Source organism: Arenimonas sp., from assembly GCF_044348765.1.
Lineage (GTDB): Bacteria > Pseudomonadota > Gammaproteobacteria > Xanthomonadales > Xanthomonadaceae > Arenimonas.
Map to the genome: position 1 here is coordinate 1 of NZ_JBIKSE010000001.1, position 57300 is coordinate 57300.

54 protein-coding genes and 2 pseudogenes (1 of these 56 only partly in view) are annotated in these 57300 nt (G+C 58.1%); 24 read left to right on the top strand and 32 right to left on the bottom strand.

Annotated elements, in window-relative coordinates:
* The coding region (gene rlmM / locus ACIQ0Q_RS00005; protein WP_395770906.1) for a 23S rRNA (cytidine(2498)-2'-O)-methyltransferase RlmM at positions 1-934 on the top strand (934 nt) is incomplete at its 5' end.
* A gap of 10 nt (positions 935-944) precedes the next feature.
* Complete coding sequence (locus tag ACIQ0Q_RS00010; RefSeq protein ID WP_395770907.1) at positions 945-2006, top strand: branched-chain amino acid aminotransferase; 1062 nt, start codon at positions 945-947, stop codon at positions 2004-2006.
* Between the two features lie 3 nt (positions 2007-2009).
* On the opposite strand, the gene ACIQ0Q_RS00015 is transcribed toward ACIQ0Q_RS00010, so the two are convergent.
* The 3 genes from ACIQ0Q_RS00015 to ubiH form a co-directional block, all read right to left on the bottom strand.
* Positions 2010-2870, bottom strand: a complete 861-nt coding sequence (locus tag ACIQ0Q_RS00015) for a sterol desaturase family protein (RefSeq protein ID WP_395770908.1) — start codon at positions 2868-2870, stop codon at positions 2010-2012.
* Between the two features lie 185 nt (positions 2871-3055).
* Positions 3056-4228, bottom strand: a complete 1173-nt coding sequence (locus ACIQ0Q_RS00020) for an FAD-dependent oxidoreductase (RefSeq protein WP_395770909.1) — start codon at positions 4226-4228, stop codon at positions 3056-3058.
* The gene (gene ubiH, locus ACIQ0Q_RS00025; RefSeq protein ID WP_395770910.1) at positions 4225-5403 is read right to left on the bottom strand and encodes a 2-octaprenyl-6-methoxyphenyl hydroxylase; all 1179 of its coding nucleotides are present in this window, start codon (positions 5401-5403) and stop codon (positions 4225-4227) included. Before ubiH ends, ACIQ0Q_RS00020 begins: the two co-directional genes overlap by 4 nt.
* Positions 5404-5495: 92 nt before the next feature.
* Here ubiH and ACIQ0Q_RS00030 point away from each other — a divergent pair, with 92 nt between their 5' ends.
* Together ACIQ0Q_RS00030 and ACIQ0Q_RS00035 are read left to right on the top strand one after the other, a co-directional pair.
* Positions 5496-6056: a DUF6580 family putative transport protein gene (locus ACIQ0Q_RS00030; protein ID WP_395770911.1), complete on the top strand. Its 561-nt coding sequence runs from the start codon at positions 5496-5498 to the stop codon at positions 6054-6056.
* Positions 6056-6610 carry a cob(I)yrinic acid a,c-diamide adenosyltransferase gene (locus ACIQ0Q_RS00035; protein WP_395770912.1) on the top strand — a complete coding sequence of 185 codons (555 nt, stop codon included), beginning with the start codon at positions 6056-6058 and terminating at the stop codon, positions 6608-6610. Before ACIQ0Q_RS00030 ends, ACIQ0Q_RS00035 begins: the two co-directional genes overlap by 1 nt.
* Here ACIQ0Q_RS00035 and msrB read toward each other — a convergent pair.
* A complete protein-coding gene (msrB, locus tag ACIQ0Q_RS00040) occupies positions 6607-7002 on the bottom strand; it encodes a peptide-methionine (R)-S-oxide reductase MsrB (protein ID WP_395770913.1) in 396 nt (131 codons plus the stop codon). The genes ACIQ0Q_RS00035 and msrB overlap by 4 nt on opposite strands.
* 66 nt (positions 7003-7068) lie before the next feature.
* Between msrB and lptD the strand changes: the two genes are divergently transcribed.
* The 5 genes and pseudogenes from lptD to ACIQ0Q_RS00065 all read left to right on the top strand — a co-directional run.
* The gene (lptD, locus tag ACIQ0Q_RS00045; protein ID WP_395770914.1) at positions 7069-9282 is read left to right on the top strand and encodes an LPS assembly protein LptD; all 2214 of its coding nucleotides are present in this window, start codon (positions 7069-7071) and stop codon (positions 9280-9282) included.
* A 45-nt stretch (positions 9283-9327) separates the two neighbouring features.
* Complete coding sequence (locus ACIQ0Q_RS00050) at positions 9328-10635, top strand: peptidylprolyl isomerase (protein WP_395770915.1); 1308 nt, start codon at positions 9328-9330, stop codon at positions 10633-10635.
* Positions 10636-10640: 5 nt separating this feature from the next.
* The gene (gene pdxA, locus ACIQ0Q_RS00055; RefSeq protein ID WP_395771000.1) at positions 10641-11612 is read left to right on the top strand and encodes a 4-hydroxythreonine-4-phosphate dehydrogenase PdxA; all 972 of its coding nucleotides are present in this window, start codon (positions 10641-10643) and stop codon (positions 11610-11612) included.
* Positions 11609-12403 carry a 16S rRNA (adenine(1518)-N(6)/adenine(1519)-N(6))-dimethyltransferase RsmA gene (gene rsmA, locus ACIQ0Q_RS00060; RefSeq protein WP_395770916.1) on the top strand — a complete coding sequence of 265 codons (795 nt, stop codon included), beginning with the start codon at positions 11609-11611 and terminating at the stop codon, positions 12401-12403. The genes pdxA and rsmA overlap by 4 nt, the downstream gene beginning before the upstream one ends.
* A gap of 79 nt (positions 12404-12482) precedes the next feature.
* Positions 12483-13292, top strand: a pseudogene (locus ACIQ0Q_RS00065) (symmetrical bis(5'-nucleosyl)-tetraphosphatase); the annotation flags it as partial.
* Between the two features lie 33 nt (positions 13293-13325).
* Here the strand turns inward: ACIQ0Q_RS00065 and ACIQ0Q_RS00070 are convergent.
* The 20 genes and pseudogenes from ACIQ0Q_RS00070 to nudE all read right to left on the bottom strand — a co-directional run bounded on the left by ACIQ0Q_RS00070 (position 13326) and on the right by nudE (position 29263).
* Positions 13326-13823 carry a dihydrofolate reductase gene (locus ACIQ0Q_RS00070; RefSeq protein ID WP_395770917.1) on the bottom strand — a complete coding sequence of 166 codons (498 nt, stop codon included), beginning with the start codon at positions 13821-13823 and terminating at the stop codon, positions 13326-13328.
* Positions 13820-14635, bottom strand: coding sequence for a thymidylate synthase (locus tag ACIQ0Q_RS00075; protein WP_395770918.1), 816 nt, complete (start codon positions 14633-14635; stop codon positions 13820-13822). The genes ACIQ0Q_RS00070 and ACIQ0Q_RS00075 overlap by 4 nt, the downstream gene beginning before the upstream one ends.
* Positions 14632-15495, bottom strand: coding sequence for a prolipoprotein diacylglyceryl transferase (gene lgt / locus ACIQ0Q_RS00080; protein WP_395771001.1), 864 nt, complete (start codon positions 15493-15495; stop codon positions 14632-14634). Before lgt ends, ACIQ0Q_RS00075 begins: the two co-directional genes overlap by 4 nt.
* A gap of 71 nt (positions 15496-15566) precedes the next feature.
* On the bottom strand, positions 15567-16046 hold the full coding sequence (locus ACIQ0Q_RS00085; protein ID WP_395770919.1) for a TPM domain-containing protein: 480 nt from the start codon (positions 16044-16046) through the stop codon (positions 15567-15569).
* Between the two features lie 11 nt (positions 16047-16057).
* The gene (locus ACIQ0Q_RS00090; RefSeq protein ID WP_395770920.1) at positions 16058-16924 is read right to left on the bottom strand and encodes a TPM domain-containing protein; all 867 of its coding nucleotides are present in this window, start codon (positions 16922-16924) and stop codon (positions 16058-16060) included.
* A gap of 4 nt (positions 16925-16928) precedes the next feature.
* Positions 16929-17546, bottom strand: a complete 618-nt coding sequence (locus ACIQ0Q_RS00095; RefSeq protein WP_395770921.1) for a LemA family protein — start codon at positions 17544-17546, stop codon at positions 16929-16931.
* A 42-nt stretch (positions 17547-17588) separates the two neighbouring features.
* On the bottom strand, positions 17589-18305 hold the full coding sequence (locus ACIQ0Q_RS00100; RefSeq protein ID WP_395770922.1) for a TerC family protein: 717 nt from the start codon (positions 18303-18305) through the stop codon (positions 17589-17591).
* A complete protein-coding gene (locus tag ACIQ0Q_RS00105; protein ID WP_395770923.1) occupies positions 18305-18697 on the bottom strand; it encodes a diacylglycerol kinase in 393 nt (130 codons plus the stop codon). Before ACIQ0Q_RS00105 ends, ACIQ0Q_RS00100 begins: the two co-directional genes overlap by 1 nt.
* A 6-nt stretch (positions 18698-18703) precedes the next feature.
* Positions 18704-20170 (bottom strand): helicase HerA-like domain-containing protein, encoded by a 1467-nt coding sequence (locus tag ACIQ0Q_RS00110; RefSeq protein ID WP_395770924.1) that lies wholly within the window; start codon positions 20168-20170, stop codon positions 18704-18706.
* A complete protein-coding gene (locus ACIQ0Q_RS00115) occupies positions 20167-20289 on the bottom strand; it encodes a hypothetical protein (protein WP_395770925.1) in 123 nt (40 codons plus the stop codon). Before ACIQ0Q_RS00115 ends, ACIQ0Q_RS00110 begins: the two co-directional genes overlap by 4 nt.
* Positions 20289-21272, bottom strand: coding sequence for an isoaspartyl peptidase/L-asparaginase family protein (locus tag ACIQ0Q_RS00120; protein ID WP_395770926.1), 984 nt, complete (start codon positions 21270-21272; stop codon positions 20289-20291). Before ACIQ0Q_RS00120 ends, ACIQ0Q_RS00115 begins: the two co-directional genes overlap by 1 nt.
* Positions 21273-21321: 49 nt before the next feature.
* On the bottom strand, positions 21322-22551 hold the full coding sequence (locus ACIQ0Q_RS00125; RefSeq protein ID WP_395770927.1) for an ABC transporter permease: 1230 nt from the start codon (positions 22549-22551) through the stop codon (positions 21322-21324).
* The gene (locus ACIQ0Q_RS00130; protein WP_395770928.1) at positions 22541-23236 is read right to left on the bottom strand and encodes an ABC transporter ATP-binding protein; all 696 of its coding nucleotides are present in this window, start codon (positions 23234-23236) and stop codon (positions 22541-22543) included. Before ACIQ0Q_RS00130 ends, ACIQ0Q_RS00125 begins: the two co-directional genes overlap by 11 nt.
* The gene (locus ACIQ0Q_RS00135; RefSeq protein WP_395770929.1) at positions 23233-24747 is read right to left on the bottom strand and encodes an efflux RND transporter periplasmic adaptor subunit; all 1515 of its coding nucleotides are present in this window, start codon (positions 24745-24747) and stop codon (positions 23233-23235) included. Before ACIQ0Q_RS00135 ends, ACIQ0Q_RS00130 begins: the two co-directional genes overlap by 4 nt.
* A gap of 16 nt (positions 24748-24763) precedes the next feature.
* A complete protein-coding gene (locus ACIQ0Q_RS00140; protein WP_395770930.1) occupies positions 24764-26068 on the bottom strand; it encodes a sensor histidine kinase in 1305 nt (434 codons plus the stop codon).
* Complete coding sequence (locus ACIQ0Q_RS00145; RefSeq protein WP_395770931.1) at positions 26065-26778, bottom strand: response regulator transcription factor; 714 nt, start codon at positions 26776-26778, stop codon at positions 26065-26067. The genes ACIQ0Q_RS00140 and ACIQ0Q_RS00145 overlap by 4 nt, the downstream gene beginning before the upstream one ends.
* A gap of 71 nt (positions 26779-26849) precedes the next feature.
* The gene (locus ACIQ0Q_RS00150) at positions 26850-27152 is read right to left on the bottom strand and encodes an Mpo1-like protein (protein WP_395770932.1); all 303 of its coding nucleotides are present in this window, start codon (positions 27150-27152) and stop codon (positions 26850-26852) included.
* Positions 27148-27960 (bottom strand): annotated as a pseudogene (mazG, locus tag ACIQ0Q_RS00155) (nucleoside triphosphate pyrophosphohydrolase); the annotation flags it as partial. The pseudogene mazG and the gene ACIQ0Q_RS00150, both read right to left, overlap by 5 nt.
* Complete coding sequence (gene cysQ / locus ACIQ0Q_RS00160; protein ID WP_395770933.1) at positions 27942-28721, bottom strand: 3'(2'),5'-bisphosphate nucleotidase CysQ; 780 nt, start codon at positions 28719-28721, stop codon at positions 27942-27944. The gene cysQ and the pseudogene mazG, both read right to left, overlap by 19 nt.
* The gene (nudE, locus tag ACIQ0Q_RS00165; RefSeq protein ID WP_395770934.1) at positions 28718-29263 is read right to left on the bottom strand and encodes an ADP compounds hydrolase NudE; all 546 of its coding nucleotides are present in this window, start codon (positions 29261-29263) and stop codon (positions 28718-28720) included. The genes cysQ and nudE overlap by 4 nt, the downstream gene beginning before the upstream one ends.
* Positions 29264-29314: 51 nt before the next feature.
* Between nudE and bioA the strand changes: the two genes are divergently transcribed.
* Positions 29315-30700, top strand: coding sequence for an adenosylmethionine--8-amino-7-oxononanoate transaminase (gene bioA, locus ACIQ0Q_RS00170; protein WP_395770935.1), 1386 nt, complete (start codon positions 29315-29317; stop codon positions 30698-30700).
* Positions 30697-31425, top strand: a complete 729-nt coding sequence (locus tag ACIQ0Q_RS00175; protein ID WP_395770936.1) for a 16S rRNA (uracil(1498)-N(3))-methyltransferase — start codon at positions 30697-30699, stop codon at positions 31423-31425. Before bioA ends, ACIQ0Q_RS00175 begins: the two co-directional genes overlap by 4 nt.
* On the opposite strand, the gene ACIQ0Q_RS00180 is transcribed toward ACIQ0Q_RS00175, so the two are convergent.
* Positions 31426-32337, bottom strand: a complete 912-nt coding sequence (locus ACIQ0Q_RS00180; RefSeq protein WP_395770937.1) for a hypothetical protein — start codon at positions 32335-32337, stop codon at positions 31426-31428.
* Positions 32338-32621: 284 nt separating this feature from the next.
* Between ACIQ0Q_RS00180 and gshB the strand changes: the two genes are divergently transcribed.
* Together gshB and ACIQ0Q_RS00190 are read left to right on the top strand one after the other, a co-directional pair.
* A complete protein-coding gene (gene gshB / locus ACIQ0Q_RS00185) occupies positions 32622-33572 on the top strand; it encodes a glutathione synthase (protein WP_395770938.1) in 951 nt (316 codons plus the stop codon).
* Positions 33569-34426, top strand: coding sequence for a TonB family protein (locus tag ACIQ0Q_RS00190; RefSeq protein ID WP_395770939.1), 858 nt, complete (start codon positions 33569-33571; stop codon positions 34424-34426). Before gshB ends, ACIQ0Q_RS00190 begins: the two co-directional genes overlap by 4 nt.
* Here the strand turns inward: ACIQ0Q_RS00190 and ACIQ0Q_RS00195 are convergent.
* Complete coding sequence (locus ACIQ0Q_RS00195; protein WP_395770940.1) at positions 34419-37901, bottom strand: ATP-binding protein; 3483 nt, start codon at positions 37899-37901, stop codon at positions 34419-34421. The genes ACIQ0Q_RS00190 and ACIQ0Q_RS00195 overlap by 8 nt on opposite strands.
* A gap of 156 nt (positions 37902-38057) precedes the next feature.
* Between ACIQ0Q_RS00195 and ACIQ0Q_RS00200 the strand changes: the two genes are divergently transcribed.
* Genes ACIQ0Q_RS00200 through ACIQ0Q_RS00210 form a run of 3 tightly spaced genes read left to right on the top strand, consistent with a single transcriptional unit; the run spans position 38058 to position 39774 of the window.
* Positions 38058-38669, top strand: coding sequence for a YceI family protein (locus ACIQ0Q_RS00200; protein WP_395770941.1), 612 nt, complete (start codon positions 38058-38060; stop codon positions 38667-38669).
* Positions 38666-39211, top strand: a complete 546-nt coding sequence (locus ACIQ0Q_RS00205) for a cytochrome b (protein ID WP_395770942.1) — start codon at positions 38666-38668, stop codon at positions 39209-39211. The genes ACIQ0Q_RS00200 and ACIQ0Q_RS00205 overlap by 4 nt, the downstream gene beginning before the upstream one ends.
* The gene (locus ACIQ0Q_RS00210; protein WP_395770943.1) at positions 39208-39774 is read left to right on the top strand and encodes a YceI family protein; all 567 of its coding nucleotides are present in this window, start codon (positions 39208-39210) and stop codon (positions 39772-39774) included. Before ACIQ0Q_RS00205 ends, ACIQ0Q_RS00210 begins: the two co-directional genes overlap by 4 nt.
* Here the strand turns inward: ACIQ0Q_RS00210 and ACIQ0Q_RS00215 are convergent.
* On the bottom strand, positions 39728-40030 hold the full coding sequence (locus ACIQ0Q_RS00215) for a glutaredoxin family protein (RefSeq protein WP_395770944.1): 303 nt from the start codon (positions 40028-40030) through the stop codon (positions 39728-39730). The two genes, ACIQ0Q_RS00210 and ACIQ0Q_RS00215, sit on opposite strands and share 47 nt — an antisense overlap.
* Here ACIQ0Q_RS00215 and ACIQ0Q_RS00220 point away from each other — a divergent pair.
* From ACIQ0Q_RS00220 to ACIQ0Q_RS00235, 4 genes are all read left to right on the top strand, one after another.
* Positions 40029-41411 (top strand): L-serine ammonia-lyase, encoded by a 1383-nt coding sequence (locus tag ACIQ0Q_RS00220; RefSeq protein ID WP_395770945.1) that lies wholly within the window; start codon positions 40029-40031, stop codon positions 41409-41411. The two genes, ACIQ0Q_RS00215 and ACIQ0Q_RS00220, sit on opposite strands and share 2 nt — an antisense overlap.
* A 37-nt stretch (positions 41412-41448) precedes the next feature.
* Positions 41449-42276, top strand: coding sequence for a M23 family metallopeptidase (locus tag ACIQ0Q_RS00225; protein WP_395770946.1), 828 nt, complete (start codon positions 41449-41451; stop codon positions 42274-42276).
* A 72-nt stretch (positions 42277-42348) separates the two neighbouring features.
* Positions 42349-43956, top strand: a complete 1608-nt coding sequence (locus tag ACIQ0Q_RS00230; protein WP_395770947.1) for a peptide chain release factor 3 — start codon at positions 42349-42351, stop codon at positions 43954-43956.
* 35 nt (positions 43957-43991) lie between these two features.
* Entirely contained in the window at positions 43992-44624 is a 633-nt protein-coding gene (locus ACIQ0Q_RS00235) for a hemolysin III family protein (RefSeq protein WP_395770948.1), read from the top strand.
* Between the two features lie 3 nt (positions 44625-44627).
* Here the strand turns inward: ACIQ0Q_RS00235 and mtgA are convergent, their stop codons facing one another.
* Positions 44628-45350 (bottom strand): monofunctional biosynthetic peptidoglycan transglycosylase, encoded by a 723-nt coding sequence (gene mtgA / locus ACIQ0Q_RS00240; protein ID WP_395770949.1) that lies wholly within the window; start codon positions 45348-45350, stop codon positions 44628-44630.
* A gap of 68 nt (positions 45351-45418) precedes the next feature.
* On the opposite strand from mtgA, the gene ACIQ0Q_RS00245 reads away from it, so the two are divergent.
* Together ACIQ0Q_RS00245 and ACIQ0Q_RS00250 are read left to right on the top strand one after the other, a co-directional pair.
* Positions 45419-46309, top strand: coding sequence for an Hsp33 family molecular chaperone HslO (locus ACIQ0Q_RS00245; RefSeq protein ID WP_395770950.1), 891 nt, complete (start codon positions 45419-45421; stop codon positions 46307-46309).
* A gap of 64 nt (positions 46310-46373) precedes the next feature.
* On the top strand, positions 46374-47276 hold the full coding sequence (locus ACIQ0Q_RS00250; protein ID WP_395770951.1) for a hypothetical protein: 903 nt from the start codon (positions 46374-46376) through the stop codon (positions 47274-47276).
* 119 nt (positions 47277-47395) lie between these two features.
* Here ACIQ0Q_RS00250 and ACIQ0Q_RS00255 read toward each other — a convergent pair whose 3' ends face one another.
* The 3 genes from ACIQ0Q_RS00255 to ACIQ0Q_RS00265 form a co-directional block, all read right to left on the bottom strand.
* Positions 47396-50338, bottom strand: a complete 2943-nt coding sequence (locus ACIQ0Q_RS00255; protein WP_395770952.1) for a TonB-dependent receptor domain-containing protein — start codon at positions 50336-50338, stop codon at positions 47396-47398.
* A 424-nt stretch (positions 50339-50762) separates the two neighbouring features.
* Positions 50763-52511 (bottom strand): phosphoenolpyruvate carboxykinase (GTP), encoded by a 1749-nt coding sequence (locus tag ACIQ0Q_RS00260; RefSeq protein ID WP_395770953.1) that lies wholly within the window; start codon positions 52509-52511, stop codon positions 50763-50765.
* Positions 52512-52581: 70 nt separating this feature from the next.
* Entirely contained in the window at positions 52582-53172 is a 591-nt protein-coding gene (locus ACIQ0Q_RS00265) for a TetR/AcrR family transcriptional regulator (RefSeq protein WP_395770954.1), read from the bottom strand.
* A 132-nt stretch (positions 53173-53304) separates the two neighbouring features.
* Between ACIQ0Q_RS00265 and ACIQ0Q_RS00270 the strand changes: the two genes are divergently transcribed.
* Both ACIQ0Q_RS00270 and ACIQ0Q_RS00275 read left to right on the top strand, forming a co-directional pair.
* Positions 53305-55770 (top strand): acyl-CoA dehydrogenase, encoded by a 2466-nt coding sequence (locus ACIQ0Q_RS00270; protein ID WP_395770955.1) that lies wholly within the window; start codon positions 53305-53307, stop codon positions 55768-55770.
* Positions 55770-56237 carry a hotdog fold domain-containing protein gene (locus ACIQ0Q_RS00275; RefSeq protein ID WP_395770956.1) on the top strand — a complete coding sequence of 156 codons (468 nt, stop codon included), beginning with the start codon at positions 55770-55772 and terminating at the stop codon, positions 56235-56237. Before ACIQ0Q_RS00270 ends, ACIQ0Q_RS00275 begins: the two co-directional genes overlap by 1 nt.
* Before the next feature lie 24 nt (positions 56238-56261).
* On the opposite strand, the gene ACIQ0Q_RS00280 is transcribed toward ACIQ0Q_RS00275, so the two are convergent.
* On the bottom strand, positions 56262-57300 hold the 3' portion of the coding sequence (locus ACIQ0Q_RS00280) for an NTP/NDP exchange transporter (RefSeq protein WP_395770957.1). The gene runs 272 nt beyond the window's last position; the window shows 1039 of its 1311 coding nt (coding positions 273-1311); its start codon lies off the right edge, out of view — the gene reads right to left on this strand; it ends in the stop codon at positions 56262-56264.

The window sequence follows — 57300 nt, forward strand, 5'->3', positions numbered from 1 at the left end:
CAGTGCCTTCGTTATGCTGCTTGGCGCGCCGCGGGAAACCTTGACCCAGGCCATCCGGCTTGAGCAGCTCATTTTTGCCCGGCAGAAATACGCACTGATTGATGAATTGTCCAATCTGGACATCGCCGATCGCATCAGCCCGGTCATCGATGCCCTTGGCGGCAAGGGCCGCTACGGCGAGTTGTCGATGGAAACCCCCGACTCCGATATCGCTCGCCCGCTGGCCGGGCTGGCCAAGTCCTTCGGTAATGCCCTGCGCCCGGCGCTGCGCAAGCGCGGCCTACTGACTGAAAAACCGAATCCGAAACTGCCGCAGCTGCATGTGATTTTCCTGAGCAACCGGCATCTTCTGCTGGCCAGCTCGAGCGTAGACGACCGCTCACCTTGGCCGATGGGTATTCCACGACTCAAGCAGGATTCGCGGGCACCGAGCCGTTCGGCGATGAAGCTGGACGAGGCCATCCTTTGCCTGATGACTCCGACAGAGCGGATCAATCTGATTGCCTCCGGCATGAAAGCCGCTGATTTGGGCGCATCGCCCGGCGGATGGAGCTGGGTGCTGGCCAAGCATCAGTTGCAGGTCAGTGCCATCGATAACGGCCCGATGCACCCGGATGCTCTGGCGACCGGATTGATTGAACACATCCGTGCCGACGCTTTTCACTGGCAACCGCAACGCCCGATTGACTGGATGGTCTGCGATATGGTCGAAACGCCCAGCAAGGTTGCCAGACGCATGGCGCAGTGGTTCGCCAACGGCTGGTGCCGCAATGCCATCTTCAATCTCAAGCTGCCCATGAAAAAACGCTGGGAGGAAACCGCACTGTGTCTGGACCTGTTCCAGAGCCAATGCGGCCGCCCGGTCCGCATCCGGGCACGACAGCTGTATCATGACCGCGAAGAAATCACCGTGTTCGCGCACGCCCTCAAATGACGATAATGCCATGACCCTCGACATCGACACCCGCCGTACTGATAATTCCCGCATCGCGGAAATCGACTGGAACCATCTGCCGTTCGGCCGCGTCTATAGCGACCACATGATGATGATGGATTACCGCGGCGGTATCTGGCAGAAGCCGGCCATTGTGCCGTTCGGCCTGGTCAGCCTGCATCCGGGAAACACCACACTGCATTACGGACAGAGTATTTTCGAGGGCATGAAAGCCATCCGTGGCCACGATGGCCGGATCACACTGTTTCGCCCAGAATTGAATGCTCGCCGCTTCAATGAGTCCTGTCAACGCCTATGCATGCCCGGAATTCCTGAAGCCACCTTCATCGAGCTGGTCAAGGCGCATGCCCGTTTCGAACGCGACTGGGTTCCAGCCAAGGATAATGCAGCCCTCTACCTGCGCCCGTTCATCTTCGCAACCGACGAAGCCCTCGGTGTAAGGCCCTCGGAAACCTATAAATTCATGATTCTATCCTGCCCGACTGGCGCGTACTATGCCGAACCGCTGTCGGTGAAAATTGAGGAACGCTTCACGCGCGCGGCCGAAGGTGGTGTGGGTCGGGCGAAAACCGCCGGCAACTATGCCGCATCACTGCTACCGACCAAGCTCGCCAATGATGAGGGCTTCCAGCAGCTGATCTGGACAGACGGCAAGGAGCACCAATACATCGAAGAATCCGGCACCATGAATGTGGTATTCGTCATCGACGGCACCATCCTCACGCCCTCGGAAGACTCCGACACGATTCTGCGCAGCGTGGTCAAACGTTCAGTAGTGGACCTGGCCAGGCATTGGGGAATTCCGGTGCAGGAGCGCCGAATTTCGGTGGACGAAGTGATCCGCGCAATCCGTGAAGGCCGGCTAGAGGATGCTTTCGGCACCGGCACTGCCGCCACCATTGCGCCGATCGCTCGCATCGGCTACCGTGGCGAAACCTTGGACTTGCCACCGGTATCAGAGCGTATCGTCTCCAAACGCATCAAGGCCTATCTGGATGGCATCAAGCATGGCGATGTGCCCGATGAACTGAACTGGTGCGTCGACATCTGAAAGTCAGACGGGCGTCGATTCTTCGTAGGGTTTGCCGCCGGGAATCAATGCTGAATGCGCACGCCTTGAACGGAACAGCGGATAGAACAGCTGCACCCACCAGGACTCCCGGCCGAACAACTGATCATCACGCAGCCCGACTTCGGCAGGGTACTGCTGGGTGATATGCGCCGTCCCGAACAGGACATCCCAGAAGAACAACAAATTGCCGAAATTGCCTTTGTAATGACCGATGCCGTCATTGTCGTACATGGCATGGTGCGCATAATGCGTACTCGGGGTTGAAATCGTGCGTTGCACCAGCCACATCAGTGGCTGCAGAACCTTGATCCGGTAGAGCGGCGCATCCCACTTGACTGCCGAATGCGCGCCGGTAATCACCGCCAGTTTGACCACGATGTAGACCAGATAGACTTCGGCGAAGCCGAGGAAAATCAGAATGCCGGAAATCCACAATCCGGGCATGCACAGATAATAGAAGAAATTATTGCGGTAGATGATTCGAGCGCTCATGTATTGCGGCGAATGATGTGCCCGGTGCAAGGGCCAGAGCAGCGGCGAATGCGAAACCCGATGCCACCAGTACTGGGTCATGTCATCGCCAATCAACAGAATCGTAGCCATGACGTACCAAGGCAGCGCGGCCAGGGCGTCGCGGTAATCGGGAAAAGCGTAGTCGCCCAGTGATCCGACTACAAGGAAAATGAACGGCTGGGTCAGTCCGGCCAGTAGCAGCATGCTGAGCAGGTCAATGACATTATCGCCCTTGCCGGTATTAAATGATTTCACCCGCCCGAGGAGGTATTCAAGCAGGACAAAACCCACTAGAAGTGAGATCAATAATAGATTCTGGATATTGCTCATCGCGGGGCCTGGAAAAGGGATTCCAGCGATTAAAGCTGATAGCCGGACTCAATGCAAGCCCATGCGTTGATCTCAGGGTCTGCGTCCGATGTGATGACGGTTTTTTCGCAGACCGAAGCCAGCCGCAATCTGAAACGACCTTGACGCAATGCATTGATTCTCTTGGCACAAGGCAGAAAACGCCGTTAAAGCCCTGCCGCATACCTCGCCATGGCGTTTTTCAAGGGCACGATGCGGTCACCGATTCCCAGCAAATGTCCGCGCAGCAGAGAAAGCGCCACATTATCGTTCGAAAAAATCCGATTGATGTTTTCAAAAGCCAGTGCCGCGACGGTGTTTTCCGAGTAACGCGTCCGCGCCCAACGCACCAGCTGAGCGCCATCCAGGGCGTCACCGGTTTTGCCTGCAGAGGCCGTGAAGGCATCGCGTAATGCGGAAACATCACGTAGACCCAGATTCACACCCTGACCCGCCAACGGATGTACGGCATGCGCGGCATCGCCGAGCAAAAGCGTGCGCCCTTGTATCATCGTCTTGGCCAGCCTGCGACGCAATGGAAACGCGATCCGATCCGAAAGCAGGCGGGTCTTGCCGAGTTTACCGGCGAAAGCCGAATCCAGCGCTTGGCAGAATACCTCCGGCTCGGTTTTCAGCAACCTATCGGCTTCGGTCTGCGACAGGCTCCAGACAATCGAACAGCAGTGCTCTCCAAACGGCAGAAAAGCGAGGGGGCCGCTGTCCAGGAAACACTGCCATGCCGTATGCTCGTGCGTGCGTTCGGTGTGTACGAAAGCCACCAGTCCTTTCTGACCATAATCGTGGTCTTCGGTTGCGATACCGAGCAATTCCCGAACCCGGGAGCTTGCGCCATCGGCACCGATGGCAAGCCGCGCACTCAATTCCACGCCGCTTTGCAAGCCGATGCGGACCTCCGATTCGGTTTCATGCAGACTTCCGATTTTATCCGGACAGTACAGAAGGATATTGGATTCATGGATGACTGCCTGCCAGAGCACCTCTACCAGGGCATCATTCTCGAGGATATGTCCCAAATACGGCCGACCCAGTTCACCGGCATCGAATCGCAATGGTGTCGAATGGACCGCATCGAATACCGTCATTGTGGAATAGGGATAAGCACGCCGGTCGAGTACGTCCTGCCAGAGCCCGAAGGAGTCGATCAGCGCCTGGTTGTCCAACGCCAATGCCACCACGCGCTGATCCGGTTGTTCCTTCTGCCAGGGTTTCGGCGCATGCGCCTCCACCAGCGCCACCTGCAGGCCCTGCCGGGCTGCCATCAGGGCGGCACTGAGGCCGACCATACCGCCGCCCACCACAATGATATCCAGCGCCTTCACAGCACTTCCTCGAATCGGCTGGAGCCCCGGTAGCCCATGGCGCCCGAGACCAGCCCGGCCGCCAAAGCAGGTGCGGTCCCCAATGCGAGCAACACAAGAGAACGCAGGACATGCGCCGGTGCTCCCGGATTGGCGGTCATGCGGGCCAAGCCATCGCTGAATGCCAAGGTGCGCGAGCGGTCATCCTGCCTTGATGCGCTGTAGGCTGCGGCCGTGCTTTCGTGCACGCCTTCGGTCAATGCAAGCTTTGCCAAAGACAGGGCGTCACGCAAACCCAGGTTGAATCCCTGAGCGCCGATCGGATGGATGGTTTGCGCGGCATTGCCCATCAAAACAGCGCAATAAGCATGCAAACGCTCGGCCACAATCTGTTTCAGCGGATAAACGGTCCGCTTGCCGGTTGCATGGATTTTCCCGACCCGCCAGCCGAAACGGCTCTGGAAATAGGCGGCATAATCAGCATCATCCAAGGCGGCGATTGCGGGTGCATCGGCGCCGGCGATCCCACAGATGGCGCCATATGCGCCATCGGCCATCGGCAGGAGTGCCATGGGACCCTGATTGCTGAAACGTTCGTAGGCGGTTCCATCGCTGGCATGCTCCGCCCGTAGCGAACATACGAACAAGGTTTGCCCATAATCATGCGAACGGGTGGCAATGCCTGCAGCCGTTCGAATGAACGAATCCGTGCCATCCGCGGCCACCACCAGCCTGGCCGCAATATGCTTTTCACCTTCGGCGGCTGACAGCGTCAAATGGGCACCCTCCGCGGAAAATCGGCAGGCCAAGACTCGGGCCGGGCAGAAGCGGCGGGTGCGTTGCAGACTCTGAACGCGCTTGGCCAAGGCCAGCCCCAGGTCCTGGGCCAATACCACGGCGCCGAATCCGGCATGCCCGAAATCGGCCGCATCGAGCAGCGTACGCCCGAAATCGCCGGCCCGGCTGACATGGATACGCAGGATTGGTGTCGGCGGAACCGACAACTGGGACAAAACGCCCAATCGCTCAAGCGCATTGATGCTGCGCTGGGCCAAGGCTAACTTTCGCTGGTCAAAACCCGGCGTGACCTCCGGTGTATCGGCCGCTTCAATCAGCGCCACCGACAAGCCAGAACGTTCGAGCGCACAGGCCAGACTGGATCCGACCAGCCCGCCGCCAACGATGGCGATATCCACATTTTCACACGCCTGGGGCACCACGGGTTCTCTCAAATCCTGCTGAATAAGGTATTCTATTACCGATTGCTTTTTCCTGCTTCGAGAATCGTATGCCAAACCGTCCGCTTGCCCTCAATCTCACTGTGCTGACCGGCATGATTCTGGCGGTAGCCCTGACACGGTTGATCCCGCATCCGCCGAACTTTTCGCCGGTCGAAGCCATGGCATTGTTCGGCGGTGCGTATTTTGCCCGAAAATCACTGGCACTTCTGGTTCCGCTGATCGCTCTGTTCATTTCGGATCTGGCACTCGGCGTAATGATGGGCGGCGAATATTTCAGCTATTTTGTCTCCGCTGGCTTCTGGTTGGTCTATCTGACCATTGCAGGTCTAAGCGTGCTTGGATTCGGACTGCGTGGCCGAGTTTCGGCGTTGCGCATCGGGTGCTATAGCCTTGCCGGTGCCCTGATTTTCTTTCTGGTGACCAACTTCGGAGTCTGGTATGGTTCCGCTTTCTTTCCGCAGACCGCTTCCGGTTTGATGGCTGCTTACGTTGCCGGACTCCCTTTCTTCCAGAACGGCCTGCTCGGCACACTGTTCTACGCCACTGTCCTGTTCGGCGGCTATGAGCTTCTGAAACAGCGTCTTCCGGAAATGCGTCAACCCGCCTGATGGGCAATCGGCTGACCAAGATCTACACCAAGACCGGCGATGACGGATCCACAGGCTTGGGCGATGGCAGCCGTGTCTCCAAAGATTCCGCGCGGGTTACCGCTTACGGCACGGTGGATGAAGCGAACTCGGCCATTGGTCTGATTCTGGCTTGTGACGTCCCTCAAGAGGTCCGCGACCTGCTGGTATCGGTTCAGCATCACCTATTCGATCTTGGTGGCGAGCTCTGCATTCCGGGCCATGCCGCCATTTTCGATGCCGACATCGACCATCTCGAGCGGCAACTGGATGCTTTCAACGCCGACTTGCCCGCGCTGAAGGATTTCATCCTGCCGGGGGGTGGCATGGCCGCAAGTCACTGCCATCTGGCCCGCACCATCAGCCGCCGCGCCGAACGCGAGGTGGTGACCCTGTCCCACCATGATGCGGTTCGTCCGGAAGCAATCCGCTACCTGAACCGCTTATCGGATCTGCTGTTCGTGTTGGCCCGCGTTCTGGCCCGGGCCAGCGGCCACGGGGAAGTGCTCTGGCGCCATGACCGCCGGAAATCCTAGTCCGCCGGCTTGAAATCCAAGGCCGCGGAATTGATGCAATAGCGCAAACCGGTGGGCTTGGGACCGTCGGGAAATACATGTCCCAGATGAGAGCCGCATCCGGCACACAGCACTTCGGTGCGACGCATTCCGTGGGAGTCGTCGAATTCAAGTTTTAGAGCCTTGGCATCCACCGGTTGGAAATAACTTGGCCAACCGCTGCCGGAGTCGAATTTACTGTCAGAAGCGAACAACCCCGCCCCGCAGGCTACGCAGTGATACATGCCCGCTGCGTGGTGATCCCAGTATTTGCCACTGAATGGCGGCTCGGTCGCCGAACAGCGGCAAACCGCGTACTGCTCCGGGCTCAGCTGTGCTCGCCACTCGGCATCGGTTTTGATGGATTCGGTCATTTCGGAGCCCGTTTAAGCCAGCTATTAAAGGGTAAAATACAGCATAACTACCGATTGGGGTCATGCGTGCGCCGAACCCGTTTATTCCTTGCCTGTCTGAGCCTGCTCGGCACTGTGAATGCACAGGCACAGAATCAAGAAGCCGTCGGCGGCTCCCATTGGCAATTGTGCAGTAATCCCGAGTATCTACCGCTTTTCCAGCCGCTGACCGATGACACGACCGACCCCGCAAGCCAGCCTGCCGATATCATCTCCGATAATCTGGACATCGGCACGCGTGACCAATCCGTGTTCGCAGGCAATGTTGAATTGCGTAGAGGCAGTGAATGGCTCGCCACGGACGCTTTGCGCTTCGATCATGCCAGCCAGACCTATCGCAGCGAAGGTCCGGTAAGGTTCCAAAACAAGGCCCTGCGCATGACTGCCGACAGCGCCCAGGGCAACCAGAAAACCGGTGACATCGCCCTCAGTGGACTGAACTACCAGTTCCATGAAAGCAATGGCAACGGTAGCGCCGATAAAATCCTCATACAAAATGACGTCAGCCGCCTCAGCGGTGCCAATTTCTCGACCTGTCCGAGCAATCAACGACAATGGCAATTCATCGCCGATGAAATCAAGGTGAACGACAACACCCATCAGGGAGTGGCAAAAAACGTCAAACTGGAAGTGGGCGGCGTTCCCATTCTGTGGTTGCCGGCAATGCGCTTTCCCACGGATAGCACGCGCGCCTCCGGATTACTGTCTCCAAAAATCGGACAGGACAGTCTGAACGGTTTTGACATTTCGATACCGGTGTACCTAAATCTGGCATCCAATTTCGATGCTACCCTGACGCCACGCTATCTGAGCGAACGCGGCTGGATGCTTGGTACCGAATTTCGCTATTTGACGCAGAACAATGCCGGAATTTTCGATGGCAACTATCTTCCCAGTGATGATATCCGTGGCGGAGATCGCTATCGGATGGGCTGGGAACACTTCACGGCAATAAACCGGGCTTGGTATTTCCAGAGCAAACTCAATACGGCCAGCGATGTGTATTACTTCTCCGATTTCGGCAGCGCAATCACCGAAACCTCGACGCCCCTCCTGAAAAGCGAGCTGGGCTTTTACGGACGCGGCAAATACTGGAATCTTGATCTGACTGCCGCCAATTGGGAAATTGCCAATCCGACCCAGATGCCAGGATCGGAACCCTACCGACGCATGCCTCATCTGGCCTTGAGTGGCAGCAAGCCGATTCGCCCCTGGCTGGAGGCTGGCCTGAATGCAGAGGCCGTGGTTTTCGAGCATGAGGTCCTGAACGATGGCCGCCGTGTCGATGTCACGCCCTTCGTCAAATTCCCGCTGAATGGCGGTAACTGGTTCGCCATCCCAAGTCTGAGCTGGCGGCAGACCGAATACTGGATCGATCCCGATCCGTTCGATGTCACCGCACCCACGCGACTGAGCCGCGGGCTTAGTGTTTTAAGTCTGGATGCCGGCGCTTATTTCGAACGGCCGGTGACCTTTGCCGGTCTGGATTTCATTCAAACCCTCGAGCCGCGTGTGTTCTACCTGAACGTGCCTTACCGCGACCAGACCGACATCCCGGCCTTCGACACCCAGCCGCTGACCTTCATGTGGCCTTCGCTGTTCCGCGAGAACCGCTATGGCGGCGCGGACCGGCAAACTGATGCCAACCAGCTGACGACAGCCCTGACCACCCGCTTTATCAGCTCGGAATCCGGAAAGGAGCGGATGAACTTCAGTCTGGGCCGCATCACCTACTTCAAGACACCCAAAGTGACCCTGCCTGGCGAACCGGGCCAGCCGGCTGATGGTTCGGCCTGGGTTGCCGAGGCCAATATACGGCTCAGTGATGAATGGCAGATCGGCATGACGCAGCATTGGAATCCGGCCGACCGAAACACCGAGCTGTCTTCTATCCGTGGCTACTGGTCGCGCCCGAACGGGCTGCAGTTTAATGCCGGATACCGTTTCCGCAAGGACTTTGCGGAACAAACAGACTTTGCTATTGTCCTACCCATCAACGACAACTGGCGTGTCATGGGGCGTTGGAATTATTCGTTACGCGACAACCAGAACCTCGACAGCCTGCTGGGCTTCGAATGGCGCAGTTGCTGTATGGCATTCCGGGTATTCGGGCGCAGGTATATCCGCAGTTTCGACAGCCGCGAGAATACCGGTGTGTTCTTGGAACTCGAGCTGAACGGCTTGGGTAGCATGGGCAGCCAGCCTGAATTGTTCAAGGATAATGGTATCCTAGCGTATTGATGTACCAACCCTGTTTTTCCGCTCTAACCGATACCGGAGTGTTGCATGTCTGTCATCCCCAAATCCCTGGTGCTTGCCCTGCTTCTCGGCCCCGGACTCCAAGATGCCGCCTTAGCACAGAATACACAAGCCAGCACTGCCATCGACAGCATCGTGGCGGTTATTGATGAAGATGTCATCCTGCGCAGTGAGCTCGAACGCGCCATCGGCAACATCAAAACGCAGTATGCAAAGCAGGTTAATCAACTCCCGCCAGAAAACGTACTGGAACGTCAGGTGCTTGAACGTCTGATTTTGCAGCGCCTGCAGATTAACCGCGCTAAGGATATCGGAATCCGCGTCTCCGACGGCGAGATCAATCAGGTCATTCAGAACATCGCCGGCTCCAATAAAATGACCCAGGAACAGTTCGCGCAGCGCCTTCAGCAGGAAGGCATCGCATTCGAAGACTACCGCAGCAATCTCACCGATGAGCTCCTGCAGCAGCGCTTGCGCCAGAGTTATGTGCAGAGTCGCGTTCAGGTCAGCGATTCGGAAGTGGAACAATATGTTTCGAGCCAGAAAGCAGCCGGTCCTGAAGTCCTGCTGGCGAATCTCCTGGTGGCACTACCGGAAAACCCAAGCCCTGATCAGGTGGCGACCGCCAAGCGCAAAATCGATGGGATCCGCGAACTGATCGCCTCCGGAAAAATGGATTTCAAGGCCGCCGCCATCCGTTACTCGGATGCCCAGAATGCCCTCGAGGGCGGCATCATCGGCTGGAGGACGTTCGACTCGATTCCGCCGCAGTTCACCGCGATGATTTCGGAAATGAGGGCCGGCGATGTCTCGCAGCCGGTCCGCGGTCCCAGCGGCTACCAGCTAATTCAACTGGCCGAAACCCGGGATGCCTCCCAGGTCAAGCAAGTTGAAGAATACCGGGCGCAGGCCATTCTGATCGATCCAGTCCGTGTCGGTGGTAACGAGGTTGCGCGCCAGAAAGCGGAAGAAATGCTGTCCCGGATCGGCAAAGGCGAGGATATGGGCAAGCTGGCCAAGCAGTTTTCCAGCCCCGATCTCAATGCTGAAAACGGTGGCGTACTCGACTGGTTTACCCAGAACCAATGGGGCACCCAGATCGGTTCACAAATCGTCATTCTCAAAGATGGCGAGCTGTCACCGGTGCTCCAGACCGATGCCGGCTTCCTGGTCATGAAGCGTCTGGGCAAACGCTCATCGGATGCCAACGCCGATAACAAACGGCGCGAGGCCCGCGAAGCCATCGGCCAGCGCAAGGCAGAAGAAGAATACGAACGCTTCATGCGCCAGTTGCGTGCTGAAGCCTTCGTCGAGTCGCGTCTCGCTCCGATCTGATGGCCATCCGGCCGCGCCTGGCATTGGTTCCCGGTGAACCGGGCGGAATCGGACCGGAACTGTGTGTCCGGCTTGCCCAACGGGAGCATGCCTGCCGTCTGACCGTTCTCGCCGACCCGGCCCACCTGTACGCTGCCGCACAGACCTTGAATCTTCCTCTACACTGCAAAGCGGCGGGCGAGGAATGTGCTCTCGGAGAACTCGCCGTCCTGCCCTTCACCGCGCCGATGCCGATGCGTCCCGGACACCTGGTGCCCGCAAATTCGGCCCAGGTCATCGCAGCCCTGCTGCGCGCCGGACAAGGCTGCATGCAGGGTGAATTTGACGGTATGGTGACCGGTCCGGCGCATAAGGCCGCAATCAACGCCGCCGGTATCGCCTATGTCGGTACCACCGAACTGTTGGCCAAACAGGCTGGTGTTCCCGTGGTGATGATGCTCGCCACGGATTTCCTGCGTGTGGCGCTGGTGACCACCCACCTGCCTCTGCGGGAGGTGGCTGATGCCCTCACTCCAGCTCTGTTTGAACGGACCTTGCGCATTACACGGGACGACCTGCGCCGCCGCTTCGGCTTGGCCGAGCCCAGGCTGGCTGTTCTCGGCCTGAATCCGCATGCCGGCGAAGACGGCGTGCTTGGGCGTGAAGAAATCGACATCATGATTCCGGTAATGGAAAAGCTTCGGGCCGAGGGCTTTCATCTTCAAGGCCCGTTACCAGCCGACACCGCTTTTCTGCCCGCGCGCTTGGCGGAATACGACGCCATCCTCGCCATGTACCACGATCAGGGACTGCCCGTACTCAAATACTCCGGTTTCGACAGTGCCGTCAATATCACCCTCGGCCTGCCCTATCCGCGCGTGGCCGTCGATCACGGTACCGCTCTGGATCTGGCCGGAACCGGCAGAGCCAGCGATGAGAGCCTCTGGCAGGCCGTCCAGCTTTGCCGGAGACTGGCACTGCAGGGAGTAACGGCATGAGCCATTTCAAGGCGCCGCCGAAAAAAAACCTCGGCCAGCACTTCCTGACCGACCGCAGCATCATCGAACACATCCTACATTCTGTTGATCCGAAACCGGGCGATATGTTGGTGGAAATCGGGCCAGGCCAGGGCGCGATTACCTTTCCCTTGCTTAAGAAACACGGCCGTCTGACCGTGATCGAGTTCGACCGCGACCTGATTACTCCGCTGAGCGAAGCCGCGCATGGCATTGGCGAATTGACCATCGTGCATAAAGACGTTCTGCAGGTCGATTTCGGCAAGCTGGCCGGTGAAGACCGGATTCGTCTGGTTGGAAATCTGCCCTATAACATTTCAACCCCGATTCTTTTCCATGTCCTGGATCACTGCACACATGTCCGTGACATGCACTTCATGCTGCAGAAGGAAGTTGTCGAGCGTATGGCCGCGGAGCCGGGAAGCAAAGTTTATGGCCGTTTAAGCGTGATGCTGCAGTCGGTCTGTGAGGTCATTCCCTTGTTCGATGTCCCCCCGCAAAGCTTCAATCCGCCACCGAAGGTCGACTCGGCCGTGGTCCGGCTGATACCTCGCGAGCCGACCCAGATTGTCATCCGCAATCCGGAACTATTCGCAGCTGTCGTGCGCGATGCCTTCGGCCAGCGCCGGAAAACCCTGCGCAACGCCCTTTCCCGTCTATGTACGGGCGAGCAATTGCTGGCGGCAGGCATCAAGCCGGAAACCCGCGCCGAACAGCTGCCGGTGGCCTCCTTCGTGCATCTGGCCAATTTCCTGTCCGATGCCGCGGTCTAGCGCAGAGCCTGAATAGGCAGGCTTAAGGCTCACACCGGCGCTATAATGACCGGGACTGAAAATTCGGATTACCCACTCAATGACAACCTATGCCATTGGTGATTTGCAGGGCTGCTGTGATGTTCTGGCCCGGCTGCTGGACCATATCAAATTCGACCCAGCCCGGGATCATCTCTGGTTTTGCGGTGATTTGGTCAACCGCGGCGGGCAGTCACTGGAAACCCTCAAGCTGGTGCACTCCCTGCGTGAATGCAGTACGGTCGTGCTGGGTAATCACGACATGTCGCTGCTGGCTATCGCGCAACGCAGCGAAGCCGACCAGAACAAAGTCAACCCTGACTTGCACCGGGTTCTTTTTTCACCGGAGCGTGATGCACTCATCGGTTGGCTGACCGGACAGAAACTGTTCCATGTCGACCGGACCCTTGGTTTCGCCATGGTGCATGCCGGACTCTCGCCGAAATGGACGCTGGATATGGCCTCGGCGCACGCGCGCGAAGTCGAGAAAATCCTGCAGAGTGACCAAGCGGCGCGGCATCTGAAGGCGATGTATGGCAACCTGCCGATCTGGTCGCCGAAATTGAACGGTACTGACCGCTTCAGAGCCATCATCAATATCTTCACGCGCATGCGTTACTGCACGCCAAATGGACGTATCGGCTTCGAGGAAAAAGGCAAGCCGGGCACGCAACAACCGGGATTCTATCCATGGTTCTCGACACCGGGCCATGCCCAACGTGATCTACCGATCGTCTGCGGTCACTGGTCGACACTCGGATTGTTCATGGGCCTGGGGATTTATGCCATCGACACCGGTGCAGTCTGGGGCGGCACGCTGACCGCACTGGAACTCGGACCGAGCCTGCGCATCCATCAGGTGCCAGGACGCAGCGATGGCTTCAGCAAAAGCCGGGACTAAGCCTCAGGGTAGATTCAGGCGAAAGTAATCGGCGAACCGGAATTGGTGGGCATGCCGATCATCGGCATCGCGACTCAGGCTGGATGTTTCCAGCCATGCATTGTCATCGAACGACGGAAACCAGACATCGGCCTGCGGTAACTCGGTATCGACATGGGTTAGATGCATCTGTTGGGCTCTCGGCAGCGCCAACGCGTAGATCTCGCCGCCGCCGATGACCATCAACTCGTGATCACCGCAAAGGGCTAACGCCTCTTCCAAGGCACTGACGGCATGCATGCCTTCAAACGGCACGCTGCCACTGCGAGTCAGTACCAGATTTCGGCGCTCAGGCAACGCACGTCCTAGCGATTCGGCGGTCTTGCGGCCCATCAGCACGGTTTTGCCGATGGTCAGCGATTTGAATCGCTTCAGATCATCCGGCAAGCGCCATGGCAAGGCATTATCGAATCCAATGGCTCGCTTCCGGTCGAGTGCGGCAATTAGGGTGATGCGGCTCATACCGCAACCGGTGCCTTGATGGCCGGCTGTGGTTCGTAGCCGGTGATCTCGATATCCTCGAAGGTGAAAGCGAACAGATTGGTAACGGCCGGGTTTAGGCGCAACTGAGGCAGCGGACCCGGGATCCGGGAAAGCTGCTCGTGTACCTGTTCGAAATGGTTACTGTAGATGTGGGCATCACCGAAACTGTGTACGAAATCACCGACATCCAAATCACAGACCTGGGCGATCATATGCGTCAACAGGGCGTAGCTAGCGATGTTAAACGGAACGCCGAGGAAGATGTCGGCGGAGCGTTGATACAGCTGGCAGCTCAGGCGCGGACGGCCACCATCCTGTTTCGGCGGTGCGACATAGAACTGGAACAGGCAGTGGCAGGGCATCAGCGCCATCTGCGGAAGTTCGCCGACGTTCCAGGCACTCACGATTAAGCGTCTCGAATCGGGATTACGGCGGATCTCGCCGACCAGCCAGCTGATTTGATCAACGACCGCACCATCCTTGCCTTCCCAACTGCGCCACTGTTTGCCGTAGACCGGGCCAAGATCGCCGTTGGCGTCCGCCCACTCATCCCAGATGCTGACCTTGTTGTCCTTCAGGTAGGCGATGTTAGTTTCGCCTTTGAGAAACCACAATAGTTCATGGATGATCGAGCGAAGATGCAATTTCTTGCTGGTCACTAGGGGAAATCCTTCGGAAAGGTCGAAACGCATCTGGTAACCGAATACCGAGCGCGTACCGGTGCCGGTCCGATCGTTTTTATCCTGTCCGTTATCCATTACATGCTGCAGAAACGCATGGTAGGTCTTCATGCCTTGGGCTCCTTTTGCCGGCGCGACAAGACTAGCAGGAAAATCCCTAGTGCAATCATCGGAAGGGACAACAGCTGTCCCATGGTCAACCAGTTCCATATGACATAGCCAATATCGGCATCGGGCTGGCGGATAAACTCGACTAGGAAACGGAACACTCCATAACCCAGCGCAAAAAGACCGGATACTGCATAGCGCGGCCGGGGTTTGCGTGAATACCAGAACAGAATGAGGAACAGCAGCAAGCCTTCAAGCGCGGCCTGCACCAGCTGCGACGGATAACGGGCATATCGCTCGAGTAGTCCTGATTCATGCAGGACCCTGAGTTGGTTGGCACTCTGGCCGTACAGATCTGCCTCGGCACGCGGAAAAATAATGCCCCAGTCCTTGCCGGTATATCGTCCCCACAACTCGCCGCCGATATAGTTGCCGATGCGTCCGAACATCAGTCCTGGAGGAACCAGAGGTGCCAGAAAATCAAGGGTATCGAACACATGTTTCTTGGACTGCACCGACCAGATCACGACGGCGGCCATCACCCCGAGTAGACCACCATGGAAACTCATGCCGCCTTCGTTGATGCGCAGCAGAAACAGCGGGTCGGAAACGAAATCGGACCATCCGTAGAACAATACATAACCAATACGTCCACCGATGACCACACCGAGCATGCCATTGAATAGAAGATCGCCGAAGCGGTTTTCGTCGATGCCGGCAAAGGTTCCCGCGCGGATGCGTTGCCGGCCGAGCAGGAACGCGGCTGCAAATCCGAGTAGATACATAATGCCGTACCAATGAATGCCATGGGGCCAGATCGGCAACTGGAGCGCAACGGGGTCGATATCGTGCAGGATGGTCATTGAAATGTCCGCGAGTACAGCCATTATTGTGCCTGAAAATGGGGGCCCGGCGTAAGCGGAATTTCGGTGATTCAGAGGATAATGGGCTCGTCCGGCAACTCTTTCGGATTGTCAGCCGTGGCCGGAAAATGCTGGATGAGCAAAGCATTGATTCGGTTCAGACAATCCATAACCGCCCGGTCCGGTTCACCATGACGCATGGTCTCGGCAAAATCAGCACAGAGGGCGTCCCAACCAGCCTGCGGCACTTTGTTCGCAATGCCGCGGTCGGCGATGATTTCAACCCGACGCTCAGCCAACTGCAGATACAGCAGGACACCGCTGTTCTCAGCGGTATCCCAGATGCGCAGAGCCGAGAACACCTGCTCGGCGCGGGCACGAGTATGGATTCCGGCCATCAAAGCGAACGGAGAGTAACGTGCTTCAACCGCAAAACAGAGTTCGCCAGCATGGCCACGCTCGCCTTCGGCAATGACATCCCGGATGAGTTTCATACGCCCCGAGGGAAACCAGCGATTCAAGTGAAACCAGCCCGAGAACAGATTTTGCATAAAGCGATTCATCACCATCCTCCCGAAGCACCGCCGCCACCAAATCCACCGCCGCCACCGCTCCATCCACCGGAACCGCCACCCCAACCGGAACCGCCACCGGGAAACGAGCCCCAGCTGCCACCACCGGAACTGAAGCGGCCTGGACCAGCACTGGCGATGAAAAAGGCAATCAGGGCGGCCAGAATGCCGTAACCGATCGTGCTAAGCACAATAAACCCGATACCGCCGGCGACAATGCCGGCGCCGAAGCGACGCAGGAACAACGGCTTCATCCGGGTGCCGGCCGCCATCAAACCGATGAACACGCCGATGAAGAGGGCGAACACTCCGCCGGGTGGCGGCTGATCGGTCTGCTCATCCTGCAAGGGTTGCGGCAATTCCTCGCCGTCAATGAGCTGGACGATGGCACCGGTGGCCTCGTTGATGCCCTGGTAATAATCACCCTTGCGGAAGTTCGGCGCAAGATATTCCCGGATGATACGTCCAGCCTTGGCATCAGGTATCGCGCCCTCGAGACCGTAACCGACCTCGATACGCACCTTACGGTCATCCTTGGCGATGAATAACAGTACGCCATCATCGACTTTGGCGCGACCTAATCTGTTTTTTTCGGCGGCCGCCAGAGCAGCGTCCTCAAGCGATTGGCCATTCAGGGTCGGAATCATGTAAACCGCGACCTGACTGCCCTTGCGCTTCTCGAACTCTGCCAGGCGCTGGTCGAGCTCGGCCACCTGGTCGGGACTGAGCGTGCCGGTGGTATCGGTGACATGCTGCGCCAGCTTGGGTACTTCTGTGGCAACAGCAGGCGTTTGGCTCAGGCCTTCACCAGAACCGAAAAAAAGCAGCAGACCACAGAGCGCGAAGGCGCGCGGCATGGATTCAACCGCCGGGTGCGGGAGCCGGCGCAGCCGGTGCGAACTCGACGGTCGGTGCTTTGGAAATAGCCGCCTCGTTTTCCACAGAGAAGTTCGCTTTCGGCTGGTACCCGAACAACTTAGCGGTGATATTCACCGGAAACTGGCGGATGTGTGTGTTGTAAGCCTGCACCGATTGGATGTAGCGGTTACGGGCGACAGTAACGCGGTTCTCGGTGCCCTCGAGCTGCACCTGCAGATCGCGGAAGTTTTCATTCGACTTCAGTTCGGGATAGTTCTCCGAAACCACCAGCAGTCGAGACAGCGCACCCGAGAGCTCACCCTGGGCAGCCTGGAATTTCTTCAGGGTTTCCGGATCCGAAGCCTGGTCGGCACTGATATTCATCTGACCAACGCGTGAACGGGCGTTGGTGACTTCCGTCAGCACGCGTTCTTCCTGGGCGGCGAAACCCTTGACGGTAGCCACCAGATTCGGGACCAGGTCGGCCCTGCGCTGGTATTGATTCAGCACTTCAGACCATTGCGCTTTGACGGCTTCATCCTGTTGCTGGATGGTGTTATAGCCGCAACCGGACAGCATCGCGGACAGGACGATGAGGAAAAACAGGCGGAATCGTTGCATGGCACACCTCGCGTGACGGGATGGCCATATCCTACCCCAAAATCAGCGTTTTTGCCGCCGTCGCGTCAGAATATTCAGCACCTCGACAGACGCCGAGAATGCCATTGCGAAATACAGAAGGCTGCGCTCGATGTGGATGCCGAAACCATCGGCAATCAGGGCAACGCCCACCAGGATGATGAAGGCCAGCGCCAGCATCTTGACGGTCGGATGCCGGTCAATGAAATCGCCAATCGGATTAGAGGCGAAAATCATGACGCCTACCGCGATGATTATAGCGGCGATCATTACGGCCCGGTTATCGACCATGCCGACCGCGGTAATCACGGAATCGAGCGAAAATACGATGTCGATGACAGCGATCTGGGCAATCACATAACCGAACACCGCCGAGGGCTTGGTATCGATATCTTCTTCCTCACCGCGCCCCTCGACCGAATCGTGGATTTCAAGAGTGCCTTTGACTAGCAGGAACAAGCCACCGCCGATCAGCACCAGGTCGCGGACTGAGAAGTTCTGGCCGAATAGGGAAAACAGATTAGTCTGCATGCGTGCCAGATAAGCCAACGACAGCAACAGCATGATCCGGGTGATGCAGGCCAGCATCAGACCGAATTTACGTGCTGCTGGACGGTGTTCCGGCGGCAGTTTACTGACTGCAATCGAGATGAATACGAGGTTGTCGATGCCGAGCACGATTTCGAGCATCGCCAGCGTCGCCAACGCAATCCAGATTTCACCGTTGAAAATCCACTCCATCAGGAATCATTGCTCCAGGAAGGCCACAAAATCAATAGCCAGCAAACTACGACATTGACATCCGCGAGGAAAACTGCGGCCGATCCCATATCCTTGGCACGACCGGCCAATGCATGCAGTTCCGGCCCCCAACGGTCGACCACCGCCTCGATGGCCGAATTCAGCACCTCGACGACCAGCACCAGCAGCAATACCGAAATCAGCAGGAAGCGCTCGACCCCGTTCTGCCCCAGAACCAGGGCGAGAGGTATCAAGACGCCGCAAAGATAGACCTCTAAACGGAAGGAGGATTCGACCTGCCAGGTGGTGCGCAGCCCCTTCATCGACCATTGGAATGCCTGCCAGATGCGGAACGGCGATCGCGGGGCATGCGTATCATGACTGTCAGCCATGCCGATTCACCGTTTTTTGCCCAATAGGCCGCCCAGAATTCCACGCATGAGCTTGCGAGCCTGATACTTGGCTTCCTGTTCAATGACCCCCTGTCGACGACCATTTCCGAACAGGATTTCCTGCAGGAATCCAGGTTCTTGCTTAGTCGCTTTCTCTGGTTTGCCCGCCTTGGTCGTAGCTTCCGCAGCGGCTGGCGCCACCTGTACCCGCAGACTCAGCATTTCACGGGCCGATTGCCGGTTGATCTGCTGTTCATACTTGACGCCCAACAGACTCTGTGCCAGAACAGCTTGGCGTTCAGTCTCAGTAATGGCACCCATACGGCAGCGTGGTGGACAAATGATGGCGCGCTCGACCGGCATCGGAATGCCCTTTTCCTGCAGTGTCGACACCAGGGCTTCGCCGACAGCCAATTCGGAAATCACCTTGGCGACATCGATTTTCGGATTCGGCACGAAGGTTTCGGCTGCGGTACGCACCGCTTTCTGGTCGCGTGGGGTATAGGCGCGCAGGGCATGTTGGATGCGGTTGCCGAGCTGGCCGAGGACGTTGTCCGGGATATCATCGGGGTTCTGCGAACAGAAATACACGCCAACGCCCTTTGAACGCACAAGGCGGACCACCTGTTCGACCCGTTGCAGCAGCGCCGGCTGGATGTCACCGAACAGCAAATGCGCTTCATCGAAGAAGAATACCAGTTTCGGCTGCTCGAGATCGCCGACTTCCGGAAGGGTCTCGAACAACTCGCTGAGCAGCCAGAGCAGGAAGCTGGAATAGAGCCGCGGTTGCAGGATGAGCTGGTCGGCAGTCAGTAGGTTGATCATGCCCCGCCCAGAGGCGTGCCGTAGCATGATATCCGAGAGTTGCAGCGCGGGTTCACCGAAGAAGTGATCGCCTCCCTGCTGCTCAAGACGCAGCAATGCGCGCTGGATGGCGGCAACTGATGCCGGCGAAACTAGTCCGTATTTGGCGGAAACCTCGGTTTTGGTTTCGGAAACATGGTTGAGGACCGCACGTAGATCTTCCAGGTCCAGCAACAGCAGGCCGTCATCATCGGCCAGCTTGAAGACGATATCGAGTACACCAGCCTGGGTTTCATTGAGCTCGAGTACGCGTGCGAACAGATCAGGGCCAAATTCGGAAACCGTGGTCCGCACCGGATGGCCTTTCTTTCCGTAAAGATCCCATAACGCGACAGGACTAGCTTCATTGGCATAATCGGGAATGCCGATGTCGGCGACACGCGATTGGATTTTTTCATTCATGGTTCCGGCGATGGCAAGCCCGGCGATATCGCCTTTGACATCAGCCATAAACACCGGTACACCGAGGCGCGAAAAACCTTCGGCAAGCACCATCAACGAAACCGATTTTCCGGTACCGGTGGCGCCTGCCACCAGGCCATGACGGTTGCCGTATTTGGCAAGCAGGGAAACCTGCTGTTCACCTTTGCCGATTAGGATGTCGCTCATGGATTATTCTCCAGAATGAGTGTGTCGCCAGATTGTTCGATATTGAGGATTTTCAGGGCATTCATGCCGAGCAGATAGCCCAGGGCCGCGAACAGCATTATAAGCAGGAGAGTGCGCATCAATCGCTGAAAATTGCTACGCCACGACTGCCGTCCGGCCTGATCCAGCCGCGGTACATGCCTTCGGTATTGAACGGCAGGGAAACATTGCCGTCCCGGTCGAGTGCGACGACGCCGCCGTCTCCGCCCATTTCTGGAACGACTTTCAGCAGAACCTCTTCCGCGGCCTGGGCCAGGGAGTCGCCGCGGTACATCATGCGTGCGCAGATATCATGGGCCACGACGGCACGGATGAAAAATTCACCCCAGCCGGTTGCGGACACTCCGCATTGTTCATTGGCATAGGTGCCGGCACCGATGATCGGCGAATCACCGATGCGGCTCCAGCGTTTGTTGGTCATGCCACCGGTCGATGTGGCGGCTGCGATGTGACCATTGCGATCCAATGCCACCGCACCGACAGTACCGAAATACTTGCCCTTCAAATCGGTCGAGACGGTCTGCCGTTCTTCAGCTTTGGCTTTCATTAGTTGCTTATAGCGATGCTCGGTATCGAAGTATTCTGGTGCCACGCGCACGATATCCTTGCGGGTATCGGCGAAATGCTCGGCACCCTCACCTGCTAACAGCACATGCGTTGAATGCTGCATCACTGCCTCGGCCAGCAGAATGGGATTTTTGATGGTGCGCAGCCCGGCAACGGCACCAGCCTTTCCGGTATGCCCCTCCATGAGTGACGCGTCCAGTTCATGACCGCCTTCAGCGTTATAGACCGCGCCTTTTCCGGCATTGAACAACGGGGAGTCCTCCAGCACGGTCACACTGGCGATGACTGCATCACGGGCACTACCGCCACGCTGCAAAACGGCATTGCCGGCATCAAGCGCGGCGTTCAGCGCCTTTTCGTAGCCGATCTGATCTTCAGCCGAGAGCTGCGCCCGGGTGATGACCCCGGCACCGCCGTGAATGACGAGCGCGGTTTTCGGCGATGCAGCGGCGGCAGACGACATGAGAAGGATACCGGCGATTATGATGGATTTCATGCTTTTTATCCCGACTGGCAGGCTTCCATCATACCCAATCCTGTCGCAATCAGCCCTGATGCCGGAGCGCCTCGATCGGATCAAGCTGGGACGCCTTGCGGGCTGGGTAAATGCCGAAAAAAAGTCCGGTTGCCATAGAGCAGACCGCGGCCAGGGAAATCACCTTCCAGTTCAAGGCCACCGGCAAAGCGCCGATTTTCTCGACCAGTAGCGAAAATCCGACCCCGATGAATATTCCGATCAGACCGCCTCCAACCGAAATCAACATGGCTTCAGTCAGGAATTGACGTTGCACCTCTTTTGGCCCGGCACCGACCGCCATGCGCAATCCGATTTCACGGATGCGCTCGGTCACTGACACCAGCATGATATTCATGATGCCGATACCTCCAACGATCAGCGAGATGCTGGCTACAGCACCGAGCAACAATGACATGATGCGCGTGGTTTCGGTGCGGGTAGCGATGATTTCAGCAATATTGCGGACAGTGAAGTCATCTTCGGCGCCGGGTTGGATTTTGTGCAGCTGACGCATCAGTACTTCCACTTGCTCCTGGACGTAGGGAAGGTCTTCGGCGCGCGCCACACCCAAAGTAATTTGTTGAACACCGCCGGGAAGTGTATTACTACTTGCCAGACGCCGGCGTGCCGTTTCCAGCGGAACCAAAAGCACGTCATCTTGGTCTTGACCGAAGCCTCCCTGCCCCTTAGCTTCAAGCACACCGACAACTTGGAACGGCGTTTTACCGATGCGAATGCTCTCACCAATGGCCTCAGATTCCCCGAATAGTTCGCGGCGAATGGTTTCACCGATGAGCACGACCTTGCTGCCCGACTTGTAATCGGAATCCTGCAGTGGGCTACCACTGGCAACCTGCCACTCGTTTATAGCGAAATAATCCGGTTCAATGCCCTGCCAGCTGGTCGACCAGTTGTTCTCGGCATACACCACCTGGGTGCCGCCGCGCAGACTGGAAGTGACATACGCTACCTCCGGAATTTGCTGGCGGATGGCCTCGGCATCGGATTGGGTCAGTGTCATCCGCGAACCGGAACCGAAACGTACGCCGCCGGAGCGGGAGGATCCGGAATTGATATCCAGCCGGTTGGCGCCAAGCCCGGAAACCATCTTTTCAATTTCATTCTGGGTACCCTGACCGACCGAGACCATGACAATCACGGCAGCAATACCGATGATGACGCCGAGAGACGTGAGCGCGCTGCGCAGCCAGTTTCCGCGCAGGGAAGATACGGCAGTTCGAAAGGTATCAAGCCACATTTTCCGGCTCCTCGGTGAGTACGCCATCGAGCATGTGACAGATGCGATCGGCATGGGCCGCAACATGCTCATCGTGGGTGATTAGGATGATGGTATGTCCCTTCTGTTTGAGGGATTCGAACAGCGCCAGGATTTCAGCGCCGGTTTTGGAATCAAGTGCTCCGGTGGGTTCATCAGCAAGAATCATCGGCGGCCGGTTGACCAGTGCGCGCGCAATAGCAATTCGCTGTTGCTGGCCACCGGAAAGCTCACCCGGTTTATGGTGCATGCGGCCGCCCAGACCGACGGCATGCAGGGCAGTTTCCGCCAGCGGCTGGCGTTCAGCCAAGGGAATTCCGGCATAGGATAGGGGCATCATGACGTTGTGCAATGCATCCATCCGGCTGAGTAGATTGAAGCTCTGGAATACGAACCCGATTTTGCCGAGCCGTAGCTTAGCCAGCGCCTCCTTGTCGAGACTGTGCACATCGATACCATCGCAGCGGTAGCTTCCAGTATAGTCGGCATCCAGACATCCCAGAACATTCATGAGCGTGGATTTACCGGAACCGGAGGCGCCCATGATGGCGACGAACTCCCCCGGCAGAATGCGCAGATCAATCTGTTTCAGCGCATCGACTTGTGCCTCGGTGCCCTGCGCATAGACCTTGCTGAGCCCGCGGATATCAATGACCGGCGTTGTCATGGCGTGCTGCGCGCGCTTCCGACGATGACTTGCTGGCCGCTTTTCAGGCCACCGATGACTTCACTGCGACTACCATCGGAAACGCCGAGGCGAATCTCAACTGCAACCGGTTCGCCTTTTTCGAGCACGTATACGGTAGCGCGTTTGGCATTGAATAGAGCTTGGATCTGTTGGTCCCACTGACGCTGCAGTTCCGGTGATAGCTGCGCACGCACACTTTCAAAGGCCTTAGCAAAACGATCGGCGAAACGGCGTGCGCCATTACCGCCCCCAGTCATGCCCTGTGGAGCGGCCCCACCGGATGCACCAGCTGCGGCACCCTGGGCAAAACGCTGCATCATGCGCGCGGCCTGTTGTTTGTAGGCTTCAGCCGAAGCATCGAAACTCGCCAGCACCGCTGGCTCGGCCTTGCTCTGAACCAGAAACTGGCGCATGGCATCTAACTGCCCCTGCATGCGTTTGCTTCGTTCTTCCATCGACGGCGGTGCGGCCTGCATCGGCGCACCGAAGGATGGACCGGAGTTGGCAGCGGCGCTAGCCGGACGGAACCGCAGTGCGGCATTCGGAACGGTCAGTACCTGTGCCTTGCGGCTGGTAATGATCTGTGCGGTGGCGGTCAGGCCGGGCAAAAGAACCTGGTCGGCATTATTTACGTCGATGACGACCGGAAACGTTACCACGTTGGACACGTTGTTGGCGGCCAATCGAATTTGCTTGACCTTGCCACGGAAGTTGCGATCGGGGAAGGCATCCACGGTGAAGGATGCCTCCTGACCGACCTGCAACTGACCGATATCGGCTTCGTCAATGGCCAGCACGATTTCCATTTCGCTCAGATCACCGGCAATCTTGAACAGCACAGGCGTCTGCAAACTGGCGGCAACAGTCTGGCCGGGCTCGACATTGCGCGCGAGCACGGTGCCTTTGACCGGCGAACGGATGATTGTTTTGGCCAGATCTAGCTGCGCACTGTTGAGATTGGCCTGCTGCTGGCTGACCTGGGCCTGGGCGGATTGGACACGCGCCTGCGCCTGTGCATTCTGAGCCTGGGCAATGTCACGGTCAGTTTTTGAAATCAACTGCTTGGTCGCCAATTGTGATTTGCGCTCGAAATCGCGTGAGGCATTGACAGCGGAGGCGCGGGCTTCAGCCAAACCGGCCTGGGCACTGGCTAAAGCGGCGCCGGCCTGCTCAACACGAGCTTGGAAAGTCGACGGATCGATGCGGGCAATAATCTGGCCGGGATTGACTTGGTCATTGAAATCGACCTCGACCGTCTGCAGCGTACCGGAAACCTGGGTGCCGACCTCGACTGTAGCGGTAGCACCGAGCGTACCAGTCGCTGAAATGCTGGAAGACAGATCAGCGACCTGTGCGGGCTCCGTACGGTACTGGCTTTCGGAAGCTTCACCGCCGTCACTGAAACTGCGGTAGCCGAACCATATTGCCAAGACTGCGATGGCGACGATGGCGATTTTGCCGAGGGAACGTCCTGACGGTTTCATACTCATGGATTTGCGGCCTGTATCATGTCAATTCGGAATAGGATGCATCGGGGATCAAAAGGGTCGCAACGGTTCCCTGGTCAGGCGCGCTGGTCAGCTCGATGCGCCAGCTGAAGCGGTCACAGAAGCGCTTAACCAGCGACATGCCAATGCCCTTGCCACCGGAATTGGTGGTTTCGCCGCGATAAAACAGATCGAACACGCGCTCGAGCTGCTGTGCGTTCATGCCAATACCGGTGTCACTTACCACCAGCTTGCCTGCACTGACACATACATCAATATGTCCTCGGTCGGTGTAATGGCAGGCATTGCGCACCAAATTGCCGATCACGGTCGAAACCACATAATAAGGCACATCGATGCGGAAATCGGCAAGGATTTCAAGCGTCAATTCGACCGGTTTACCGTTCAGCAACAGTTTCGCCTTCTCGACCTCTTCGGCAACGGCTTCGGATATCCAATACGGTTGTTCGCTGTGTCCAAAATCGTCTTCGCGCGCTAGTAGGAGAAAGCCTTCGATGAGCGACTCCATTTCCTGGCTCGCTTTCTGGATACGGGTTATGGAACGCTGAGCCATCGGCGACAGACAGCTTTCTCCGGCGACCATGTCGCTAGCGATGCGGATGACTGTCAGCGGTGTACGCAATTCGTGTGACGCGTTCGCAGTGAAGTTCTGCTCGCGTTCGACAAACTGACCGATGCGTTGACCGAAATCATGCAAGGCCTCTGCCAGAACCTTGGCCTCATTGTCCATATCATCAGGTAGTTTCTGAGCCGCCAACACGGACACATCCGGCTTCTTCGGATCCCAGCTACGAACCTGATTGGACAGCCAGATCACAGGCGATACCAGCTTCTTCGAAGTCCGGTAACTGAACAGAACCATGGCATACACCACCACCAACAACAGTGCCAAGGGCACCACGCCAAACCAGAAGGCCAGCGCATCGACCTGTTCCTGTTTGAAAATGAGGAACAGCCTTCGGTTTTCGCGAGTTTCCACCCAGATCAGCTCGCCGCCGCGCTCCTTGTCGAGGCTGTGGTAGCCGTTGCCGAGATTACGGTAGGTGGCCGGCATGGCACCGACCTGTGCCAGTGGCAGTAGGAAACCTTTCATGTTGAAGGTATCGGGTACCTGCGCATTTGGATTGTTTTGGTAGAGACTCCAGAAATGGCGTGACTCGTCCTGCAGCGCCTCTTTGATCAGAATATCTTTGATGACCACCGATGCCCCGTAGACACCGATAATCGCCGCGAAGCAGATAGCCGCAGTCTGCAGAACGAAGGCCGTCCAGAATTTCTTCCGGAGTCCGTGCCGGTCACTCATGCCTTGGGTTGTTCGTCCAAATCAACGATACGGTAACCGGCGGTCTGCACGGTATGCAGCAGCTGCTTGTCGAAACCGCGATCGACCGCCTTGCGCAGGTTATAAAGATGACTGCGCAGGGTGTCGGACTCAGGCAATTCATCACCCCAGATTTCGCGCTCGATGTCGCGGCGGGTCACTACTCTCGGCGATTCCCGCATCAGGATTCCGAGCAGACGCAGGGCGATCGGCGACAGGGTCAGATCGCGCCCACCCCGGGTCGCGCGCAGACTTCCGGTATCAAGTATGAGATCAGCGACTTTGTAGACTTCGGTGCTGACCTGCCGGCGCTCACGGCGGATCAGGGCACGGATGCGCGCTTCCAGCTCCTGGATGGCAAAGGGTTTGATCAGATAGTCGTCGGCGCCGGCTTCAAGCCCTAGCACTTTATCCGACACGGCATCACGCGCAGTCAGCATGAGAACCGGTGTAGTGATTTTTCCTTCCTCGCGTAGCTTGCGGCAGACCTGCAGGCCGTCCATGCGCGGCAGATTGAGATCGAGAACGATCACGTCATAACTGTTCTTGGTGCCCAGCCGGTAGCCGTCCACGCCATCACCGGCATAGTCGACGCCGAAGCCTTTGCTTTCGAAATATTCACCAACGACCTCGGACAAACTGCGGTTGTCTTCAACCAGCAGAATCAAACCGGCCTGGGTATCGCGTTTCATGGGCTTCTCCTTTCAGGGCTTCAGCTTTGTGAAGAATGCTCCTGGGGGGGTGATTTCCGTGTGAACCGGGCTTAGAAGGGTATTTTTCCGGTCAGGATATCTCTATACATCATCCAGTCGGACACGAATGAGTAAAACGGATGACGGAAAGTGGCCGGCTTGTTCTTCTCGAAGGCGAAATGGCCGACCCAGGCGAAGCCGTAACCGCAAAGCAAGGCGGCTGGCAGCCAGAGCCATTGAACGGTAACCACTAGGGCGGCTAGACAGCCGAGGACCAAGGAGCTGCCGATGAAATGCAGGCGGCGACAGGTCAGATTCTGATGCTCACCCAGATAATAGGGATAGAACTCGGCGAGGGAATTAAAATGGGTCATTGGTGGCCTCCTGGGTTTTTGCCTGTTGCCATAGGGTTTTCTGCACCGGTAAATCCAAATCAGACAGGGAGTTTCCGGATTGCCGAGCCAGCGCTTCAATGGCACGGAACCGGCGCTCGAACTTGGTGTTGGCCCGGCGCAGAGCGGTGCCGAAATCGACCCCAGCATGACGCGCTAGATTGACGCACACAAATAGGATATCGCCGATTTCATCTTCCAATGCATCATGGCCCCGGCCTTTGGCCAGTTCAACCTGTGCCTCGGCCACTTCTTCCTGCAATTTGTCGAACACGAACGAGACGTCAGGCCAATCAAAACCGACTGACGCCGCACGTTTCTGCAACTTGCTGGCGCGCTGCCACTCCGGCAATCCGCTAGTGATTCCCGCCAGAACACTGTCATCCACCCCGCCGCGCTGCCGGCGCTCCTCCCGCTTCATGTGCTCCCAGGCCTCGGTCTGGGCGGCGGCATCGGCGATGGCGGCATCCCCGAACACATGCGGGTGCCGACCGATCATTTTGCGGTTGATGGCTGAAACCACATCATCGAAAGCGAACAGACCCTGCTCTTGGGCAAGCTGGGCATGAAACGCCACCTGGAACAGCAAATCGCCGAGCTCATCCCGGAGATCCTCAGGCTCACCGCGCTCGATGGCATCGGCGACTTCATAGGCTTCTTCGATGGCATACGGTGCCAACGAACGAAAATCCTGCTGCAGATCCCACGGACAGCCCTTTTCCGGATCGCGCAGAGTCCGCATGATCGCAAGCAGTTGCTGAATCGGAGTGCTCACAGCCAATCCCGCCAGCCGATGGACAGATCACCAACCGCGATGAAGTGGGGATTGAGCAGCGACTCCTTGCTGTTATAACGCAGCGGCATGCCATCCAGGGTGAATACGCCGCCGCCGGCAGCTTCCAATATGGCCTGTGCGGCGGCAGTATCCCACTCCGAGGTCGGTCCGAAGCGCGGATACAGGTCAACATCACCGGTCGCGATTTTACAGAATTTCAGGGACGAACCGAGACCGACGGTGTCCACCGAGCCGATGCGGTCGAGGTACGCCTGGGTCGTCGTATCGCGGTGCGAACGACTGGCGGCAACCCGCAGGGGATTGGGCGCACCGACAACACGGGCGATACCGGATTGCAATCCCTGTTGCCAACGAGCTCCGATTCCATGGCCGCCGACCAGTAACCAGTCCATAGCCGGGGCATAGACCGCGCCTAGCACCGGCACGCCATCATCGATTAATGCGATGTTGACGGTGAACTCGCCGTTTTTCTTGATGAATTCACGGGTACCATCCAACGGATCGACCAACCAATAACGCGTCCAAGCCCGACGCGCGGGCCATTCGATATGGGCGGACTCTTCCGAAAGAATCGGTAGGCCGCCATCAAGCTCGGGCAATAGGGACACAATGCTGCGATGGGCCGCCAAATCGGCCTGGGTCAGGGGCGATGCATCGGCTTTTTCGGTAACGGCGAAGTCCTGGGCATACACCGTCATGATTTCATCGCCGGCACGGCGGGCGATGTCCGCAAGTCGATCGGCCCAGTCCCTCATGCGCCTGATTGCACCAATTCCTTGATGACCAGCAAGGCGGCCAGACTGCGTCCTTCCGAGCAATCTTCGCGCAGTACCAGTTCATGCAGACGGTCGAGGCGCCATGGCACCACTTCCAGCACTTCCGGTTCATCCCCGACCAGACGTTCGGGGTACAGATCCTCGGCTAGAACCAGATCGATGGCATGGGTCATGTAGGTTGGCGCCAGGGTGATGGAACGCAGGATGCGCAGACTGCGGGCGCCGAAACCGGCTTCCTCCTTGAGTTCGCGATTGGCGGCTTCCAGGACCGTTTCGCCCGAATCGATCCGCCCTTTCGGCAAACACAACTCGTAACGGTGCGTTCCTGCTGCATACTCTTTGATGAGCAACACGGTATCCTTGTCGGGCATGGCGGCAATCATCACGGCACCATGCCCCTGATGCAGTGCCCGTTCATAATGACGACGTTCGCCGTTGGAGAATTCCAGATCGATGCGTTCACGCCTGCCATGGCTGTTTTCAATCAGCTCGCGGGAATGGATAATAGGCAGGGAATTCATGGTTTCATTGTCGCGCGTTTCGGCAGAGCTGGCTAGAGAGGAAGGCGAATTATGTCCATATTCAAGACACCGCAGAATCTGGCGGAATGGCACCGACGCGACCTCGCCGTCCTGTGGCATCCCTGTACCCAGATGCGCGAACACCCCAATAGCCTACCCCTGATCCCGATTCGTCGCGGGCGCGGTGTCTGGTTGGAAGGCGTGGATGGCACCCGCTACCTGGATGCCATCAGCAGCTGGTGGACCAATCTGTTTGGCCATGCCGAACCCCGTATCGCGGAGGCAGTGGCCGCTCAGGCACGCGAGCTCGAGCATGTGATCTTCGCCGGCTTTTCGCATGAGCCCGGACTGCACTTGGCCGAATCGCTGCTGGCGGTCGCACCGCGCCAGACCGGCCGGGCACCGCTGGCACGCGTATTCTATGCCGACAACGGCTCGGCAGCGATTGAGGTGGCGCTGAAGATGAGCTTCCACAGCCACCGCAACCGCGGCGACCAGCAGCGCACGCGCTTCGTGGCTTTGAGCAATAGTTACCACGGCGAGACGCTGGGCGCATTATCGATGGGCGACATCCCGCTCTACCGCCGGACCTACGCACCGCTACTGCTGCAACCGCTGTTCGCACCATCGCCTGATGCCTTCGCCGCCGAACCCGGCGAATCGGCAGAAGCCTGCGCCCTCCGCCGAGCCGATGCCTTGGCCGGCATATTCGAAGCACACCCTGGCGAGATCAGCGCGCTGATCCTGGAACCGCTGGTCCAATGCGCCGGCGGCATGCGCATGCATCATCCAGCATATCTTCGGCGCGCACGTGCGATCTGCGATGCGCATGGCGCGCATCTTATCGCCGACGAGATTGCAGTCGGCTTCGGCCGTACCGGCACCCTGTTTGCCTGTGAACAGGGCGGCATCGCGCCGGATTTCCTGTGCCTGTCGAAAGGTCTGACCGGCGGATTCATGCCACTATCCGCGGTATTGACTACCGAACAGGTGTACGAGGCCTTCCTGGACGATTCGCGTGAACGCGCCTTCTTGCACTCGCATAGCTACAGTGGCAACCCCCTAGCCTGCGCCGCAGCGCTGGCCTCGCTGGCCATCTTCGATGAAGATAATGTGCTGGCGCGTAACCGCGTTACTGCGGCACACATGGCCGCACTGGCTGCGCCTCTGGCGGAACACCCGCACGTGGCAGAAATCCGGCAGACCGGCATGATTCTGGCGATCGAAACCCGAGCCACCAGCGGAGACAATGGCACCGCGGTCGAAATTGCCGGTGGCATGGGTTTACGCGCCTATCGGCATGCCATCTCCCGCGGCGTTCTGCTGCGGCCTCTTGGTGATGTGCTGTACTGGATGCCACCCTATTGCATCGATGAGCAGGAACTGAGGTACCTGGCCGACGTCACCGCCACTGCACTCACCGAGGCATTCAGATGAGAACCATCCGCAGTTTCATTGAACTGGCGCTGCAGCCTGAGCGGGAGCTGATCCTGCCGGAAATGGTCAGTAACCATGTTATACGCGTACTTCGTCTTGAAATCGATGATGTTTTTCATCTATTCAACGGCGACGGATATGACTATCCGTGCCGTATCCTCAGTCTTGAAAAGCGCGGCGCACGTGTCCTGATTCTGGAAAAAATCGCCGTGCTGAACGAATCTCCGCTCCGCATCCATCTCTATCAAAGCATCGCGCGCGGCGAGAAAATGGATTGGATCCTTCAAAAATCCACAGAGCTCGGCGTTGCCGAATTCACGCCGATTGTATCGGATCGAACCGAGGTCAAACTCGAAGGAGAACGCAGTGATAAAAAACTCGCACACTGGCAGGGCGTCGTGCGTTCGGCCTGCGAACAATCAGGACGGGCAATGGTTCCGGCGGTGAATCCGGCGGTTGCCATTCACCGTATCGATGCCGGAGGTATCACCAGTGCTTACTATCTGCAACCTGATGCCACAGACGGGATTTCCGAATTGACGATACCGGATGACGGAAAACTCGTTCTGGCCATCGGGCCTGAAGGGGGATTCACCGAACGTGACATCCGATTGCTCCAGACTGCAGGATTCAAGGGGCTGCGAATCGGACCACGGGTACTACGGACTGAAACCGCGGGAATTGCCGTGACTGCCGCCCTGCAGTCGCACTACGGCGACTGGTAATCACGGGGTATCTGGATTGCTGTTTATTGAGTTAATTCGTGTTTTGGTCTCGGCTTCGGTCTCGGCATCTAAGCTAATTGGATTCTCAACAAGCTGCGAGACATGCTTATTGACCTCAGCCAAATTAGCCTTGAGCTCTCCAAGTTTTTCTTCGATGACAGCGCAATAAATGGCGACATCCCCGCAAAAATTTACGAGCTGACTTAGTAGCTGTGCATTGATGTTATTCGCTTCGAAGGAAGGCTGTCGTTCTATCTCTGCCAGACTTGGCTGATCCGCGCCGCATGGGCTCAATTCAGTCTCGGACACCGCTGGGCAAGCTGCTGGCGGAGTATCTGGGCGAGTAACAGCACTGGATGCTTCAGAGGCAGAGTTTGGATCAGTTAGACGCTCAAGCTCATCTAAGCTTAGCTCATATCCATCAATTTGAATTTTTTCTGAAGTCGATTGCTCAACGGAACCCTCGTCTAGATCAAACGAAGCCGGTAATGAGCCGGATAAACCTGCAAGCTCATCTCGTTTTTCAATGACCCATAACTCAAGCGCATGATAATCACCTGGCGCTACGCCTTGTTTTAAATCATCCAGAGTAGCCTGTATCGCATCCGCTATCTGCGAAAAACATGCAATTGTTTCAACATTGGCTATAAAGCCGTGAGCAATGCCTCGCTGAATCAAATTTTCCGCTGATGCAAGAATACTGGCCATATTCATGACATCAGAAATGGAAAGAGCACTATTTATGACATGGAATGCATTAAACAGCTTCTGATCATATCCAGCACATTCAGGAACAATTGAACCCTCAAGCCATTCATTAATAATACTTAGCTGAAGAGAGACTTCTGAATCTAGGATTTGAAGAAGTGCCGGATCGATGATCGACGGAGAACCATGATGCTCAGCCGACACAGAGGAACACGCTACAGCAGGCTGAGTATAGCCCTGCAGTTCCGCAGTAAGGCCAGCCTCTGCATGCTGAATAGAAATAATCGTCTTAATTATCTACCACCAAGGTTTTCATATTATTTATCTACAAGGCTCATATCGAACTGACTAAAAAATTTACTGGTGCGCAAAGTCCACTGAATCGCAGTACTCTGCCATAATGATATTTATGAACCCGCTTTTACCTGTCCAACTATTTCAGCCTTCCGAATCAACATAAACTCCGAAATTCGAGAGCGAGACCCTGCATGCACAAAGCCGTAGCTGTGGTGATGGATCCGATCGAGGACATCCACACTGAAAAAGATACCAGTTTCGCCCTGATGCTGGAAGCCCAGCGCCGTGGCTACCGCGTGCTCTATGTCCAGCCCGGCAGCTTGGCGATCCGGGACGGCAGAGCGATCGCCGCGATGTCCGAACTCCGGCTCAAAGACGATAAATATCAATATTTTACAAAGGGCGATTGGCAGACATCCTCATTTGCCGAGGTTCAGGTCGTGCTGATGCGCAAGGATCCGCCGGTCACCGACCAGTTTATTCATGACACTCAAATCCTCAGCATTGTCGAAAATGAGGGGGTATTGGTGGTGAACCGACCACAGGGACTGCGTGACCTCAATGAGAAATTGGCTGCCCTGCTGTTTCCGCAATGCTGCCCACCGACCCTGGTCAGTCGCTGCATGGCCGACCTCAAGACATTCATCCGGGAACACGGTGATGTCGTGGCCAAGCCGCTCGATGGCATGGGCGGCAAATCAATTTTCCGCATCCGTCAGGGCGACAGTAACCTGAATGTCATTCTGGAAACACTGACGGCTGGCGGGGCCCTGACCATGCTCCAGCGCTATCTTCCCGAAATCCGGGATGGCGATAAGCGCATTCTGCTGGTGGATGGCGAACCCGTGCCTTATGCTCTTGCGCGTATTCCCCAAGGGGATGAATTCAGGGGCAACCTGGCTGTGGGCGGCAAGGGTAAAGGCCAGCCGCTGAGTGAGCGTGATTTCTGGATCGCAGGTCAGCTGGGGCCCTGGTTGCGTGATCACGGCATGCTTTTTGTCGGATTGGATGTCATCGGCGACTATCTGACCGAAGTCAATGTGACCAGTCCGACCTGCCTGCGGGAGCTGGACAAACAATTCGGCTTGAATATCGCCGGCCTCCTTTTCGATGCCATTGAAGCCCGCCTAGATAAGGCATGACCGGCATCGTCGGACCACGAGAGCGCCTGACCGGCACTTTCCTACTGTCCCTGATTGGGTATAGCGTGCTGGTGCTCGGTGTCGGCTTTACATTGAACAAGACCGCACCAATCAATCCAAGCTTGGAGGTCATTCTCAGCCCCACCGCCAGTCCGGCCGCGCCTGATGAGACGGATTTTTTGGCGCAGACCAATACTCAGGGCAGTGGCAACAGCGCGGCGCCACAGCGCCCAATGGACGACCAACTTTCGCAACTGCCACGAACCGACTCCGGCGACGCAGCGGTAGCTTTGCAGGCCCGGCAGACGCTCCAGGAACCGGATCCCATCCAACGCATTCTCACCAGCCAGAACGCGCGTTTGCAAAGACGTTTGGATGCGCAGGAACGCAAGCCAAGCAGCAAAGATCCGCTGTCGCCCAGTCAGGAGCTGGTCGAACAGAGCTTGGCATTGGACAAACTGGCCGATGAGTACAGCCAGAAACAAGTGCTGCAGGCCCGCCAAAGTCGACACAAGTACATTACCGCGAGTACCCGCGAATCTGCGTATGCGCTGTACATGAACGATTGGGTGCGCCGGGTCGAACACATCGGCAATGCCAATTATCCGCGACAGGCCCTGGTCAACCGGCTCAACGGTCAACTCATCCTCACCGTCGCCATCCGTCGCGATGGCCGCATTGAGGGCATCACCATAGTGAAGTCCAGCGGTAACATAGTCCTGGATAAAGCGGCCGTCGATATCGTCAGGCTTTCCGAACCGTTTGCGGCACTGCCGGAAACCGCCGAAAATCCGAACACACTTTACATCACACGCACCTGGCAATTCATCGCCGGACAGACCAGTCTCAACTAGGACACACTTCTCTAATCGCCTCACGCAGCTGAAGGCCGGTCACTGGCTTACGCAGGAACCCATTCATGCCGGCCTCGAGAGACTGCTGCTCGGCATCCGTCTGGGTCCGGGCGGTCAGCGCAACAATCGGTGTCATCAGTCCCTGCTGTCGCCAGAGGCGGGTCAATTCGAGCCCGTCCATACCCGGCAGATCGATATCACAGAAAACCATGTCGAAAGCTTCCTGCGAAGTCCGGGCCATGGCTTCGAGCGCATTGCGCGTGCCGGTCACAGCGTGGCCCTCAGCTGAGAGCAACTGACTGATCACCTGGGAGATGGTGTCATCATCTTCGACCAACAGGATGCGCAAACTCCCGAGATCGACAGGCTGCAATGGCTCAACAACCGCGGCCGATGCCGGTGCTGATGGCAGTGGCAGGGTGAGCGTAAACATCGAGCCTTTTCCGGGTTCACTGGTGATTTGAATATCCCCGCCCATCAAGAAAGCCAGCTCCTTGCTGATTGCCAAACCCAATCCGCTGCCGCCGAATTGCTGCGCGGTGCGGACGCCGTCGGCTTGTACGAACCTCTGGAACAGGCGGTTTTGCTGTTCGACAGTCATTCCCGGACCGGTATCGATCACTACGAACTGGAGTCCTTTTGGCCATAACGGCTGCACCTTCAGGATTATTCCACCTTGTGCAGTGAACTTGACGGCATTGTTGCCGAGATTCAGAAGGATCTGGCGAATACGTCCAATATCTCCGAGATATCCAGGCCGTACTTCCGGATCGACCTGCACGCTGAAGTAAAGTCCTTTCTGCTGCGCCATTGGCTCAAACAAGGCCTGCACATCGGACAATAACCCGTGAATGGAAAACGCCTGATGGTCCAGCTCAAGCTGCCCCGCTTCGATCTTGGACAGATCGAGGGCATCGTTCATCAGCCGCAGAAGATGTTCACCGGCTTTTTTAATGGCCGTGACCTGGGTCCGTGGTTTCTCGGACAACTCCCCGGCAAGCAGCAATTCAGTCATGCCCAGAACACCGGTCATCGGCGTACGGATTTCATGACCGAGGTTGGCGAGAAAACGCGATTTTGCCTCAGAGCCCTGCACCAGCAACTGTTGTTGCTGGGCCTGCAGTTGCCGGGTATAGCGCTGCTTCAATGTTCTGCGGTAGCTCATGACGGCAATGGCAATCAGTACAATAAAAATCACGAAGAACAATGCGTATGCCCATGCACTCCGCCACCAGGGCGGCAATACCTCAAGCACCAGCACCTCCGGATCCGACCATTGGCCGTCCACGCCGGCTGCAACTAATTCGAGTCGGTACGATCCCGGTGGCAATCTCGAAAAGAGCCGCTGGCCATTGCTGCCCATTTCAACCCAGTCGGGATCGTAACCGGACAAACGGGATCGGAAACGATGACTGGAGGCATCATCGAAAGTCAGCAGCAGGGCATCGACGCTCAAGTCACGGTCATCCGGTTCCAGCATGATCGGTGTGCGGTAGTCGAGCATGCGGACATCCTGACCGCGCCGGACGCTTACCTGCTCGATGACCAATCGCGGCTTTTGGCTGGTCGCCACCATGTGGTCCGGCGAAAATGCCACCGGACCCAAAGTACTCAGAGCCAGACCCTGACCCTCATCGGTGATCAGGGGCGGCCGCTTCAAGAACTCCTGACTCGGCAAGCCATCCTTGATGCCGTAAACCCGAACTCGGTTCTGGATCGGATCAAATCGCATCAATCCGCGCAGGGAGGTCATCCAGAGCGCGCCACTGCGATCGGCGCGAATGCCAAGCACATCGACCGCGGGCAACCCTTCATCGCCAGCAATGCTTCGGATACGTTCTAGCTTCCCACCCTGCCAGCGATACGCTTCCAGCACCCCGAGTCGTCCGAGCCAGAGCGTCTGTGGTGGCATCATCAGGGCGCTGAATACCCGTTGTTCCGGAGCTCCAGCGACCCTCATGAATGTCCCAACATCGGCATTCCAGCGCAATAGGCCTTCCCCACCAGCCACCCAAAGCGCGCCATCCGGCCCGACAAAGAGTTGGTTCGGATCGGGAAACTCCAAGCCGTGTCCGCTATCCGGAGTTATGTCGTGAAGAATGCGGCCACTAGCGGCATCACGCGCCTGCAGACCGCCGCCATACGCGTTTATCCACAGCAGTCCGTCCGACGTTTGCAGGATATGTCTGATGGGGCCGATGAGCAGCGGATCAGCGGGCGAGTCCTGGCGCCATATGCGAAGGCGTCCACTGATCGGATCGAAACGCAGCAATTCGGCATCACCGGCGCGAACAGCACCGGCCCAAATAATGCCCTGCGCATCTTGACTGATGCCGGTCATCTGGTTGATGCCATCCGCCGCAGGCGGCAGATCCACATGTGCGATACGGCCGGTCGATGGCCAGTAGCGGTCGATGTCGCCAGAGTTGCCTGCCAGCAGAAAACTGCCGTCACCGGCGGCGTGGTAATCCTCGGGCCGGCTGACACGCAGCGGCACGGGATCTTCCGGTCCGGCAATGCTTCGGAAATAACGCCAGGAAGAAGGCTGTCGCAGCAGACCGCTTTCACCGCCGAACCAGTAACCACCGGTTTGATCCTGCAATGCCGTCATGAAACGCTCGGCGTGACGCATTTTTTCAATACGGCCGTCAACAAGACGGTTAAGTCCGTTGCGGGCCACGAAGAAACGGGAACCGTCTTTGTCGGTCAGCATCGCCATGATGCGGTTATCGGTCAGGTCGGCGGTCCAAGCCGGCATCTGGATGCTGCCATCCTTTGCGGCCAGATTGAGACCACTACGGGTACCAAGCCACATGCCGAAATCTTTATCCGGCATGAGGCTGAGCACCACTGGCGACAGCAGGCGGGTGCTATCGAAAGCGATGAAGTTTTCCTTGCGCCATTGAACGATGCCAGTGGTGGTGGCAATCCAGAGCGTGCCGCCGGCATCGAAGGCCAGGGCCAGCACGTTTTCATCCGGCAATCCGGGCTTTCCGGGTGTCGGCAGATAGTGCTGAAGACGCCCGTCGGGCAGCAAGCGGAATAATCCATTTCCGAAGGTTCCGAACCAGACCGAACCGTCACCGTTCGAAGCGATGGCCCAGACATCCGCCACCCCCGCTGCTTTCCCAAGCGGCATCGGGCTGAAACCGGTATGGCTGGCATCCATCTGCTGCAGGCCATGCCCTTCGACGGCCAGCCAAATCCGGTTAGAGGAATCGACATGTAGGGTCTGCACGTAGTTTCCCGGCAGCGAGCGGTTATCGCCGGGCACATGCCGATATACCTTGAACTTACCCCCATCATAGCGGGCTAGGCCATCCCGCGTGCCGATCCAGATATAGCCCTCGAGATCCTGCGCCAGCGACATCACCTGGCGGCTGGGCAGGCCGTCTCGAACTTCAAGTGGCAGGAACTGCGACTGGCCATTCGAAGCGACCGCGGGCAGCAGGGCCTGCAGGACCCACAGAAACATTACCAATGCCGAACGAGACATCCCTTCTCTCCCGAGCTTACCCATCCTGAAGGCATCATAAGGCATTTTGCAGCCACCTCAGTGCCTTGCAGGACGGCAACAGTCATTTGCCGGCAGAAAGCGATGCAGGGACAGGCTTTGGCCTATGATAGCGGCATGGAGTTCCTGACCGCGCCCTCGTCCCGGATCGGATTGATGCTGACGCTGTTATGCAGCGTACCGGCCGTCACCGCCGCTGACCGCTACAGCATCGACCCGGTGCATACCCGGGTGGCCTTCAGGGTTATGCATGCCGGATTCTCGCCAAGCATCGGCACCGTGTCACGCCCGACCGGAAACCTACTCTACGATGCAGCCGATCCAGCCGCCTCGCAGGTCAGCATCAATATCCATCTTGCCACGCTAGATCTGGGTGATGCCGACTGGAACCGGAAAGTGCTCGAGGACTTTCTCGATGCCGGCGACCATCCACAGGCACGCTTCCGTTCCACCTCGGTCGAAGCGGTCTCCGCGAATCTGCTGCGAGTCACCGGCAATCTGGAGATCGCCGGCGGCACCACCCCGGTTGTTTTTAGCGTGGTGATGAATGCGCACAAACGGCATCCGCTGACCCTGAAAAAAACGCTCGGCATGCAGGCCAGTACCGACTTCAGCCGTAAAGCCCTTGGCATCGATGCCTGGCCGTCCCTGGTCGGTGACCGCGTGCATCTGGATATTGCCATAGAAGCCACACTTTCCGACCGCAACACCGAGGACAATACACCATGATTCGCAACAACTCACAGCGCTGGGGCAGCATCAGCATCGGATTGCACTGGCTGACCGCACTATTGATCATCGGTCTTTCCATTGTCGGCCTGGTCATGACCGAACTGCCGAACTCCCCTTTAAAGATGCAGGTTTACGCACTGCACAAAAGTTTCGGGCTGACCGTTCTGGCGCTGACCTTGCTGCGGCTGGCATGGCGCTTCATCGCCGGAGCACCGGCGGATCTGCCCGGGTCGCAGCTACAGACATTGGCGGCTAAGATTGTGCATGGTTTGATGTATTTCCTGCTATTGGCCATGCCGCTGAGCGGATGGCTGTTCAATTCGGCCGCAGGATTTCCGTTGCGTTGGTTCAACCTGGTGCAGCTGCCGAAACTGTTCATCGGCTACAATCCGGTGCTGAAGGATCTCGCGCATGATCTGCATGAGTCCGGGTTCTACCTACTGGCTGCACTGTTACTGGTGCATGCCGGAGCCGCCCTGTTCCATCACTATGTCCTCAAAGATGACGCCCTAAAACGTATGACGGGAAAAATGCCATGACTCCTTCCGCACGACTGCTCGGCCTGATCCTGCTGGCCGTCGCCCCGCCCGTTTCCGCAAAGGAATGGCAGATGGCGAAAGGCTCCAGTCTGGGCTTCAGCTCCAGCTTCCAAGGTGAAGCCTTCAACGGAAATTTCAGCCGCTTCACGCCGCAGATCCGGTTCGATCCGAAGCGTCTGCCGCAGGCGCGCTTCGATGTGAGCATCGACCTGGCCAGCGCAGACACCCGAAATAGCGAGCGCGATGACACGCTGAAAACATCGGACTTCTTCGATGTCGGCAAAACGCCGACCGCCCGTTACATCGCCACATCCTTCAAGGATCTGGGCAACGGCCGTTACCAGGCCGATGGAACGCTCAACCTGCGCGGCATCACCAAACCGGTAAGCTTGGTGTTCAGCTGGAAACCGGGGCAAAATGCGGTGCTGTCCGGTGAAGCCACGGTTAATCGTCTCGACTACAAGGTAGGCTCCGGCGATTGGTCGGACATCGGGATCCTGCCCAATGCGGTAAAGGTCAAGACCGTGCTGATTCTGGTGCCGAAAGTGCCAGCCACGCCCTGAGTGTGTCCGCCGAAAACGGCCAGTCCAGCTCCCTGCCGCTGTCGTCGCTGAGAACTGGAATACGGTCACCATAGCGGCTTTCAAGCTCTGCGTCGCCGTCGATAAACTGCGATTCAAAGTCGCGCACGCCGGCGGCATGCAGGATTTCCCAGGCATCATCACACAGGGCGCAATCATCGCGCTGAATTAAAGTGAGCATGCGGGCAGGCTTTTTGGCATCATAGGCACAGGATTTTAGCCCAAGGCGGCACAGCATGGCAGTGAGTACCTTCGATCTGTTCAAAATCGGCATCGGCCCCTCGTCGTCACACACGGTCGGTCCCATGCGCGCGGCGGCGCGCTTCGTCGAGCGCTGGCTGGTCGAAGAAGGGCAGTTGGCGGCATGCTTCCGCATCAAAGTAGAGTTGTTCGGATCACTGGCCTTGACCGGTAAAGGCCATGGGTCGGACAAGGCGGTCCTGCTCGGACTTGAAGGCCAGTGGCCGAACCAGATCGATCCCGACGCCATCGAGCCGATGCTGGCACGCATCCGCAAGGACAAAAACCTGCGGCTGAGCCCGGAGCACAGTATTGCCTTTGATGAAAAAACTGATCTGGTTTTCAACAAGCGCCAGAAACTGCCGTTCCATAGCAATGGCATGCGTTTTACCGCATTTACGGTCGATGCTGTGCAGCTGGCCACCCGCGAGTATTACTCGGTCGGTGGCGGTTTCGTGGTCAACCAGGATGAAGCGGCGCAGGACCGAATTACCGCCGATACCACCGTTTTGCCGTATCCGTTCAAGAGTGGCGATGCGCTGATTGCGCAATGCCGTGAACACGGGCTTAGCATTGCCGAACTGATGTGGGCCAATGAGCGTGTCTGGCGTAGCGATGCCCAGATCGGCGAAGAGCTGGACGCCATCTGGAGCGCGATGCAGGATTGCCTGGAACGCGGCACCCGGATGTCCGGAATTCTTCCCGGGGGATTGAAAGTGGCGCGTCGCGCACCGAACATGCTACAGGAACTGCTGGCCCGACCGGAAGCAGCGATGCGCGATCCGCTGACGGTACTGGACTGGGTCAACTTGTATGCGCTTGCGGTGAACGAGGAGAATGCTGCCGGTGGGCGCGTGGTGACCGCGCCGACCAACGGCGCCGCCGGCATCATTCCGGCGGTCCTGCATTATTTCGAGCGCTTCTGCCCGAGCGCCAGCCCGAAAGGCATCCACGATTTTCTGCTGACGGCTGCTGCCATCGGCATTCTGTACAAAGAAAACGCATCGATCTCCGGCGCTGAAGTCGGATGTCAGGGCGAAGTCGGCGTAGCCTGCTCGATGGCGGCCGGCGGCCTGACTGCGGCACTCGGTGGCAGCCTGGGCCAGATCGAGAATGCCGCGGAAATCGGCATGGAGCACAACCTCGGACTGACCTGCGACCCGATCGGTGGTCTGGTACAGATTCCCTGCATCGAGCGAAACGCCATGGGTGCGGTCAAAGCCATCAATGCCAGCCGCATGGCCCTGCGCGGCGATGGCAAACACCGTGTCTCGCTCGATAAGGTCATCAAAACCATGCGGGACACCGGCCGCGATATGGCCGAGAAGTACAAGGAGACGTCCCGTGGCGGCCTGGCCGTGAATGTGATCGAATGCTGAAGTGATTGCCCAGGAAGCCTTTCCATGGAGCCGGGCAGTGAACGAGATATGGCAGAATTTGCCATGGCAGCGCGTGACGGTCTACATTGAGCGTAGGCTCAACAATAAGGCCGTGACTGGGCATGTCATGGCGTTCTGTCAGCTCCTGTTGCTCACCGCGGCGGCCGATGCGCATACGCACCTGGTAGTCCACCGGCAAAGCCTCGAGAATGCTGTCAGCATCGAGACCGAAATGTTCGGGCCGGTACAGGTTCAGCTGCGCCACCGGCGCAGCAGCATATTACTGGACGAGCGCATACTTGACGGTCCGGGGGTATTCACCCTATCAGGGCTTCCATCTGACAGTCTCTCCGATCTCGAATTGCAGGCCGTGCCCGGCCGGCCATCGGCTTCACGGCTTTATGATTACCGGAAACCATTCAGCGACCTCGCCGACTGGCAGATCAGTCAGAGCTTCCATGGCAGCGCCAGTCATGATGAGGCCCTCAATGCCTATGCCGTCGATTTCGCGCTGCTGATGGGAACCCCGGTGCGGGCGGCGCGCACCGGCGTGGTGATGGAAATCATCGATGACCATCCCGACCAAGGAAGTCAGCAGCACTCCGCCCTCGACCATGCCAATCTGGTGCGTATCCTGCATGCCGACGGCAGCATGGCGGTATACGGCCACCTGTTACAGGACAGCGTAACCGTCAAACCCGGACAGTGGTTGCCGGCCGGCACAGTCATCGCCCAGAGTGGCAACAGCGGCTATTCATATGGCCCGCACCTGCATTTCGTGGTCCAGATCAACACCGGCATGCAACTGCAGTCGATACCGTTTCGGATGCGCGCCGCCGATGGCAGCATACTGCTTGAACCCTGAACGGGCTTCTCACGGTGCGGAAGCCACTAGGCGCAATGCTATAATTGACTAACGATTTTCCGAACCGACCCCATGACCACCGAACACGCCCTGCAAACGGCCCGGCGCCGCACCTTTGCAATCGTCTCGCACCCCGATGCCGGCAAAACCACGCTGACCGAAAAGCTGCTGCTGTTCGGCGGCGCCATCCAGATGGCCGGCTCGGTCAAAGGCCGGAAAGCGGGCCGTCATGCCACCTCGGACTGGATGGCACTGGAAAAGGAACGCGGCATTTCGGTAACGTCGTCGGTCATGCAGTTTCCTTACGAAGACCGCATCGTCAACCTGCTCGACACCCCCGGCCACGCCGACTTCGGTGAAGACACCTATCGGGTGCTGACGGCTGTCGACTCGGCATTGATGGTGATCGATGTCGCCAAAGGGGTGGAAGAACGCACCATCAAGCTGATGGAGGTCTGCCGACTTCGTGATACGCCGATCATGACCTTCATCAATAAACTCGACCGCGAAGGCCGCTCACCCATCGAGCTACTCGATGAAGTCGAATCGGTGCTCGGGATCCAGTGCGCGCCGGTGATCTGGCCAATCGGCATGGGCCAGCGCCTGAAGGGCGTGGTGCACCTGCTCAGTGGCGAGGTGCACTTGTTCGAACCCGGACGCAATTTCACCCGACAGGATTCCACCATCTTCGCCTCGCTTGATGATCCGGCGCTATCCGAACGCATCGGTGCATCGATGCTGGCCGAGCTGCGTGATGAACTGGAACTGGTCGAAGGTGCTTCGCATCCGTTCGACAAAGCCAAGTATCTGGCCGGGCAGCAGACCCCGGTGTTCTTCGGTTCCGCCGTCAACAACTTCGGCGTACAGCTGTTGCTCGACTTCTTCGTCGAACATGCCCCGGCGCCGAAACCGCGCATGACCACCGCGCGCGAAGTGTCACCGCAGGAAGAAGCCTTCTCTGGTTTCGTGTTCAAAATCCAAGCCAATATGGATCCGCAGCACCGCGACCGTGTCGCTTTCCTACGCGTCTGTTCGGGCCGTTTCGATGCCGGCATGAAGGCCTTTCACGTGCGTAGCGGCAAGGACACCAAACTGGCAAACGCCCTGACCTTCATGGCCTCCGACCGCGAGCATGTGGAGACCGCCTACCCGGGCGACGTCATCGGTCTACACAACCACGGCACCATCTCGATCGGCGACACCTTCACCGCCGGTGAAGCGATGAGTTTCACCGGCATCCCCAACTTCGCGCCCGAGCTGTTTCGGCGTGCGCGTCTGCGCGACCCCCTCAAACTCAAGCAACTGCAGAAAGGTCTGGCTCAGCTTTCGGAAGAGGGCGCCACTCAGTTCTTCCGTCCTCTGATGTCAAATGATCTCATTCTCGGCGCGGTCGGCATGCTGCAGTTCGATGTGGTCGCCTACCGGCTGCAGGACGAATACTCGGTGGATGCCAGTTTCGAACCGATTTCAATCAGCACCGCACGCTGGGTTCGCTGCAAGGATGTGCGCAAACTGGAAGAGTTTCGCGAAAAAGCCGCACAGAATCTGGCCATCGATGCCGCCGGTGAACTGGTCTACATTGCACCGAGCCGGGTCAATCTTCAGCTGACTGAAGAACGCTGGCCGGACATCGAATTCCTGGCCACGCGAGAGCATGCGCATGCCCTCGGCATTGATTGAGCACCTGCTCCAATCAAAGCACGCTAAGATGGGCGATGCACAGCGAACACCATCTCCGCGCCGAATTCTATAACGCCATCACCCACGGCCTCGGGGCATTCCTGAGCGTAGTTGGCGGCATCGTGCTGACTACGCTGGCCGTGCTGTACGGCAACGGCTGGCAGATCGCCAGCGCCATCATCTTCAGCCTGTCGCTGATCGGCCTTTACGGCGCCTCGACGCTGTACCATTCCACCCATGACCCGGCGGCCAAGAAGCGCTACAAAATCCTCGATCACTGCATGATCTATGTGCTGATCGCCGGCAGCTATACACCGTTCACCCTGATCGCCCTGCGCGATGACGGCGGCTGGTGGCTGTTCGGCATCAGCTGGAGCATCGCCCTGGCCGGCATCATCTTCAAGCTATTCTTCACCGGCCGTTTCGAATTGGTTTCGACCTTGATGTATCTGGCCATGGGCTGGATGGTGGTGTTCGCGGTCGGCCCCATGCTGCGCAACGTCGGCACGCCGGAACTGGTTTGGCTGGGCATCGGCGGATTGTTCTACAGCTTCGGTACCGTTTTTTATCTGATGGACCGCATCAAGCACAACCATGCCATCTGGCATGCGTTCGTGCTGGCCGGCAGTGCCAGTCATTTCGCGGCTATCACGCTGCTGGTGGTCTGAGTTTCAGCGGCGGCAACAATCGTCAAGATAGGACGGGCCGCCCAGGCGCTGCATCTGACGCTGGATGCCGCGACTGCGGCGTTGTACGTAAGGTCCCGGTTTGGCGGCACTGTATTTTTTCGGATTGGGCAGCACCGCGGCCAGACGCGCGGCCTGCGCCGTGCCGAGTTTTCCGGCGGACATCCCGTAATAACGACGCGCGGCGGCTTCGGCGCCATAGACCCCGTCACCGAACTCCACCACATTCACATACACCTCCAGAATGCGCCGTTTCGACCAGAAGGTTTCGATCAGCAGGGTGTACCAGGCCTCTAAAGCTTTACGAACATAACTGCGTCCGCTCCAGAGAAACAGATTCTTCGCCAGCTGCTGGCTGATGGTGCTGCCGCCGCGGATTTTCCGGCCACGTTGATTGCCCTGGTAGGCCCTCTGCATGGCGGCGATATCAAAGCCGTGATGCTCCGGAAAGCGCTGATCTTCGGCGGCTACGACGGCCAACGGCAACTGCCGGGAAATAGCGGTATCAGCACGCCATCGGTAATCCACACGGTAGCGCCAGTCGCCGTCCATCCAGGCATCCAGCATCCGGCCGGCCATGAAACTGCTGCCGACGGGATCGACCCATTTCAGCACCAGCACCTGTGCCGTGGTCAATAGGACGAAAGCCAAGGGCAGCCCGAGCAGCAGCCGTTTCAGGCGATTTCTGAATGCACTGCGTCTGGCCAAACAATAACTCCGGAGATTGCGCGTAAAATGGCATTCAGTGTAACCAAATCCAGACGCCGTGAGGACGTATGCCGATCAAACGCGACACCCTGACCCGCTTCCTGCTCGAGGGCGCCCATGTGCGCGGTGCCTTGGTGCGCCTGAGCGATACCTGGCGTGACATTGCGGCTCGCACTGCCTACCCGCCGGCCGTGGCCGATCAGCTCGCCCAATGCACCGCCGCTTCGGCTTTGTTTACTGCGTCCCTAAAAATCAATGGCCGCCTGTCAATCCAGCTGCGCGGCGATGCCAGCGTGCGCCGCTTGTTCGCCGAATGCACCACCCAAGGCACTCTGCGCGCCATCGCACATTTCGACGCGCCGGTGCCCGAAACACTACAGCCGTCGGACTATGGCGAAAAGGCCATGCTGGCCATCACCATCGAGAACGAAGCGGTTAAGCACCGCGAGCCGCAGCGCTATCAGGGCATGGTTGGCCTGCAGGCGGCCAGTCTGAGCGAAGCCTTCGAGGAATATTTCCGGCAGTCCGAACAGCTGCCGACCCGAATCCTGTTATTCAGCCGTGAACACCAGGCCGCCGGCATACTCCTCCAACAATTGCCCGAACAGCATTGCGATCCGGAAGACTGGCGGCGGGCACAGATGCTGTTCGATACCCTGCGTGCCGACGAGCTATTCGATCTTGCGCCCGAGGACGTCCTGTATCGCCTGTTCCATGAGGAATCGGTACGCGTGTTGGAAACCAAGCCGCTGGCCTTTGCCTGCTCCTGCAGCCGCGAACGCGTGGAGAACGCGTTGATCAGTCTTGGTCGTGCTGAAATCGAGGACACCCTCGCCGATACCGGCGACATCAGCGTGCATTGCGATTTCTGCGGTCAGGCCTACCGCTTCACCGCCGAGGAAGCCCTGTCGCTGTTCTGGCCGAAAACTGCCGCCCCGGCCAGCGAACGGCTGCACTGAGCCGGCCCGGCATTTCCGGCGAAACTTCCGCCCGCTTTTGCCGTCCAAGGCCAAGGAGACTACAATGGCCCTGATGAAGCGCACCCCGCTCGCCCTGTTGACCGCCACGCTGTTATTCGGCACGACGGCTCTCGGCCAGGAATCGACCCGGAAGCTGTTGAAAACCAACACTACCCCGACCGTCATTCCGGTCTGGAACGTGCATAGCGGACAGATCGAGGGCCTACTGGTGCTGGAGGATGATCCACAGAAGAAAAGCCGGGCCTGGGTGCGCGCTCCCCGTGAGGGCAATCCATTGGCATCGCTTATGGGCGTCGATGGCATCAACTTCGACAACGGCATGGCTATCTTCTGCGCGGGGCAGACCAGCAGTTTCAGCCAATTGAGCCTGTTGGATTCCTGCCAGTTCGGCAAGAAATCGGCACGCTATCCGGCCATCAATAGCCCAGGCCTGGAAACCAAGGCGATGCTGCAGCGCAAGCAAGACGGTGCCGATCTGGGCTTGCCTGGTTTGTCGGATATGCAACGCCGGCGCATGACCACCGAATTCGATTTGCCTGCCACCGGCGGCAAATCCCTCAATCTGTCGCCGGCCAAAACCAATCAAGGCTGGGTGTCGATTAACGGCGAACTGACCCGCGCCAAACTGATTCCGGCATCGCAATTCCCGAACGGAATCCCGACCGAATGGGACCGCAAGACCTTCGAAATTCCCGAGCGCCAGAAATCGCTGTCCGGGGAAGTGGTCGGCAATGTCGTGCAGATTCCGGGCCAGGACAATCTGCAATCCATCGGTGCCGGCGTCAGCTGGAAGACCCCGTGGAAGGGCAAAGTCTCGGTCGGCGCCGAAAGCCTGCTCAGCCAGGGTCGCAGCTCTTTGAATATGGACAATACCGCCAGCGCACCGATTACCGACCAGCGCATCGACGGCGTGCGGCCGTATGTACGGGTCGAAATCGATTTGTAAGATCGGCACATCCGCAGATCGCATGACGGGCGAACGCCCGTTTTTTTATGGTCAGCGATTACACAAAAAAAACCGCCGGCTTGCGCCGGCGGTCAGATCTTGCAAGAGGTGGAACCTTATTAGAAGTCCTGACGGTACGACATGTACCAGTAGGCGCCGCCCGGCAGATCGTATGCAGCATCGAAGCTGTGGGCGAAGGTGTTGTTGGTGAAAATCGGCGGTTCTTTGCCGAACAGGTTGCGGGCACCGACGGCGATGGTGGCATCCCACGGTGCTTTCCAAGCCAAGTTCAGATCGTGAACGGCGTAGAAGCCCGAGTTATTCTTACCGGAATCGTCGTAATCGTTGCAGTACAGGAAGCAACCTTCGTAGATGTTGGTCATCGTACGGGTGGTCCAGCGTACGCTGTAATCACCTTTGCTCCAGTCGATGGTGGCAACATTGCGGTACTCGAAGCTCGGCGAACCGGTGTAGGTACCGACTTCGCTGGGGTTCCAGACATTGAGGGTGCTGTTGAACGACTGGCCGTTTTCAAGCCAGCTGGTGTCCAGCGCGAAGCGGAAGTTACCCCAATCGCCAGCATCCCAACGGTACACGGCACCCAGATCGATACCGGACGCGCGGTAGCGGGCCAGGTTGGTACGGGCGGTACGGACCGAGTTGACCGAGCCGGCAGCATCACGCTCGACGTTGGCGCAGAAGGTGGCATCCGGAGTAAAGCCACTGGTACCGACGCAACGGGCCATCACGTTACCGGCCGAGAGCGTGGTTTGCAGGTCGAACAGATCGACTTCCCAGTAGTCCACGGTCAGGTCGAGGCCTTCAACCCAGCTCGGGCTGTACACGAAACCGTAAGTCATGGTGTCGCCATATTCCGGCTTCAGCGATGAAGAACCACCCACCAGGCTACGGATTTGCGGGTTGACTTGCACCACACCGACCCCGTTGGGACCACTCAGACCAGCGGCCGTACAGGCCGCGGCGTTGGCCGCAGAGTTCCAAGCGGTACCGGCCACGTTCGAACGGCACGGATCGGTCACTTGCGGGAAGCTTTCGCCACCACCGCCGTACAGATCGACCGCCGAGGGAGCGCGGAAGCTTTCGCCCATCGAGAAACGGAACATCAGGTCATCGATCGGCTTCCACTTCAGGCCATACATGGCATTGGTCGGGGAACCCGGATCGTTGGTGGTGAAGTTTGGACCCACAAAACCCTGGGCCGCGTAATCGGATTTACGCAGAGCAGCGCGCACTTCCAGTTCCTTGGCCAGGAACACGTCTTTCAGCAAGGGAGCGGTGATTTCACCGAAGTATTCGGTCACCGAAGTCTGGCCGCGGGTCGGCTCGGAGAAGTTGTCCGACGAACCGCCACCCATCACGAGGGCATCCGGCTGATCGAAGGCCAGGTCTTTACGAGTTTCGAAACCAACCGCGAAACTCAGCATACCGGCCGGCAGTTCGAACAGGTCGCCGGTCAGGTTACCGCTGTAACCGGTGCTGGTGTTGCCGGCAGTACCCACTTGGGTGTAGCTGACGTAGTTGATCATTTGCTGGACTTCGGCCGCAGTGACCACTCGGCCAGCCGGGGCGCCATTGATCTTGGTACCCAGACCCAGGTTCGGGCCGCCGAACACGTTGTACGGGATACAGCCCAGGATACGGGTAGCGTAGGAAGCACCGCAGTACAGGCTGTTGGAGGTCGCATCATAACCACCGACACCGACGGCGTTTTTGAGGTTGAACAGGTTCAGGTAACCGGTGCCCTTGGTGTCGTACTGACCGTCATTGCGCTGAGCAGTCAGATCCCAGGAGAAGTAGCGCTCACCGATTTCGAAGCTGCCTTCCAAGCCGAGTTGCATCGAGAAGATGTCGTAATCGTAGGTCGGGTTACGCGGACCGACGGCGATCGAACGGTGGTTCCAGGTGTTGATGGTGACGCCGAACGGGTTGAACGGCATGGCAACGTCGACCGGAATGCGCCACTGCGGACCATTGGCACCGGCCACCGAGGCCGTGACCGGCACTTCGGCCAGCTGCTGGTTCGAGTAACGCTTGGTGTAGTTGACGCGGGTGTAGGCGGTGATGCTGTCGGTCACCTGGAAACGGCCGGCGGCGAACAGATTCAAACGCTGGGCCGGCTGCTGCAGGTAGTTGACCGGCGAATAGTTGTAGGCATCGGTGAAGCCACTGTAGGCACGCGTGTCAGCCAACTGATAGCCATCACTGTAGTTGCCATCGGGACGCATAGTTCTGTTGCTGCCGCCGACAGAGAAGCGACCCCAAACGTTGGAGCCTGAACCGTACGGGCAGGCGGTGACGCTCGGGCCGTAGATGTTCTGGAAGTACTTGGTACATTCATAGTACGGCTCGGTCGAGATATAGCGATCGCCGGCCATGATTTCTTCCTGCTCGGAGTAGCTCAGCGACATCACGCCGGAAGCGCGTTCACCGGCAGCACCGATGGTCAGGTCGGCAGCGCGCTGGGCACCATCGCCTTTCGCGGTTTGGCCGTAGGACATGCCGAACTGGGCGCCTTCGAAGTTTTTGCGGGTGATGATGTTGACCACACCGGCGATGGCGTCCGAACCATAGATGGCGGAGGCGCCGTCTTTCAGCACGTCGATGCGCTCGATGATGGCGACCGGAATGGTCGACAGGTCGACAGTACCGTCAAGGTCGGTCACCCAACGCTTGCCGTCCACCAGCACCAGGGTGCGGTCAGCGCCCAGGCCGCGGAGGGAGATTTGCTGCGAACCGTCGGAACCGTTGGTTTGGGTGGTGGTGGTCGACAGACCCGAACCGTCCGAAGACGTGATGTTGTTCAGGATATCGAACACATTGGTCAGACCGGATTTTTCGATATCGGCGCGGCTAACCACGGCGACCGGCTGGGTGGTTTCAGCATCGACGCGCTTAATACGCGAACCGGTAACTTCCACACGATCCAAAGTTTTGGCTTCTTCTTTTTCCTGGGCAAAGGCGGTAACCGATGCTGCGGAAGAGGCGGCGCCAACAAACAATGCAAATTTAATTGCATCTGAAAGCTTAGTCACATTAGACATTTTGTCTCTCTCCAAATTGATAATTGAGCCTTGGTGAACCGCAAACGGGGATTTATTTGAGGTTCAGGCACTTTCAACTCTAACGCAATTTTTACAATATGCCAACCCATTTGAATGAAAAATTTATGTTCACTCCAGCGCCCTGAAACTGAACCGCCTCATTGGTTTTTAATTGATATATTTCAATAGGATAATGCATATCCAGGATTACATCCCGGCCTGCATCCTCCCGGCTCAGGGCGTCGACGGGGTCAAATTCGCCCGCATTATGTTAATAATATGTTAATTTGCGCATACTGTCGGCGTGCGTGCTCACCCACCTGTCTGCATTCCGGGAACGGGAACCATTTTGCATCCATGGTGCTTAGCCAAAAAAAGACCCCGCCAAAGCGGGGTAGCGTGGATGAGGGGCGCCTGCTGTGGCCTACAGCAAGGCTGCAGCCGTTTTCTCCAGCTCGTCGAACAGGGCCTGCGGCGTGCGCTCGCCGAATTCTTCCAGATAATCCGCGATGGCACCCACCTCGGTGCGCCAGGCGAGGGTGTCCACCGCCAGCAGGGTTTCCAGATCGGCATCGGTCAGGGCCAGACCGTTGCGGTTGAGTTCGCCAACATCAGGCAGCGTGCCGATGGCGGTGACGCGTCCGCTCGCCGTGCCTTCAACACGTTGGATCATCCATTCCAGCACCCGCATGTTATCGCCGAAGCCGGGCCACAGGAATTTGCCGGCAGCGTTCTTGCGGAACCAGTTGACGTGGAATATTTTCGGAAGTTGCGCACCGGCCACATCGAACGACAGCCAATGCGCGAAGTAATCGCCGAAGTTATAGCCGGCAAAAGGTTTCATGGCCATGGAGTCGCGGCGTACCACACCGACCGCACCAGTGGCGGCGGCGGTGGTTTCGGAGGCCATGCCGGCACCGACCAAGACCCCATGTTTCCAGTCGCGCGCTTCAAACACCAAGGGCACCAAGGATTCGCGACGGCCGCCGAACACGATGGCGGACAGCGGCACACCTTGGGGATCTTCGGCCTTCGCGGTGTAGCTCGGGCAACGTTTGGCGGAAACGGTGAAGCGGGAATTCGGATGCGCGGCCGGGCCGTTGGCTGGATCGACATCCCTGCCTTGCCAATCCTTCACCGGCACGCCGTCCGGCAATCCTTCCCACCAGGGTTGGTTGTCGGCGGTGACGGCGACATTAGTGAAGATGGCACTGTCGTTCAACATCGCCAGCGCATTCGGGTTGGTCTTGGCGCTGGTGCCCGGCGCCACGCCGAAGTAGCCGGCTTCGGGATTGATCGCATACAGACGGCCATCGGCGCCCGGACGCATCCAGCAGATATCGTCACCGACCGTCCAGATTTTCCAGCCGGCCTCGCGATAGCCTTCCGGCGGAATCAGCATGGCCAGATTGGTTTTTCCGCAGGCGCTGGGAAACGCGGCGGCGATGTAATGGGTGTCGCCCTGCGGGTTTTCCACGCCAAGAATGAGCATGTGTTCGGCCAGCCAGCCTTCCTGGCGCGCCTGCCATGAAGCGATGCGCAGCGCGTGGCATTTCTTGCCGAGCAGCGCGTTGCCGCCGTAACCGGAACCGAAACTCTGGATGCCGAGTTCTTCCGGGAAATGCATGATGAACCGGCGGTCGGGGTTGAGATCGCCGGTGGAATGCACACCTTTGACGAAGCTAGCTTCGCGCTCGATGCGCGCCAGTGCCGCCGCACCCATGCGCGTCATCAGACGCATATTGATCACCACATACGGACTGTCGGTGATTTCCACACCGCAGCGCGCCAGCGGCGAATCGATCGGCCCCATGCAGTAAGGCACCACATAGAGCGTGCGGCCCTTCATGCAGCCTTTGTACAGGGCATCCATTTTTGCCTTGGCTTCGGCCGGATCCATCCAGTGATTATTCGGGCCGGCATCCTCGCGGTTTTTGCTGCACACGAAAGTCAAATGCTCGACGCGGGCCACATCGGACGCGCTGGACCGGTGCAGGAAGCAGTTCGGATGACTGCTCGGGTTCAAGGCCATGAGATCGCCGGTGTCCAGCATCATTTTGACCAAGCGGCCGTTTTCTTCATCGGAGCCATCACACCAATGCACCTGGTCGGCTTCGGTCAGGCTTGCATACGTATGTATCCAGGCGTTCAATTCGGGAAGTTGGCTGCTCATCGGAGGCTCTCAGAGTAGGAAAGGGGGGCGCCGTTTCTGGTTTTTGATTTTCGGCGGTGTCGTGCCTATTTTAACCGACCGCGGGGATTAATGTCTCGGTCAGATGCGCCACGTATTGCTCGAAATCGGCATGGCTGAGCTTGGGTGTGCCCAATTGCAGGTTCAACTGCAGGAAGCCGACATAGGACGCATACACCAGAATGGCGCGGCTTTGCGCGGCTTTGCGCGAAAAGCCGGCCTGGCGCAAACTGGCAGTGAGGTAATCGATGCGGCGCTGGGAAACCCGCGCCAGCACCGGCTTGACCAAGGGGTGATCAATGGCCTTGAGCAATTCGCTGAAAATCTTGTGGGCTTTGAGCTCTTCGGCCACCAAGGCAATCAGTGCCGTCAGCCGGGCCTGCGGATCGGACAAGGCATCGAGCTTTCCGAACACTTGCTCTTGCTCCTGGGACTCCCACAATTCGAGCGCCGCCTCAATCAAGGCATCCCGGGATTCAAAATGCCAGTAGAAGCTGCCCTTGGTGACTCCCAAGCCTTTGGCAATCATCTCGATGGCGACATTCTGCAGACCGCCTTCGGACAGGGCATCCAATGCAGCCTGTTTCCAATCGAATGATTTTAAACGATTTTTTTCCTTAATCGCGCTGACCGATGTGTTCATAATGCCATCTTCACCTTTTCCATACTCGGGAGTATTGACAAACCCCATCACGCTGTCAATACTTTAGCGTATGGTGGCTACCGCCGCAAGCCTGGCGCCATCACCCTGAACCCCAATTTTCTGGAGCGTGTTATGAGTATCCTTGCCCCGTGGCTGGCCCTGATTCTGGTCATTGCTTTCGTTAGCTACCACCGGTTCTCCTTGGCGGTATTCGCCGCCATCGGCGGATCCGCCCTGGTGGCCTGTGGCCTGTTCGGGGCATCCTCGGCCTCGGTCATCGCCGCCGCTGTCGTTCTGGCCTTGATCGTGCTGCCACTGCTGATCAGCCCCATCCGTCAAGGCTTCATCACCGCACCTTTGCTGGGTTTTTACAGCAAAATCCTGCCGCCACTGTCCGATACCGAAAAAGTGGCGCTGGAAGCCGGCACCGTCGGCTTCGAAGGCGAATTATTTTCGGGTAAACCCGATTGGCAGACCCTGCTCAGCCAGCCCAAGCCGGAGCTGAGCGCGGAAGAAAAAGCCTTTCTCGATGGCCCGGTGGAAACCATCTGCAGCATGGTCAACGACTGGGAAACCACGCACGTGCATGCCGATCTGACCCCAGAAGTCTGGGACTATCTGAAGGTCAATAAATTCTTCGGCATGATCATTCCGAAAGAATACGGCGGCCTCGGTTTTTCCGCCTATGCGCACTCGCGGGTAATCATGAAGCTGGCTTCGGTTTCGGCCACGTTATCGTCTACCGTCGGCGTGCCAAACTCACTCGGCCCGGGTGAACTGCTGCTGCATTACGGCACCAAGGAACAGAAGGATTACTACCTGCCGCGCCTGGCCGATGGCCGCGAAGTGCCCTGCTTCGGCCTGACCGGCCCGACCGCCGGCTCCGATGCGACCTCGATTCCCGATTTTGGCATCGTCTGTAAAGGTGAGTGGGAAGGCGCCAATATGCTCGGCGTGCGTCTGAATTTCGAAAAACGCTACATCACCCTGGCACCCATCGCCTCGATCGTCGGTCTCGCATTCCGCCTGTACGACCCCGATGGCCTGTTGTCCGACCAGAAAGACCGTGGCATCACGCTGGCGCTGATTCCGCGCAACGTCAAAGGCATGTCCATCGGCCGCCGCCATTTCCCGCTGAACTGTGTGTTCCAGAATGGCCCGATTTACGGCAAGGACGTGTTCGTGCCGCTGTCGCAATTGATCGGCGGTGAAGATTACGTCGGTCAAGGCTGGCGCATGTTGGTGGAATGCCTGTCCATCGGCCGTTCCATCACCCTACCCTCCACCTCCAGCGGTGCGGCGAAACTGGCCGCCGTAGTTTCCGGTGCGTATGCGCGCATCCGCAAACAGTTCGGCCTATCCATCGGCCGTTTCGAAGGCGTGGAAGAGGCATTGGCGCGCATTGCCGGCAATGCCTACGCCTCGAGTGCCCTGTCGCAATCGACCGCCGCTGCCGTTGATCGCGGTGAAAAACCGGCGGTGCCCTCGGCCATCGCCAAATACCATTGCACCGAAATGGCCCGCGAAGTCGCCAAAGACGCCATGGACATCCATGGCGGCAAAGGCGTCATCCTCGGACCGCGCAACTACCTCGGCCGTGGCTGGCAGGCTGCGCCGATTTCGATTACGGTCGAAGGCGCCAACATCATGACCCGCAGCCTGATGATTTTCGGTCAAGGCGCGATCCGCTGCCATCCGTGGGTATTGAAGGAAATGCAGGCTGCGCAGCTGGCCGATCCGGTGCAGCGCCTGAAGCAGTTCGATGCCAACCTGTTCGGACACATCGGCTTCGCGTTCTCCAATGCCGTGCGCTCATTGTTCATGGGCCTGACCAATAGCCGCTTCGGTGCCGCTCCTACGCATGGCGTGACCCAACGCTGCTACCGCAAGCTCAACCGCTACTCGGCCAATCTGGCCCTGGTGGCCGACACTTCGATGCTGCTGCTCGGCGGTAAGCTGAAGTTCAAGGAAAGCCTGTCCGGCCGTCTGGGCGATGTGCTCAGCCAGCTGTACATCGCCAGCGCCATGCTCAAGCGTTTCGAAGACGAAGGCCGTCCGGCTTCCGATGAAGCACTGATGGCCTATGCCTTCAACGAATGCGTATTCAAAATCGAACGGGCCTTGTCCGGTGCGCTGCGCAACTTCCCGATCCGTCCGGCCGCCTATCTGCTCTGGCTGCTGGTGTTCCCGTTCGGCCGCCGCGCCCAGGAGCCGAGCGACCGTTTGGCGCACCGCGCCGCTGCCATGCTGATGTCGCCCTCGGACGCCCGCGACCGCTTGGCCGATGGCGTGTTCCTGACGCCCTGCGCCAACAATCCGGCCGGCCGCATCAATGCCGCGCTGGTGAAAGTGATTCTGGCCGAACCGGTCGAGCGCAAATTCCAGAAGGCGCTGAAAAACGCCGATATCGAAGCACTCAGCTTCACCGAGCAGCTGGATGAAGGCGTGCGCGAAGGCTGGATCAGCAGCGACGAGCGCAAACAGCTGGAAGAACTGCGCGAACTGACCTGGGATGCGATCACCGTCGATGACTTCGACCACAGCGAGCTCATCGCCGCCAGCGCCTTGAAAGGCAAGGCCTTCAATCAGGCCGCCTGATGCAGACGCCATTGCTCGCATTGTATGGAAAAATCAGCCAGTGGCCTTTTGGCCACTGGTTTTTTTCGAAGGCGGTCTGCTTCAAGGCGCCCTACTTCGGGAGCATCTCGCCGGTGATCACGCGTCTTGAATACAGTCGCTGCGAAGCCGTGATCAAAGACCGGCGTGTCGTGCACAATCACATCGGCAGCGTGCATGCCATTGCCCTGTGCAATCTGGCCGAACTGTGCGCCGGCGTGATGACCGATGCCAGCCTGCCGAAGGACATGCGCTGGATTCCGAAAGGCATGACCGTGTCTTACCTGAAGCGCGCCAAAGGCCGCATGCACGCCACCGCCACGCCAATGATTCCGATCATCTCAACCGACGCCGGCTACGATCTGCCCGTGAATGTGGATGTTCTGGATTCCGACGGCGACAAAGTGTTCCATGCCGAAATCCAGATGTGGATGAGTCCGCGCAAATGATGCTTCGGCCGATGCACGGCTAACTTAAGCTTGTTCGCGGCCCATGCGTTTTTCGATTTGAATCACGCGCCAGGCATTCAGGCACATCAATGCCGCCACCAGGAAGCCGCCGGCGAACACCACCGTGGAACCCGCTGCTGCCAATCCTTTATGGACCCAGGAAAAAGTCAAATCGCCGCCACGGTAAACCGCGGTATCAATGAATGCCTTGGCTTTATATCGGGATTCCCGGCCAACGCGGGTATACAGGGTTTCGCGTGCCGGTTTCGACAGCGAGAACTCGCCGGCGCGTGTGGCGATCTGCACCGCTGCAACCAGCAAGGGCACCGGCGCCGCGCACAGCGCGGCATAACCGAGCAGGATAGCGAAAGCCGGAATCAGCAGCATCGGCGCCACGCCGAAGCGCCGTAATAAAGTGCGAGTCAGAAATACCTGGATGAACAGTGTGACGGCATTGATGATCAGGTCGATGCGCGAGAAGAACTGAGTCCGATCCTGTTCGTCGGGGAAGAATGCTTTGGCGATGGCGGCTTGCTCGTTATACAGCAGGGTGCCGACACCGACCCCGAAAATCATGAATCCGGCCAAGGCCCGCAACAACGGGGTCTGCCAGACCAATTTCAAGCCGGCCCACATGCTGCCGCCAATAACCGCGCTTTTCAGGGAATCGGCGCGCTGGCGATCGGCCCAGCGTCCGAGCATATGAATACATAGACAGCACAGCCCGAGCAGGAATGCCGAAACCAGCATCAACGGTGCAATGGAGCCCAATACATTGATCAGGATCTGAGCCAGAATGGGGCCGAGAAATCCACCGATGGTACCGCCCGCCGCGATATACCCATAGAGCGTACGCGCCTCGGTGTCACTGTAGATGTCGGCCATGAAACTCCAGAACACCGAAACCGCGAACAAATTGAATACGGCCAGCCAGATGAAGAACAAAGCGCCGCGGCCATCGGTTTTCTGCTCGAACAGACTGTAGAAGCCCAGCAGACAAAGGATGAACACGCCATAGATGACCGGTAGGAAACGCCGGCGCGGCAGATTGCCGACCAGAGCA

Coding starts and splice junctions, on each gene's coding strand:
- ACIQ0Q_RS00205 (WP_395770942.1), top strand. CDS start 38,666: ATGATTCGCAACAACTCACAGCGCTGGGGCAGCATCAGCATCGGATTG.
- ACIQ0Q_RS00035 (WP_395770912.1), top strand. CDS start 6,056: ATGGGCAATCGGCTGACCAAGATCTACACCAAGACCGGCGATGACGGA.
- ACIQ0Q_RS00200 (WP_395770941.1), top strand. CDS start 38,058: ATGGAGTTCCTGACCGCGCCCTCGTCCCGGATCGGATTGATGCTGACG.
- msrB (WP_395770913.1), bottom strand. CDS start 7,002: ATGACCGAATCCATCAAAACCGATGCCGAGTGGCGAGCACAGCTGAGC.
- ACIQ0Q_RS00255 (WP_395770952.1), bottom strand. CDS start 50,338: ATGTCTAATGTGACTAAGCTTTCAGATGCAATTAAATTTGCATTGTTT.
- ACIQ0Q_RS00235 (WP_395770948.1), top strand. CDS start 43,992: ATGCACAGCGAACACCATCTCCGCGCCGAATTCTATAACGCCATCACC.
- ACIQ0Q_RS00260 (WP_395770953.1), bottom strand. CDS start 52,511: ATGAGCAGCCAACTTCCCGAATTGAACGCCTGGATACATACGTATGCA.
- ACIQ0Q_RS00130 (WP_395770928.1), bottom strand. CDS start 23,236: ATGACAACGCCGGTCATTGATATCCGCGGGCTCAGCAAGGTCTATGCG.
- rsmA (WP_395770916.1), top strand. CDS start 11,609: ATGAGCCATTTCAAGGCGCCGCCGAAAAAAAACCTCGGCCAGCACTTC.
- ACIQ0Q_RS00050 (WP_395770915.1), top strand. CDS start 9,328: ATGTCTGTCATCCCCAAATCCCTGGTGCTTGCCCTGCTTCTCGGCCCC.
- ACIQ0Q_RS00265 (WP_395770954.1), bottom strand. CDS start 53,172: ATGAACACATCGGTCAGCGCGATTAAGGAAAAAAATCGTTTAAAATCA.
- ACIQ0Q_RS00095 (WP_395770921.1), bottom strand. CDS start 17,546: ATGCAACGATTCCGCCTGTTTTTCCTCATCGTCCTGTCCGCGATGCTG.
- ACIQ0Q_RS00030 (WP_395770911.1), top strand. CDS start 5,496: ATGCCAAACCGTCCGCTTGCCCTCAATCTCACTGTGCTGACCGGCATG.
- ACIQ0Q_RS00105 (WP_395770923.1), bottom strand. CDS start 18,697: ATGGCTGACAGTCATGATACGCATGCCCCGCGATCGCCGTTCCGCATC.
- ACIQ0Q_RS00220 (WP_395770945.1), top strand. CDS start 40,029: ATGGCAGTGAGTACCTTCGATCTGTTCAAAATCGGCATCGGCCCCTCG.
- ACIQ0Q_RS00090 (WP_395770920.1), bottom strand. CDS start 16,924: ATGCCGCGCGCCTTCGCGCTCTGTGGTCTGCTGCTTTTTTTCGGTTCT.
- ACIQ0Q_RS00145 (WP_395770931.1), bottom strand. CDS start 26,778: ATGAAACGCGATACCCAGGCCGGTTTGATTCTGCTGGTTGAAGACAAC.
- ACIQ0Q_RS00120 (WP_395770926.1), bottom strand. CDS start 21,272: ATGAAATCCATCATAATCGCCGGTATCCTTCTCATGTCGTCTGCCGCC.
- ACIQ0Q_RS00135 (WP_395770929.1), bottom strand. CDS start 24,747: ATGAGTATGAAACCGTCAGGACGTTCCCTCGGCAAAATCGCCATCGTC.
- ACIQ0Q_RS00215 (WP_395770944.1), bottom strand. CDS start 40,030: ATGCTGTGCCGCCTTGGGCTAAAATCCTGTGCCTATGATGCCAAAAAG.
- ACIQ0Q_RS00110 (WP_395770924.1), bottom strand. CDS start 20,170: ATGAGCGACATCCTAATCGGCAAAGGTGAACAGCAGGTTTCCCTGCTT.
- ACIQ0Q_RS00245 (WP_395770950.1), top strand. CDS start 45,419: ATGCCGATCAAACGCGACACCCTGACCCGCTTCCTGCTCGAGGGCGCC.
- ACIQ0Q_RS00085 (WP_395770919.1), bottom strand. CDS start 16,046: ATGCAAAATCTGTTCTCGGGCTGGTTTCACTTGAATCGCTGGTTTCCC.
- ACIQ0Q_RS00195 (WP_395770940.1), bottom strand. CDS start 37,901: ATGTTTCTGTGGGTCCTGCAGGCCCTGCTGCCCGCGGTCGCTTCGAAT.
- ACIQ0Q_RS00175 (WP_395770936.1), top strand. CDS start 30,697: ATGAGAACCATCCGCAGTTTCATTGAACTGGCGCTGCAGCCTGAGCGG.
- ACIQ0Q_RS00070 (WP_395770917.1), bottom strand. CDS start 13,823: ATGAGCCGCATCACCCTAATTGCCGCACTCGACCGGAAGCGAGCCATT.
- ACIQ0Q_RS00270 (WP_395770955.1), top strand. CDS start 53,305: ATGAGTATCCTTGCCCCGTGGCTGGCCCTGATTCTGGTCATTGCTTTC.
- ACIQ0Q_RS00190 (WP_395770939.1), top strand. CDS start 33,569: ATGACCGGCATCGTCGGACCACGAGAGCGCCTGACCGGCACTTTCCTA.
- lgt (WP_395771001.1), bottom strand. CDS start 15,495: ATGACCATCCTGCACGATATCGACCCCGTTGCGCTCCAGTTGCCGATC.
- ACIQ0Q_RS00230 (WP_395770947.1), top strand. CDS start 42,349: ATGACCACCGAACACGCCCTGCAAACGGCCCGGCGCCGCACCTTTGCA.
- bioA (WP_395770935.1), top strand. CDS start 29,315: ATGTCCATATTCAAGACACCGCAGAATCTGGCGGAATGGCACCGACGC.
- ACIQ0Q_RS00275 (WP_395770956.1), top strand. CDS start 55,770: ATGCAGACGCCATTGCTCGCATTGTATGGAAAAATCAGCCAGTGGCCT.
- ACIQ0Q_RS00125 (WP_395770927.1), bottom strand. CDS start 22,551: ATGTGGCTTGATACCTTTCGAACTGCCGTATCTTCCCTGCGCGGAAAC.
- gshB (WP_395770938.1), top strand. CDS start 32,622: ATGCACAAAGCCGTAGCTGTGGTGATGGATCCGATCGAGGACATCCAC.
- ACIQ0Q_RS00015 (WP_395770908.1), bottom strand. CDS start 2,870: ATGAGCAATATCCAGAATCTATTATTGATCTCACTTCTAGTGGGTTTT.
- ACIQ0Q_RS00150 (WP_395770932.1), bottom strand. CDS start 27,152: ATGACCCATTTTAATTCCCTCGCCGAGTTCTATCCCTATTATCTGGGT.
- nudE (WP_395770934.1), bottom strand. CDS start 29,263: ATGAATTCCCTGCCTATTATCCATTCCCGCGAGCTGATTGAAAACAGC.
- ACIQ0Q_RS00140 (WP_395770930.1), bottom strand. CDS start 26,068: ATGAGTGACCGGCACGGACTCCGGAAGAAATTCTGGACGGCCTTCGTT.
- ACIQ0Q_RS00075 (WP_395770918.1), bottom strand. CDS start 14,635: ATGAAGACCTACCATGCGTTTCTGCAGCATGTAATGGATAACGGACAG.
- ACIQ0Q_RS00250 (WP_395770951.1), top strand. CDS start 46,374: ATGGCCCTGATGAAGCGCACCCCGCTCGCCCTGTTGACCGCCACGCTG.
- ACIQ0Q_RS00115 (WP_395770925.1), bottom strand. CDS start 20,289: ATGCGCACTCTCCTGCTTATAATGCTGTTCGCGGCCCTGGGCTATCTG.
- ACIQ0Q_RS00010 (WP_395770907.1), top strand. CDS start 945: ATGACCCTCGACATCGACACCCGCCGTACTGATAATTCCCGCATCGCG.
- ACIQ0Q_RS00210 (WP_395770943.1), top strand. CDS start 39,208: ATGACTCCTTCCGCACGACTGCTCGGCCTGATCCTGCTGGCCGTCGCC.
- ACIQ0Q_RS00100 (WP_395770922.1), bottom strand. CDS start 18,305: ATGGAGTGGATTTTCAACGGTGAAATCTGGATTGCGTTGGCGACGCTG.
- cysQ (WP_395770933.1), bottom strand. CDS start 28,721: ATGAGGGACTGGGCCGATCGACTTGCGGACATCGCCCGCCGTGCCGGC.